Source organism: Chryseobacterium sp. HMWF035 (assembly GCF_003094695.1).
GTDB classification, from domain to species: Bacteria; Bacteroidota; Bacteroidia; order Flavobacteriales; family Weeksellaceae; genus Chryseobacterium; species Chryseobacterium gambrini.
Genome location: NZ_QEHP01000016.1, coordinates 1 through 57,671, shown reverse-complemented (window position 1 = coordinate 57,671; position 57,671 = coordinate 1). Strand labels below are relative to the sequence as shown.

45 protein-coding genes (1 of these 45 running past the window's edge) are annotated in these 57,671 nt (G+C 34.6%); 19 read left to right on the top strand and 26 right to left on the bottom strand.

Features of this window, described 5'->3' with window-relative positions; all coding sequences use genetic code 11:
- The 7 genes in view from DD829_RS03165 to DD829_RS03135 are tightly spaced (at most 47 nt apart) and all read right to left on the bottom strand, a layout consistent with a single transcriptional unit that may run on beyond the window.
- Positions 1–705, bottom strand: the 5' portion of a protein-coding gene (locus tag DD829_RS03165) for a beta-ketoacyl-[acyl-carrier-protein] synthase family protein (protein WP_108409818.1). The gene continues 522 nt to the left of window position 1, outside the view; 705 of the gene's 1,227 nt are visible here — the first part of the coding sequence; its start codon is at positions 703–705; the stop codon falls past the left edge of the window.
- 47 nt (positions 706–752) lie between these two features.
- Positions 753–1,499, bottom strand: coding sequence for an SDR family oxidoreductase (locus DD829_RS03160; protein WP_108409817.1), 747 nt, complete (start codon positions 1,497–1,499; stop codon positions 753–755).
- A complete protein-coding gene (locus DD829_RS03155) occupies positions 1,499–2,680 on the bottom strand; it encodes a beta-ketoacyl synthase N-terminal-like domain-containing protein (RefSeq protein WP_108409816.1) in 1,182 nt (393 codons plus the stop codon). Before DD829_RS03155 ends, DD829_RS03160 begins: the two co-directional genes overlap by 1 nt.
- 6 nt (positions 2,681–2,686) lie before the next feature.
- The gene (locus DD829_RS03150; RefSeq protein WP_108409815.1) at positions 2,687–3,118 is read right to left on the bottom strand and encodes a 3-hydroxyacyl-ACP dehydratase FabZ family protein; all 432 of its coding nucleotides are present in this window, start codon (positions 3,116–3,118) and stop codon (positions 2,687–2,689) included.
- 16 nt (positions 3,119–3,134) lie between these two features.
- On the bottom strand, positions 3,135–3,605 hold the full coding sequence (locus DD829_RS03145; protein ID WP_116547514.1) for a 4'-phosphopantetheinyl transferase family protein: 471 nt from the start codon (positions 3,603–3,605) through the stop codon (positions 3,135–3,137).
- Positions 3,580–4,971 (bottom strand): AMP-binding protein, encoded by a 1,392-nt coding sequence (locus DD829_RS03140; protein WP_108410470.1) that lies wholly within the window; start codon positions 4,969–4,971, stop codon positions 3,580–3,582. The genes DD829_RS03145 and DD829_RS03140 overlap by 26 nt, the downstream gene beginning before the upstream one ends.
- A complete protein-coding gene (locus tag DD829_RS03135) occupies positions 4,971–5,384 on the bottom strand; it encodes a hypothetical protein (protein WP_116547513.1) in 414 nt (137 codons plus the stop codon). Before DD829_RS03135 ends, DD829_RS03140 begins: the two co-directional genes overlap by 1 nt.
- Positions 5,385–5,757: 373 nt before the next feature.
- Between DD829_RS03135 and DD829_RS03130 the strand changes: the two genes are divergently transcribed.
- From DD829_RS03130 to DD829_RS03105, 6 genes are all read left to right on the top strand, one after another.
- A complete protein-coding gene (locus DD829_RS03130; RefSeq protein ID WP_116547512.1) occupies positions 5,758–7,470 on the top strand; it encodes a helix-turn-helix domain-containing protein in 1,713 nt (570 codons plus the stop codon).
- Positions 7,471–7,603: 133 nt separating this feature from the next.
- Positions 7,604–7,783 (top strand): hypothetical protein, encoded by a 180-nt coding sequence (locus DD829_RS03125; RefSeq protein ID WP_116547511.1) that lies wholly within the window; start codon positions 7,604–7,606, stop codon positions 7,781–7,783.
- A gap of 3 nt (positions 7,784–7,786) precedes the next feature.
- Positions 7,787–9,970 carry a prolyl oligopeptidase family serine peptidase gene (locus tag DD829_RS03120; RefSeq protein ID WP_116547510.1) on the top strand — a complete coding sequence of 728 codons (2,184 nt, stop codon included), beginning with the start codon at positions 7,787–7,789 and terminating at the stop codon, positions 9,968–9,970.
- Positions 9,971–9,996: 26 nt separating this feature from the next.
- Positions 9,997–12,204 carry a prolyl oligopeptidase family serine peptidase gene (locus DD829_RS03115; RefSeq protein WP_108409883.1) on the top strand — a complete coding sequence of 736 codons (2,208 nt, stop codon included), beginning with the start codon at positions 9,997–9,999 and terminating at the stop codon, positions 12,202–12,204.
- 1 nt (position 12,205) lies between these two features.
- Positions 12,206–14,434, top strand: coding sequence for a lantibiotic dehydratase family protein (locus DD829_RS03110; RefSeq protein ID WP_116547509.1), 2,229 nt, complete (start codon positions 12,206–12,208; stop codon positions 14,432–14,434).
- A gap of 6 nt (positions 14,435–14,440) precedes the next feature.
- On the top strand, positions 14,441–15,286 hold the full coding sequence (locus DD829_RS03105) for a thiopeptide-type bacteriocin biosynthesis protein (RefSeq protein WP_228408113.1): 846 nt from the start codon (positions 14,441–14,443) through the stop codon (positions 15,284–15,286).
- 254 nt (positions 15,287–15,540) lie between these two features.
- Here DD829_RS03105 and DD829_RS03095 read toward each other — a convergent pair whose 3' ends face one another.
- Positions 15,541–16,104 (bottom strand): tetratricopeptide repeat protein, encoded by a 564-nt coding sequence (locus DD829_RS03095; protein WP_116547506.1) that lies wholly within the window; start codon positions 16,102–16,104, stop codon positions 15,541–15,543.
- A gap of 264 nt (positions 16,105–16,368) precedes the next feature.
- Here DD829_RS03095 and DD829_RS03090 point away from each other — a divergent pair, with 264 nt between their 5' ends.
- Positions 16,369–18,054, top strand: coding sequence for an NUMOD4 domain-containing protein (locus DD829_RS03090; RefSeq protein WP_108409445.1), 1,686 nt, complete (start codon positions 16,369–16,371; stop codon positions 18,052–18,054).
- Positions 18,055–18,338: 284 nt separating this feature from the next.
- Here the strand turns inward: DD829_RS03090 and DD829_RS03085 are convergent, their stop codons facing one another.
- A complete protein-coding gene (locus tag DD829_RS03085; protein ID WP_108409444.1) occupies positions 18,339–18,836 on the bottom strand; it encodes a thermonuclease family protein in 498 nt (165 codons plus the stop codon).
- 299 nt (positions 18,837–19,135) lie between these two features.
- On the opposite strand from DD829_RS03085, the gene DD829_RS03080 reads away from it, so the two are divergent.
- The 5 genes from DD829_RS03080 to pyk are packed head-to-tail and all read left to right on the top strand — an operon-like array spanning position 19,136 to position 23,318.
- Positions 19,136–19,375 (top strand): acyl carrier protein, encoded by a 240-nt coding sequence (locus DD829_RS03080; RefSeq protein ID WP_002976354.1) that lies wholly within the window; start codon positions 19,136–19,138, stop codon positions 19,373–19,375.
- Positions 19,376–19,410: 35 nt separating this feature from the next.
- Positions 19,411–20,655, top strand: a complete 1,245-nt coding sequence (gene fabF, locus DD829_RS03075) for a beta-ketoacyl-ACP synthase II (RefSeq protein WP_076390692.1) — start codon at positions 19,411–19,413, stop codon at positions 20,653–20,655.
- 9 nt (positions 20,656–20,664) lie between these two features.
- Entirely contained in the window at positions 20,665–21,429 is a 765-nt protein-coding gene (gene rnc / locus DD829_RS03070; protein WP_076390691.1) for a ribonuclease III, read from the top strand.
- The gene (locus tag DD829_RS03065; RefSeq protein WP_108409443.1) at positions 21,407–21,880 is read left to right on the top strand and encodes an IPExxxVDY family protein; all 474 of its coding nucleotides are present in this window, start codon (positions 21,407–21,409) and stop codon (positions 21,878–21,880) included. Before rnc ends, DD829_RS03065 begins: the two co-directional genes overlap by 23 nt.
- Positions 21,873–23,318 (top strand): pyruvate kinase, encoded by a 1,446-nt coding sequence (gene pyk, locus DD829_RS03060; protein WP_076390689.1) that lies wholly within the window; start codon positions 21,873–21,875, stop codon positions 23,316–23,318. Before DD829_RS03065 ends, pyk begins: the two co-directional genes overlap by 8 nt.
- Positions 23,319–23,464: 146 nt before the next feature.
- On the opposite strand, the gene DD829_RS03055 is transcribed toward pyk, so the two are convergent.
- From DD829_RS03055 to hutI, 4 genes are all read right to left on the bottom strand, one after another.
- Positions 23,465–24,763, bottom strand: coding sequence for an aldehyde dehydrogenase family protein (locus tag DD829_RS03055; protein WP_108409442.1), 1,299 nt, complete (start codon positions 24,761–24,763; stop codon positions 23,465–23,467).
- Between the two features lie 141 nt (positions 24,764–24,904).
- Positions 24,905–25,825, bottom strand: a complete 921-nt coding sequence (gene hutG / locus DD829_RS03050) for a formimidoylglutamase (protein WP_108409446.1) — start codon at positions 25,823–25,825, stop codon at positions 24,905–24,907.
- A gap of 59 nt (positions 25,826–25,884) precedes the next feature.
- Positions 25,885–26,196 carry a GIY-YIG nuclease family protein gene (locus DD829_RS03045; RefSeq protein WP_076390687.1) on the bottom strand — a complete coding sequence of 104 codons (312 nt, stop codon included), beginning with the start codon at positions 26,194–26,196 and terminating at the stop codon, positions 25,885–25,887.
- Positions 26,197–26,325: 129 nt separating this feature from the next.
- A complete protein-coding gene (gene hutI, locus DD829_RS03040; protein WP_108409620.1) occupies positions 26,326–27,549 on the bottom strand; it encodes an imidazolonepropionase in 1,224 nt (407 codons plus the stop codon).
- A gap of 257 nt (positions 27,550–27,806) precedes the next feature.
- Between hutI and ruvB the strand changes: the two genes are divergently transcribed.
- From ruvB to coaE, 3 genes are all read left to right on the top strand, one after another.
- Positions 27,807–28,829 carry a Holliday junction branch migration DNA helicase RuvB gene (gene ruvB / locus DD829_RS03035; RefSeq protein WP_108410725.1) on the top strand — a complete coding sequence of 341 codons (1,023 nt, stop codon included), beginning with the start codon at positions 27,807–27,809 and terminating at the stop codon, positions 28,827–28,829.
- A gap of 79 nt (positions 28,830–28,908) precedes the next feature.
- A complete protein-coding gene (locus DD829_RS03030; protein WP_076390684.1) occupies positions 28,909–29,775 on the top strand; it encodes an MBL fold metallo-hydrolase in 867 nt (288 codons plus the stop codon).
- A 9-nt stretch (positions 29,776–29,784) separates the two neighbouring features.
- A complete protein-coding gene (gene coaE / locus DD829_RS03025) occupies positions 29,785–30,420 on the top strand; it encodes a dephospho-CoA kinase (RefSeq protein WP_108410724.1) in 636 nt (211 codons plus the stop codon).
- Positions 30,421–30,534: 114 nt separating this feature from the next.
- On the opposite strand, the gene DD829_RS24055 is transcribed toward coaE, so the two are convergent.
- The 3 genes from DD829_RS24055 to DD829_RS02990 form a co-directional block, all read right to left on the bottom strand.
- The gene (locus DD829_RS24055; protein WP_228408111.1) at positions 30,535–36,978 is read right to left on the bottom strand and encodes a GEVED domain-containing protein; all 6,444 of its coding nucleotides are present in this window, start codon (positions 36,976–36,978) and stop codon (positions 30,535–30,537) included.
- A 282-nt stretch (positions 36,979–37,260) separates the two neighbouring features.
- On the bottom strand, positions 37,261–39,297 hold the full coding sequence (locus DD829_RS23945) for a M43 family zinc metalloprotease (protein ID WP_108410655.1): 2,037 nt from the start codon (positions 39,295–39,297) through the stop codon (positions 37,261–37,263).
- Between the two features lie 164 nt (positions 39,298–39,461).
- Positions 39,462–41,360 (bottom strand): M43 family zinc metalloprotease, encoded by a 1,899-nt coding sequence (locus tag DD829_RS02990; RefSeq protein WP_165796679.1) that lies wholly within the window; start codon positions 41,358–41,360, stop codon positions 39,462–39,464.
- Between the two features lie 240 nt (positions 41,361–41,600).
- On the opposite strand from DD829_RS02990, the gene DD829_RS02985 reads away from it, so the two are divergent.
- Positions 41,601–42,083 carry a hypothetical protein gene (locus DD829_RS02985; protein ID WP_123906792.1) on the top strand — a complete coding sequence of 161 codons (483 nt, stop codon included), beginning with the start codon at positions 41,601–41,603 and terminating at the stop codon, positions 42,081–42,083.
- On the opposite strand, the gene DD829_RS02980 is transcribed toward DD829_RS02985, so the two are convergent.
- The 7 genes from DD829_RS02980 to DD829_RS02950 all read right to left on the bottom strand — a co-directional run bounded on the left by DD829_RS02980 (position 42,080) and on the right by DD829_RS02950 (position 49,980).
- A complete protein-coding gene (locus DD829_RS02980; protein WP_108411552.1) occupies positions 42,080–42,745 on the bottom strand; it encodes a DUF6048 family protein in 666 nt (221 codons plus the stop codon). The genes DD829_RS02985 and DD829_RS02980 overlap by 4 nt on opposite strands.
- On the bottom strand, positions 42,711–43,232 hold the full coding sequence (locus DD829_RS02975) for a DUF6452 family protein (protein ID WP_228408110.1): 522 nt from the start codon (positions 43,230–43,232) through the stop codon (positions 42,711–42,713). Before DD829_RS02975 ends, DD829_RS02980 begins: the two co-directional genes overlap by 35 nt.
- Positions 43,233–43,269: 37 nt before the next feature.
- A complete protein-coding gene (rlmD, locus tag DD829_RS02970; RefSeq protein WP_116547504.1) occupies positions 43,270–44,682 on the bottom strand; it encodes a 23S rRNA (uracil(1939)-C(5))-methyltransferase RlmD in 1,413 nt (470 codons plus the stop codon).
- A gap of 107 nt (positions 44,683–44,789) precedes the next feature.
- Positions 44,790–46,361, bottom strand: coding sequence for a TlpA family protein disulfide reductase (locus DD829_RS02965; RefSeq protein ID WP_108408656.1), 1,572 nt, complete (start codon positions 46,359–46,361; stop codon positions 44,790–44,792).
- Positions 46,362–46,496: 135 nt separating this feature from the next.
- Positions 46,497–47,264: a succinate dehydrogenase/fumarate reductase iron-sulfur subunit gene (locus DD829_RS02960; RefSeq protein ID WP_076390676.1), complete on the bottom strand. Its 768-nt coding sequence runs from the start codon at positions 47,262–47,264 to the stop codon at positions 46,497–46,499.
- Positions 47,265–47,289: 25 nt separating this feature from the next.
- Entirely contained in the window at positions 47,290–49,302 is a 2,013-nt protein-coding gene (locus DD829_RS02955; protein WP_076390674.1) for a fumarate reductase/succinate dehydrogenase flavoprotein subunit, read from the bottom strand.
- Between the two features lie 15 nt (positions 49,303–49,317).
- Positions 49,318–49,980, bottom strand: coding sequence for a succinate dehydrogenase cytochrome b subunit (locus tag DD829_RS02950; RefSeq protein ID WP_108408657.1), 663 nt, complete (start codon positions 49,978–49,980; stop codon positions 49,318–49,320).
- Between the two features lie 270 nt (positions 49,981–50,250).
- Between DD829_RS02950 and DD829_RS24445 the strand changes: the two genes are divergently transcribed.
- Positions 50,251–50,451, top strand: coding sequence for an integrase core domain-containing protein (locus DD829_RS24445; protein WP_410493803.1), 201 nt, complete (start codon positions 50,251–50,253; stop codon positions 50,449–50,451).
- Positions 50,452–50,552: 101 nt separating this feature from the next.
- On the opposite strand, the gene DD829_RS02940 is transcribed toward DD829_RS24445, so the two are convergent.
- The 3 genes from DD829_RS02940 to lpxB all read right to left on the bottom strand — a co-directional run bounded on the left by DD829_RS02940 (position 50,553) and on the right by lpxB (position 56,154).
- The gene (locus tag DD829_RS02940) at positions 50,553–52,337 is read right to left on the bottom strand and encodes a hypothetical protein (protein ID WP_108408659.1); all 1,785 of its coding nucleotides are present in this window, start codon (positions 52,335–52,337) and stop codon (positions 50,553–50,555) included.
- Between the two features lie 796 nt (positions 52,338–53,133).
- Complete coding sequence (locus tag DD829_RS02935) at positions 53,134–54,720, bottom strand: ComEC/Rec2 family competence protein (protein ID WP_228408109.1); 1,587 nt, start codon at positions 54,718–54,720, stop codon at positions 53,134–53,136.
- Between the two features lie 330 nt (positions 54,721–55,050).
- Positions 55,051–56,154, bottom strand: coding sequence for a lipid-A-disaccharide synthase (lpxB, locus tag DD829_RS02930; protein WP_108411314.1), 1,104 nt, complete (start codon positions 56,152–56,154; stop codon positions 55,051–55,053).
- Positions 56,155–56,232: 78 nt separating this feature from the next.
- On the opposite strand from lpxB, the gene DD829_RS02925 reads away from it, so the two are divergent.
- On the top strand, positions 56,233–56,742 hold the full coding sequence (locus DD829_RS02925; RefSeq protein ID WP_108411315.1) for a DUF2480 family protein: 510 nt from the start codon (positions 56,233–56,235) through the stop codon (positions 56,740–56,742).
- A gap of 123 nt (positions 56,743–56,865) precedes the next feature.
- Positions 56,866–57,519: a DUF937 domain-containing protein gene (locus DD829_RS02920; RefSeq protein WP_076390670.1), complete on the top strand. Its 654-nt coding sequence runs from the start codon at positions 56,866–56,868 to the stop codon at positions 57,517–57,519.
- Positions 57,520–57,671 lie beyond the last annotated feature (152 nt).

The window sequence follows — 57,671 nt, the reverse complement described above, 5'->3', positions numbered from 1 at the left end:
ATCTTCCAGTACCAGAAAAACAGCCCCATCTCCCAGCATTAGACCATCTCTAGTTTTTGAAAAGGGAGTACAATATGTTTTGGATAACGCTTGTAAGCAATTAAAACCTGAAAAAGCCAATTCTGAAAAAATATCAACCCCTCCGGCGATTACTGTTTTATATTTACCTGTTTTGATTAGGTCCAAACCTCTTCCAATAGAATTTGCGCTGGCTGAGCAGGCGGTAGAGATAGTTGAAGACAATCCCCTGATTCCAAAATGTTTACATATATCTCCCGTTATTGTCTGTACTGTATGGGAAGAAAGGGCTAGAAGCTCATCAGTCAGCTTGTTTTCTGTGATAAATTCTTTATAATATTCTGTGAAACTATGTCCTGAACCTATAGAAGAGCCTACAATTAAAGCAGATTTTTCCATATCTTCAGTTGAAAGTTGTGCATCTTTCACTGCTTCCTCAATACTGTATACTGCACAACTAAACTGAATTGTTTTATCATTTTTGGCTATTTCTTTTAAAAAATCCTGATCTATACAAAAAGCTTTATTATTTCTGTAAAATTTATGATCTACATCAAATCTCTTGATATTTCTTGTATTGAGTTCATGATGAGTCATGGCATAAACATGCTCTTCTTTATTCTTACCTAGAGAACTTAACATTCCTATTCCAGTAACGACTATTCTTCTATTGCCTATTGCATTCATAATTGACAGATATCACTTATTATTCAGATTTTCTTTGGTACACATGGCTATCCTGTAATTCCCCCATCGACAATAATTTCTTGTCCAGTGAGATATTCAGGAGAGGAAGTTCCCAGGTAATATGCTACATTGGCAATTTCCTCCGGCATCCCCATTCTTTTATAGATACTGTTATCTATTCTCTGCTTTAAATACTTTTCAGGAACATCTTCTATACTTTCTGTCTGTACGAAGCCTGGTGCTACAGAGTTAATGATAACTCCCATACCTCCTACTTCTTTTACAATTGATTTTGAAAATCCTATAATAGCTCCTTTAGACGTTGCATATGCTGAATGTCCAGGATTGCCTTTGGTTCCTGCAATTGAAGTTATATTTACAATTCTTCCTTCTTTATTTCTGATAAATATAGGTAGCACCTCTCTTACAGTATTTACAACAGACATGAGATTAATTCCTAATATTTCCTGAAAATATTCATTGCTACAAAACATAAAGGGTTTTAACTTTCCTTGCCCTCCTACATTATTCACCAGGGTATATATTGATGAAAATTCTTCTTTATTTTCTTTAAAAAGCTGTTTGACTTCACCAGCATCCGACATATCACATTTATAGCATTGAGGGAGTGGACAATTATAATTCTGCACGATATAATCTATCAGTTCCAATGCTTCTTTATCACTATTTTTGTATGTAAACAGTACCTGATACCCTTCTTGAGCAAATTTTAATGTAATGCTTCGTCCTATTCCTCTGGAACCTCCGGATATAAATATTTTTTTTGTACTCATTAGTGTTGTTTTAATAATAAGATGGTATTATTCCCACCTAGGGAATAATTATGAACCAATGTATAATTGTTATCCAGCTGCTCCGGAAATATTCCCAGTGAAATATTGTGGGCTGCATCTTCTTGATGTATAAATTCTAAAGGCTTACAAGGTTCTGTCACGAATGGAGCGATGATATTTAAATTATTAAATCCGGCCAACCCTTCTCCCAGTATCAGTTTTATATTCTGATAATTAAATTTATAAGGGAGCCTTTTTAATGCCACAAATTCATAGCTTTTGATCTGCCAAGGAAGACACGAGGCTCCTAACATATTGATAGATTCTTCTTCATCAATATTATTTCCCTTTAGTATTTTTTCAATATTATTTTCCAACTGTGCTGAATCTCTCTCAAAAATGGTATAAGAAGAGGTTGAATCCATATAAGAATTGTAGTCTACAATCTCACAATATATTTTACCATTCCTTTTCAATACAGACTCCAATGTTTCTATTACTATGAATCCTGCAGATTCACTAAATATGTTTTTATTATTTGCACTCTGAATATCATCATCAATGGAATGAGTAACTTCTACTGCCTTCCCTTTCTTTCTAAGGTTAAGAAGAGTAAGTTCCTTGATTTCATCTACTCCACCACATACAACAATATCACAATGATTATTTCTAATTAAATCTATTCCATATACTACACTCTCCTCACCATATACAAAGGAGCTTGGTCCTTTGATTTTAAATGCTCTTGACACATCTCCCAAAACACTGTTGGAGGTTGCTTTTGAGAAATTAAACGGACTTAGCCTGTCTGGTCCTTTAGTAAACAGTGTGGTAAGAAAATTTTGTATTTCAGCACTTGGCCCTAAGGTATTGGTGATGATTAATCCTGTATTTTCCAGTAAAGGACTTTCATAGAGATCTGCGTCATTCAGTGCATTGATACACGCCTTCATTGCGATACTTGAAAGCTGATTAGGAAATGGAGCCTTCATGGGTAAATAATTCCCAATATTGATGTTCTCAATCTTTCCAAAGTAAATATCTCCCACATCATACGTCTCCCAAGAATGGTTAGCAGTAAATGAAAAATCTCTGTTGGATATAGTATCAATGAAATTCTGGTTTTCAAGTCCTTTTGGAGTTATGCCACCCCATCCTGTAATAACAATTCTTTTTTCCATGATTACCTATTTTAAAACCAGCTCCGCTGTACACATTATTATATCATCTAATCTTACTTCACATTCAAAGTTGTAAAATCCCATGATGATTGATTTTAATTTTGCATAAACTTTTAATCTCTGTTCAGGAGACACCTCATTATTAAAAGTTGCATTTTTGATCTTTATAGCTCTTCCAAGAATAGCCCCTTGAGTCTGGGAATGTTCAAGGTTCATACGCATAAATAAACCGCAAGTCTGAAACATTGTCTCTACCAGGATAACTCCGGGCGTAATGGGTTGCCCCTCAAAATGTCCTTTAAAAAAATAACTGTCTTTTTCAAAAAATGCTTCTGAAGCGAGATACAAGTTGGGTTCAAACTCAATTATCTTTTCAACCAACAACATTGGAGATCTATGTGGTAACAATTGTGATGGAAGGGGAAAATTTATGATCATTATAATTGTATTAAAGTTATTTTTTCATACTTAGTGTACAGATGTACTTATTGTCAATATTGATATTTTCAAAAAAAAATGAATGGATGTTTATTTCATTTTTATAGGCATCATCTAATCTTAATTGTAATAATTTTACTAATGCTTCAAGTTGCACCCAATCATTCATGTTGTGGATAGGTATGATATGTTGGTAAAGTTTGTTTATAAACCTGTAGCATTTTTCATCAATTTCTTTTTTCATTTCCAGGTCTATACCTATCGGTTCTAAGGAAAGGGCGCAGATCAGGAGCTGATGAGAATGAGAAATACTTATATAATAAGGAGAGTTTTCAATGAAAGGTTCTCCATTTTTTCCTTTTATTATATTTATTTTTTCTCCAAAAAAGGAAGTTGTCAAACTTTCAAGGACTTTAGTCTTCGTATCACTTAATACAGAATATAATAGATATATCTTTTCTTTATTTGGTAAACTTATTGTTTTCATTGTGCAACACGATCTCTATATGATGAAGCATTTCTGGTGGTATCCGGCTTGATAAAATTGAATGAAAATCAGTTGTTGGAATTTCTTTTTTTGAACTAACAATCAAATTAATATAAAGTCTATTGTCTTTTATTAAAGAATTTACCTTCAAAAGACTTGGAATACTGTTAAAGAACAAATCTTGAATTTCAAAATTCCATATTTTAAAAGGTGTAAAATAGTCTGTATTCCTTCCTATGATATAAAACTTACCATTTTCATTGTATACTAAGTCTGACGTCTGGACTTTATCCGAATATTTATTAGCAGCTTCTTTAGGGTTTAAATATCCATTAAAAACAGATGGTGTATTGATACTTAAATTATAAATGTTTTTTTGATAAAATGTATCGAAAAATACATCGGTTTCTAAAGAAACATTTTCTAAAGGAACCCCTAGATAATTCGGCTCAAAACCTTCTTTATCTACATATTTTATCTTGTAAGTAGCTACTCTGGGTCCTGCTTCAGAGATACCATATGTTTTGTAATAAGCCGGGACGGGAAAGTTTCGAGAAAATTTGAGAAAACATGCCTTTCCGATATATCCTCCACCTAAACTAATAAACTTTAAAGAATGATCAACAGTCTTAAGCCTAATACTATATGCCAATAGAGTTCTTAATAGCGTAGGTGTGATAAAGAAATTGGTTATCTGATATCTTTCTATGTACGAAACTAAATTAAGCGCAATAAACTTATAAGATGATAAAATAATATTGCCTCCAGAAAGTAGGTGAGAAAAAAACTGAGCTACTAATGCATATGAATAATACAGTGGCAAACATACAAGCGTTGTGTGGTCGCGCGTGATTTCTAGAGAATTCACATTGGATTTAATATTTTGTAATATACTGTTAGATGAATGCATTATAAATTTTTTAGTCTTGGTTGTTCCCGAACTTGATAATATAATAGATGTGTCTTGTAATGGTGGTTCCGAATAATTTTTTTTTATCAATAAATTCCCATAAGGTGTTTTTTGTATTTCATGGTTAAAATCTGTAGAAAAAGAAGTACTACCCTGTGTGATTAGTGCATAAAAAAATGGAATCTCACCAAGTATTTCTTTACTATACTCCACTACTAGGACACAACCTCCTTTTTTAAGGATAAATAGGTAAAGAATAATCAAATCCAAAGTATTTCCTTGGTAATCCATCACGAAGAGTTTATTTTTAAAATCAAGTTTCAAAAACATTTCCTCTAAATCTTCTATTTTTAATAATAAATCAGAATAAGCCATTTTTTTATTATTAAAATCAAGAATCCAGGAGTCTGAATTTCTCAGTAAACTGCTATGAATTTCATTCCAAAGAGACATCATTATCTTAATTTTTCCAAAACGTTAGTAATAAATTTCATGTATTCAGGATTGAAAGATTTTGTGTCTATAGTATTAATACTTTCATTTAATTCCTTTTTATCTTCAATAATATTATTAGAAAATCCTAAGCCTTTAGGAATATTATTTTCTATAAGATATCTTAGAAATATAACCTCAAATCTATCCTCCTTGCTAACATTTGCTACCGCCGAACTTATTTCTTTCGAAAAAAGATCTAAATATTGTATTTTCTTTAAAGGATTAATTGTCAATTTTGCTCTATATGCATTTGCAACAGCATGAAAAGAAATATTTAGGCTGTTATCCCTATCTAGGTTTTCAACCAAAGAAATAAATCTTTTGATTTTTTTCTTGTCACCTTCTTTGCAATCAATTAATGAATTCCTAATCATATCTGTGAATATTATTTTTAGTTTGGATATTTTATTAAGTAAGCTGAAATTAAGTTTTCGAAGAGCAAATACTGCTTAATTAAATTTTTACAGAATAATCTTTTTGTTATTACCTTGTTGAATAAACAAATTGTTGAAAATATAGATTTGTTTATTTGTAACTTTTTCTATGGCAAAGATGCAAGTGCTTTTACGATGAAACAAGAAAAGCATATCGAGATTTATAAATTTTGGGGAAGTGCTTTAAGAAATTTATAAATATCGGCACATCCCATACAATATAAAATATTAACTATCAGATACATAAATTCAAAATCCTTATAATCAGTAAGAAAGGATTTAAAATGCTTATTTTTGCATTTTGAAACACAATATGCAAAAAAATTTCTTGCTTTATCTATTGATTCTTTGTCAGAATTTATACTTTTCACAAAGTATAAAGGGATTTCGTATTCCAGACTCTTTAGACAATAAAAGTTTTGAGCAATTAGAAAGACCTTTTGAAAAGAACCTTTATAATAATAAAGCCAAAGCTGAAATCTATGCTAATACAGTTCTTTCAAAGGGTAAAAAAAATAAAAATGATGAGAAAATCGCAAATGGATATTTGATGTTGCATCGATTGGCGAATGATAAATCAGCTTTACTGTATTTGGATAGCATGATTGCAGTATCAAAAAAAATGCAAAACTCTGATTATTTAGCGAATGGCAATATGTACAAAGGAAATTATTACTATGCGAAAGGAGAATATTCAAAAGCTTTGGCCAGTAATTTAGCAGCAATAAATTATGCAAAAAAGAACAGCAAAACATATTATATCCTCAATTTTAATATAGGCTTGTTAAAACTTGAATTAAAAGAATATCAACAATCTATTCAATTATTTCTCAATTACAAGCAATATTTGGAAAGAAATAATGCTGAAAGGTCGCTTGATTATGTAAGTTGTATATATGCACTAGCTTATACTTATAGTCAGGCAAATGATATTGACTCTTCTAACAAGTATGTTGAACTTGGACTAAAGAAAAGCTATGAGATGAATGATGGCGAATGTCAAGCTAATTTATTTTTAGTTTCGGGTATAAATGCCTATAAAAGAAAAAAATATGGATCTGCATTGAAGATCCTAAGAAAGGCATCTAAATTGATAAAAGATAATTCTTATAATCCCCAAAACCTGGCTATCAGTGAATACTATATAGGAAAAATACTATATGATAACAATGACGATTCATTTCTAAATACACTTCAAACAGTTGATTCTATTATTATTGAAACTAAAAATGTTACTTCTGAATTAAGAGATGCTTATCCTATATTAATTGATCATTACAAAAAAATAGGAGATAAGGAAAAACAATTATTGTATATAGAACATTTATTGTCTGTAGATAGTATTTTAAATAAAAATAATAATTTTTTAACCGCCGAAATAAACAAAAAATACGATACACCTCTTCTTTTAAAAGAAAAAGAAATTCTAATTTCAGACTTAAGTTCTAAGAATTATACCTTATTTTGGATACTGGGGATAGGAGGAATAATTATCATTTGTTTGTTTTATCTCTACGACAAAAATAGAAGAAAAGTTAAAGCATATCAAAGTAAAGCAGATTTACTAACAAAATCTTCAATTTATCCAGATATCACTGAAATAACAGATCTCCCTTTTAAGGAAAATTTAGATTTTCAAAAAGAAAAATCAAAAGCAACTTTGTCAGATTATAAGCTTAGACAGTTAAGCCTACAGTTGGAAGAATTTGAAATTGAAAACCGATTCTTAGACAAAAAAGTAAATTTGGACATATTGTCTAAAGAATTTAATACAAATAGAGCTTATTTATCAAAATCAGTCAATGAGTTAAAAGGCCAAAATTTCTCTCAGTATCTTAATGAGCTAAGAATTCGATATATAGTTAATGAATTAAAAACAGATAAAAGTTTACAGAAGCTTACAATAGCTGCTATTGCTGATAAAGCGGGATATAATAATGCAGAATCTTTTACAAATGCATTTAAAAAAATGACAGATACGCTCCCTTCTTATTTTATTAAAGCACTGCAAGAAAACAGCAATTAACAATTTTTCAAAATACTCATTTTCAATTATTTAAATTTAAAACAACACGAAATTTATAAATTTCGACATCTATTTTTTTGAAGAGAATACATTTATTTATTTCTTTGTAGAAGCAATTTAAAAAAAGCAAATTATGAAACAAAAAAAACAAACAGAAAAAAAGTTATCATTGAAAAAACTACAAATGGTCAGAATTAGTAATCCTAAAGTTATAAGGGGAGGAGACGACTGTAGTAGGATTACTACCATGTTAAATTTAATTGATGATGATGGTGGTAATACTGGAACTGTAGGAACTTCTAGAAAAGACTAAAAAATGAAGAGGTCAAATTTAATCCTTTATATTTATTTTGCTTTTCTAGGAATGGTAAGTGCTCAAAAAACAAATTTTGCACCTTCTAAAACGGTCACTGATGAATACTTTAATACTAAAGTAGTTGATGAGTACAGAAATCTAGAAGATTTAAAAGATCCTTCAACAATCAAATGGATGAAGGACCAAACAAAGTATTCCTTATCTGTTCTACACAGCATTCCTAACAGGGAGTATTATATTAACAAAAGATTAGAATTTGACAAAAGAAAGTCATTTTCGGTATCAAATATAAATATTACTGAAAATGACTTTTATTTTTATTTAAAACAAAAACCTGGAGAAAATACTGTGAAGGTATTTTTTAGAAAAAAATTTAGTGGAGATGAAAAAGAGGTTTTTGACCCACAAAAATATAAACCTGAAAATAAAAAGAATTATCAAATAAATTACATTAAGCCAAATTATGATGGTTCTAAGGTAGCAATTGCCTTAACAGAAAGTGGGAAAGAAATTTCTGAAATGATAATTTATGATTTGACACAAAATAAAGTACTTCCTTATACGATAACTCATTGTTGGCCGTCAGATGGTGGTGGCATATCTTGGCTTCCAGACAATAATAGTTTTGTTTATTTACACTACCCTGTTATTGATCCTAATTCACCTTTATTTTTAAAGGATATGCAATCTGTGCTTTATAAAATAGGTGATGATCCTCAAAAACTAAATATTTTATTATCAAGAAAGAATAACTCAGATTTAAATATAAAGACCGAAGATTTTCCGAACGTATCATTGCCTACAAAAAACTGTAAGTATTTAATTGCCCAAATATCTGGACCTGTCAAATTTAAAGATACTTATTATAGGACTGTCAAAGATATTGAAAAGAAAAGTCAATGGAAATTTTTGTTCAGTAAAGAGGATAAAGTGAGTGACTTTATTATTAAAGAGAATAGCATTATTTATGTTTCTGAAAAAAATGGAACCAATGCAATCTATAGTACATCATTAAATAATCCAGACTTTAAAGCTCCAATAATCTTAGTTCCAAATATACGAGATGAAGTAATTAATAATATATATAATATAAAAGACGGCTTTGTTTTTAATGCGTCCAAAAATGGAGTTGAAGCTAAATTATACCTATATAGAGATCAAAAAATTAACTTACTTACATTGCCATTTACGGCTGGTGATATTTCTGTAGCCACTCAGAATGAAGAGTCTAATGATTTTTGGATAACTTGTAGTGGTTGGAAAAATGAGACATCTAGGTTTAAATATAATTCATTAACTGGAAAATTTATACCGGAAAATTTAGCACCTGTAATTGAATATCCAGAGTTTAAAGATATTGTTGTAGAGGAAATTGTAGTAAAATCACATGATGGATTAGATATTCCTCTTTCTTTAATCTATAATAAGGATATAAAAAAAAACAAGCATAACCCTTTACTAATGGATGCTTATGGAGCATATGCATTCAATAATAGTCCATATTTTGCTAAAACCTATATGCTTTGGGTCTTACAAGGAGGTATTGTTGCAGTCGCCCATGTAAGAGGTGGGGGTGAAAAAGGTGAAGAATGGTATAAAGGAGGTTACAAAAGTACAAAACCAAATTCATGGAAAGACTTAATTTCTTGTACAGAATATCTAATCAAAGAAAATTATACGTCACCTGAAAATATCGCAATTTGGGGAGCAAGTGCAGGAGGAATTACCATTGGTAGAGCCATGACTGAAAGACCTGATTTATTCAAGGTAAGTATTATTGATGCTGGCATTGTAAATGCATCAAGGATGGAGTTTACTCCTAACGGATTAAATAGCGCAAAAGAATTTGGCTCTTTAAGCATTGAGCCGGAATTCAAAGCATTGTTAGAAATGGATGCTTACCAGCATATTAAAAATGGAGAAAAATACCCTGCAACATTAATCACTTCCGGGATTAATGATCCAAGAGTTTCTCCTTGGATGCCAACAAAATTCGCTGCCAAACTAATGGCAGATAATATATCAGATAATCCAATACTTCTGAAAGTAGATTATGAAGGTGGACATGGAGGGGATATTCCTGTTGCACAGAAATATGATAATTTAGCAGATTCTTTTGCGTTTGCATTATGGCAATTAGGACATCCTGACTATCAGCCAAAAGAGCAGCACTCCGGTAAATAAATGTTATTCATATTATTAAAAAATATATGAGAAAAAAACATTTTATTCTTTTGATTAATTTTGTTTTCTGCAACTTTATCAATGCTCAAAAAACAAATTTAGCTCCTTCAAAATCTGCTGTTGACGAATATTTCGGAACTAAGATAATTGATGAATACAGAAACCTGGAAGATTTAAAAGATCCCGCTACTATTAACTGGATGAAATCACAGGCAGATTATGCTGATGCTGTACTCGATAAGCTTCCTTACAAAAAATACTTTGTCGATGAAAGATTGAAATTCGACAAAAGAAGTGGATATTGGGCATCGGATTTAAAAATAACTGCGGGTGATTTATATTTTTACCTAAAAAAAGCTGCAGACGAAAAAGTTCAAAAATTATATTACAGAAAAGGATTCAAAGGAAAAGAACAACTACTATATGATCCTGCTAGTTTTGTTTCCACATTCGATCCGACTTCAAAGCAAAAACATAATTTTAATGTAAATTTTCTTAGTCCAAGCTGGGACGGGAGTAAGATTGCAATTTCTATGTCCGAAAATGGAAAGGAAATTTCTGAAGTGATCATCATGGATGTAAAAACAAAGCACATCTATCCACAGGTGATTACAAATCTTGAACCTACAACAGTAGGACAGGTAAAATGGTTGGAAGATAATAATAGCTTCTTCTATACTTATTTTCCTGTAATAGATTCAGACTCGCCGGCATATACCAAAAATACAGAAGTAACTTTTTATAGATTAGGTGAGGATCCTAAAAAACGCAAAAATGTTTTTTCCAGGGTAAACAATCCGGAATTGAATATTGATGAAGGCAGATTTCCGGGGATTGTCCAGTTTAACCAGGGAGATCCTTATTTCATTGGAAATTTAGGTGATGTGGATGATTTTACCGATACATTTATTATCGATAGAAAAGATTTCGAAAAAGGCATTAAAAGTTGGAAGCCACTCTATTATAAAGCAGATAAAGTTTATGAGAAAAAACCTATTGGGAAAGAAGTATATTTCATGTCAGGATATAATTCGCCCAACTTTAAACTTTGCAAAACCAATCTCGATAAACCAGATTTTAAAAATCCTGAAATTTTAGTTCTTGAAAAAAAAGATGAAGTAATTCAAAGTTTTGAGGTTACAAAAGACGGAATATATTATACAACAACCAAAAACGGCGTTGATGCAAGATTTTATCTTTATAGAAATGGAAAAGATATTCCGATAAAGTTACCGTTCGTTGCCGGAAGTCTATCAATTCAGACAAAAGGAAAAGATTATTCTGATGTTTGGATTTATTGTTCAGGTTGGACAAATGAAACAAGAAGATTTAAATACGATGTAAAAACAAATGGTTTTCAGGAGGAAAATTTGGTTCCTTTAATCGATTATCCGGAATTTGAAGGCGTTTTTGTTGAAGAGACCAGTATAAAAGCAAGAGACGGAGAAGAAGTTCCTCTGACATTGATTTACGATAAAAGTATTAAAAAGAACGGAAACACTCCTGTTTTAATAGATGCGTACGGAAGTTATGGAACGACCTACTCTCCTTTCTTTGCCAGAAGTTATTTAATGTGGGCAAAAAAAGGAGGTATAGTTGCTATAGCCCATGTAAGAGGAGGCGGAGAAAAAGGAGAAAGATGGCATAAGGCAGGCTATAAAGAAACGAAACCAAATACTTGGAGAGATTTGATTGATTGTACCGAGTATTTAATAAAAGAAGGTTATACTTCAAAAGATAAAGTTGCTATTTGGGGGACGAGTGCCGGAGGAATTACAATGGGAATGGCGATTACGGAAAAGCCCGATTTATTCAAGACTGCGATAATTGATGTTGGAGCTACAAATACTCTCAGAAATGAAATAACACCCAACGGTCCCGGAAATGTTCCTGAATTTGGAACCGTTACAAAACCGGATGAGTTTAAAGCTTTGCTAGAAATGGATGCTTTTCATCATATTAAAAAAGGAGAAAAATACCCTGCAACATTAATCACTTCCGGGATTAATGATAGCCGTGTAGTTTCATGGATGCCTGCAAAATTTGCAGCAAAGCTAATGGCAAATGATGCTTCTAATAATCCAATACTTTACAAAGTAGATTATGAAGGCGGTCATGGAAGTAGTGGAGTTGATTTTGCGCATGCTTATGCCCGTGTAGGAGAAATTTTCGCCTTCGCTGCATGGCAATTAGGACTTCCGGAATATCAACCCAAAGAAAACACAACAAAATAAAATGTCCCGTTTCCCGTATCATTTTTTTGAAGAATATATAGTTCGTACTCCTCTATTTTCACGTAAAGATTTCAAGGAAAAATTGGAGAAGATTGAATTATCAGATGATGAGCTTAGAGAAATTTGCAATAATTCAATTTTTCAAGAAGCTATTTACTTAGCATCGCCTTATTTGTATGAGGAGCTGAATCAATGGTTAAATACAAAAAAACTATCTCCAAATCAATATCAAAAATTAAAAAACACCATTTTAAAATACTTTAGCCGAATGAGTGACCGCTGTACTCCTTTCGGCTTATTTTCCGGAGTTGGTTTAGGAAACTTTAACGAAAACATTTCAAAGTCGACAAATTTCCAACTAACGACTAAACGATTACGTGATACTAAACTGGACATGCATTTTCTGGTAGCTTTATCACAAAATTTGGTAAAAACATCTGAAATAAGAAATCAACTTTTATTTTCACCCAACAACAGTATCTATAAGGTCGGAAATAAAATCCGGTATGTGGAATATGAATATAATAGTGGAAAAAGAAATTATATCATTTCATCGGCTCCATTTTCAAATGAATTACAACAAATATTAGATTTTTCAAAACAAGGTAAAACCATTGGAGACATTGCAAGCATTCTTGTCAATGATGAAATAGCAAAAAATGAAGCCAAAGAGTTTGTAGAAGAGTTGATTGATAATCAGGTTTTGATAAGTGAATTGGAACCTAATGTTTCAGGTAATGATTTTTTAGATACTATCATTTCTGTTTTAGATAAAATAGGAGCTAAAAATGAAAATAAAATTTTAATCTCTATAAAAAGTAAGCTGAATGATTTAGATTTAAAAATCGGAAACTTATCTGCAAAATATACTGAAATTGAAGAATTAGTAAGATCTCTAAATGTCGAATACGAACAGAAGTACCTTTTCCAAACTGATCTTTATAATAAAGCCGAATTTAGTTTGCCATCCCATTGGAAAAAAGAATTAAAAAAAGCGATCAGTTTTTTGAATAAAATCACATTATCTCAAAAAGACAATCATTTAGAAAAATTTAAAAAAGCATTTTATGAGCGATTCGAAACAGATGAAGTTTCTCTAGCATATGCTCTGGATACAGAATTAGGAATTGGTTACAGACAGGATGGTATTACAAAAGGGGTTCATTCTTACCTTGAAGATTTAGATCTTCCTTTATCTCAAGAAAAACTTACTTTAAAAACTGAATTTGATCCCATCCAATTGATTTTAAACGAAAAACTTCAGGAAGCTTTATTAGACAATCAATATACAATCGAATTATCGGATGATGATTTTATATATTTTAATGAAAACTGGAGTGATTTACCCGATACAATGTCCTTTATGGCAGAAATCATATCGGAGGAAAACAATGAAAAACTGTTTATTGATGTTAATGGTGGAAGTAGTGCGACTAATTTAATGGCAAGGTTTTGTTCTGAAAGTTCAGAAGTGCAAAACCTTTCAAAAACAATTGCAACAAAAGAAGAAGAACTAAATTCTGATTATATTTTAGCAGAAATCATTCATTTGCCGGAAGCCAGAATTGGAAATGTGATTAGAAGACCTACATTACGACAATTTGAAATCCCATATTTGGGAGAATCTATCCTTCCAAAGGAAAATCAAATCCCCATAAATGATTTATATATTTCTTTAAAAAATGACAGAATTATATTACGTTCTAAGAAATTAAATAAAGAGGTCAAACCTTATTTAACCAACGCTCATAATTATTCTGCTAACTCGTTACCTGTCTATCATTTCTTGTGTGATTTACATTCACAAAACATAAGATCGGGACTCTATTTTAATTGGGGTGATTTAAAAATAATATATCAATTTTTACCCCGAGTTGAATATAAAAACATTATCATCTCAAAGGCTTGGTGGAAAGTTTCAGAAAAGGAAATTATGCAGGTTTTAATATTAGTGCAAAATGACATTAATAATAAGGAACAAATATTGGCAGAATTAAGAAATTGGAGAAATAAAAGACAAATTCCGCAATGGATACAATGGGTACAATCAGATAATAAACTTACCATTAATCTTGAGAATTATGATTTGGTTCAACTATTTATTGATGCTTTGAAGAAAAAGAAATCAATCATGATTGAGGAATTTATCTACAATAATAATAGTGATTTTATGCATCAATTTATTTTTTCAATGTACAATAAAGAAAAAGAAGTAAGAATCAAAAATTAAGATGTGATGATTGAAAGAAAATTTATTCCCGGAAGTGAATGGCTATACTTGAAAATCTATACAGGGGTGAAAACTGCTGATCTTATTTTGGAGGAAGCAGTACAGCCTTTGGTAGAATATTTACAGGAAAACAATTATATTTCAAAATGGTTTTTCATTCGTTATAATGATCCTAAACCACATCTAAGGATAAGGTTTAATTTAAATGACATTGATGATTACAGTAAAATCCTTGAGAAAATTAATGAAACTTTACGAGAGTATGTAGAAAGCGGAGAAATTTCAAACATCGCATTTGGTACATATAATAGAGAAATTGAACGTTATGGTGAGAATGCCATTGAAGAAGCAGAAACTTTATTTTATAAAAACAGTGAATTTACTTTACAATGTTTGCATTATGATGATGAAGAAAAAATCATTGTTTCTCTTTTTTATACTGATGAAGCTTTGACTCAGCTCAACCTTTCGATTCAGGAAAAGCTAGATTGGGTCAAAGATTTTAACATCGCGTTTAAACACGAATTTAATGCTGATAAAAAATTAAACTCTCAATTAGACAAAAAATATCGGGAGTTTAAACCAAAATATGTAGATTTTATCCGATCGGAAGAGTTTTCGGAAGAACGAAATACAATTATTTCTAATGTTAAAAAAAGTAATAACATATTGCAAAATATTTTCCGTCAACATGAAAACAAATCATTAGAACTGCCCTTACAAGATTTCTGTCAAAGTATTTTTCATATGAATATTAACAGACTTTTTGTTTCTAATCAACGTTTGTTTGAAATGGTAATTTATGATTATTTAAATAGATATTATAAGTCTGTTTTATTTTTACATGGGTAAAATAATAAAATGTTTTGTAAGAAAGCCCACATTTATTTTTCAGTGAATCTGCTATTTCCCTGCTGGTCAAAGTAAACTCCTATGCCTTCATTGATAAATATTACCTTCTTCTGTTCCGGGTTTTTCCAAAAGCTGATATTATGAGTAATTTCATGTCCGGGTGACTGGTTGATTCTGTTATGAGAAATACAGAATTGAGCAAACGTAAAGCCCAAGTTTGTTTTCAAATAAGAGTTATAGCTTTCCTCCGTATCTCAAACAAAGAAATCTATTTTTTTGGGAAGTAACGAATTGAAGAAATTATTAATTTTTTCAAAAGCCTTCTGTCTTGAAACAATAATATTCCGCATTTTTTCTTCCGAAACTGTCTGTTGAAAATGAAAAACAATATTTTGCGTTTCTTTTATTTTCCAGTCATCATATATCGGATCCAGACCTGTAACTAGCCCAAATTTCAACAGCTCTTTTTTTAATACTTCATTTTTAGAGTCCTTAATCAACTGGTCATATATTCTTTTTGCCTCTTTTGTGTTTCCTAAGCCATAATTGGTTTTAAGGGATTCTATTAAGAATCTTTCATCACTGCTGCTCATCTTTGCCAATAATGCATTCGCTGCCCGATAATCACATTTTGAATTATAGATTTTTAGGAGTATCAATTGGGTCTCAAAATCCTCAGGTGAAGATATAAGAGTAGTCTGGGCAAGTTTAATGGCTTTGTCATATTCCTTTTTACTATAAAGATCTTTAAGATTGACTTCCTGTGACAATCCAAGAGTAAAATACACTAAAAATAAAATAATATTAATTTTTTTCATCCTTTCATTTAGTCTACCTGCTAAGCTAATAAAAAAGAAGCTAAACAATTTCGTAATATAAAATTTTTTAGGTAATTCTATACCACTGTTTGAAAGTACAATATAAAGGCAAATTCAAGTTTATCAAGTCATACTTACCTCCATATCTTATTGCATCCTTTCATGTAGCTGTAGCTACTAGAGATATTTTTGATTTTATAAAATTTCGTGTTAAATTAGTTATTAGATTATATCAAAATAATATACAATAGAAATTTCCATCTTATGAAATTACCTACTGAATTAGGAGATGAATATGTAAATAATGTTCTTTCCAATCTTTGTTTGGAAAATCTTCCGTGTGAAGAGTGGAAGGAGATTGAAGGTTTTGAAAACTATGCCATTTCTAATTATGGTCGGGTAAAAAGTATGGAACGTTTGGCAATAAATCCGGCGGGAGTAAAGCGTAAAATATTGGATAGCATTAAGAAGCCACATGTCTTCAGATATTTTAATAAGCATCTAAAGACTCATTTTTATAATGTGAGATGTGCGTTATCTATTGAAGGAAAAAAATACGGAAAATCAGTAGCCCGTTTAGTGTACTATCACTTCGTTGAAAAATTTGATATGGATGATCTTTCATTTCGTATATCATTTAAAGATAATAATCAGTTTAATGTACATTTTAGAAATCTGGAGAAGTTAACTGTAAGTAAGCTGCACAGGAAATCAATGAATACAGGCAGAGGAAAAAGAGGAAATTATCAACAGGCTGTCAGCCAATACACAGTTGATGGTGATTTTGTTGCCAGCTATGCAAATATTTATGCAGCAAGTGAAGCTTTAGGAATCCAGCCTACTTATATTCTACCTGTCATCAATAAAAAAAGGACTACAGCCAGAAAATTTCGATGGTTTGTGAAAGATTATGTACCCTCTAAAGAAGATTTTATACCGGAAAGAAAAAGAGAGCTGGAAAAAACATTTAATACAACTCTTTGGAAAAAGCTTGGGCAGCCATTAGTCGATAAAAGCAATCCACCAGCATGTATTAATTTATCGCTAAATGACCTTCCCGGTGAAAGGTGGAAACCGATTCCTGAACTCGAAGGCTATTTTACTATTTCCAGTAAAGGAAGAGTAAAGCGGTTAAATACCTGGACAGAGAACAGAAACAAAACATTTTGGGGAGAGCATATCACGTCACTCTCTGTACTTAAATCCAATAGTAATTATCTCTATGCTCAATTAAGTTGTAATGGAAGAAAATATTGTCTGCCAATTACCCGACTACTTTATTATTGTTTTGTAGAAGAATTTGATCTTAAAGATAAAAATCTGGTAATCGTAAACAATAGTATTCCTCAATGGGATATAGATATTTCGAATCTCAATTTGAAACCTTTTAGTGAAATCCTTAAGGAAAGAAATAAAGAGTATACTACTAAAGTGAGAACAATACTTAATTCAAAAAAAACGTTTAATGACTCTCTTTGGGAAAAGCTGGGTAAACCCCGGATTAATAAAAAGAGTCCGCCAGCTATTTTCGATTTATCTCTAAATGACTTACCTGATGAACAATGGAAACCAGTACCCGGTTTTAATCGTAAATATGCTATTTCTAATAAAGGGAGGGTAAAACGATTGAGTGGCTGGGGAGCAGGTACTCATTTTTATGGAGAAGATCAGATTCTTTCCCTCAACCTAACGAGTGATAAATCTTCTTATCTTTACTTTAAGGTTCATAAGAAGGAAGATAAAGCTCAAAAAATGCTTCTACGCATGCTTTATTATTGCTTTATTGAAGAATTTGATCTGAATAACAGAACTCTTCGGGTGGTCAATGAAAATGAACCTCTATGGGATATAGATCTTTCAAGGCTATCATTACGCTCTATGGCAGATGCATTTAATAAAAAGAATATTAAAAATAGAAACTCGAGCATTCAAAAAATCACTAAACAATAGGATATAGAACATCAAGCAGAAGTCGCACAATTTTAAATGCAATCCATTTCTAATCTTCCATAAAACTTTGATATATATATTCATTAAAATACAAAATAAGTTATTATCTTTGATTTGTAAAATGAATCAAAAACCTACATTTTCAAAGTGAGTAATTCGGTGAGTAACCTGAGACTCATCTTTAAAAAATGTTGATAAATAAAGAGGTTTAAAGAGACGGTTCGAATCCCTCCAACTCCACAAAAGAGATTGTTTTAAGCAGTCTCTTTTTTATTTTTCAAATATTAAAGCGCTTTACTTTTATTGTCCGCGTTTTTCTTCCTCCTGCTCTTTCGGTATTCCCAAGGCGAAACCGCATTCTTATCCATCCACAAACCAAGCTTTTTTGCTTTGGCGGTATCCTGTAACTTTTGCAGATCAATATTCTTAGAGGCCTTAAAATACCACCATCCGAAACCTGCCTTTATGATTTCTTCGGAAAGATATTTATTATGATCGTAAAAAATTTTGGCAACGGTTCTTTTGTACCTGTCTTTTCCAGTCCTGTAGAATGTCACCGTTTTCCCAAATACAGCTTCACTGGTAAATTGCTTGGCATTTTTTCCAAAAGCCTGACCTTTTTCAGGACAATCGACTTCCGCAAGCCTTAACGCTTCCTGAATATTGTCCGATAATAAAACGACAACAGTATCACCATCTTTCACCTTAATTACTTTTCCTTCCGTCTGTGAAAAAATAAATACTGAAAATAAAAGAAACTGGATAAAAAGGATTTTTCTCATGAAAACAAAGAATATTTAAAATAAAAAGAAGCTGCAAAAGTATAAATAATAAAGCTCTGATATAAAAAATACCATTTAAAATGCTTAATCAGACGGATTCTGTATTCAGGATAAAAAATGATGAATGATAAAGTTAAATAAGACAATGAAACGTTAAAATATAAACCCCTGAAAACTAAAACACTAAACCCACAATTTACAAAATACTCTCCTGCAAACCACAAAAAAGACTAAAAAAATGTTTTATCGTAAAGAATTTTATATATTTGCACCATCTAACAATTAAAAAAAAATTTACTATGTCAGACATTGCATCAAGAGTAAAAGCTATCATCGCTGATAAGCTTGACGTTGAAGAAACAGAAGTAACTCCAGAAGCTAGCTTCACTAACGATTTAGGAGCTGATTCTTTGGATACAGTTGAACTTATCATGGAATTTGAAAAAGAATTCAATATTCAAATCCCTGATGATCAAGCAGAAAAAATTACTACTGTAGGACACGCTATCGCTTATATCGAAGAAGTAGTAAATAAATAATATTCTTCAACAAATAAGAAAATTAAACAAAGTTTATGGAATTAAAAAGAGTAGTTGTAACCGGTTTTGGAGCAATAACACCAATTGGAAATAATGCAAAAGAATACTGGGAAAATCTTGTGAAAGGTGAGAGCGGTGCTGCTCCTATTACTCTTTTTGATGCCACAAACTTTAAAACTAAGTTCGCTTGCGAAGTTAAAAATTTCAATCCATTAGACCATTTCGACAAGAAAGAGGCTAAAAAAATGGATAGAAATACACAACTTGGGCTTGTTGCTGCAAGAGAAGCAGTAACCCACTCAAGAATTATTGAAGATAACGTAGACAAAAACAGAGTCGGAGTAATCTGGGGTTCAGGAATCGGAGGTTTAGAGACTTTTGAGACTGAAGTTTTAGGATGGGCAAATACGGAAATTCCGAGATTCAACCCATTCTTTATTCCTAAAATGATTGCAGACATCACTCCGGGACATATTTCTATAGAATATGGTTTCCATGGTCCGAATTACACTACTGTTTCTGCATGTGCGTCTTCAGCAAACGCTTTAATTGATTCCAAAATGCTGATCCAGCTTGGAAAAGCAGATGTTATTGTGTGTGGAGGCTCAGAAGCAGCCGTTACAGCAAGTGGTGTCGGTGGTTTCAATGCAATGATGGCACTTTCTACAAGAAATGATGATCCTAAAACCGCTTCAAGACCTTTCGACAAAGACAGAGATGGATTTGTTCTTGGGGAAGGAGCAGGATGTATCATTCTTGAAGAATATGAGCACGCCGTAAAACGTGGTGCTACAATTTACGCAGAATTAAAAGGCGGCGGTCTGAGTGCAGATGCACATCACATGACAGCACCTCATCCTGAAGGTTTAGGCGCTTATCTCGTAATGAAGAACTGTCTGGAAGATGCAGGATTAACTGCTGATGAAGTAGATCACATCAATATGCATGGTACATCTACTCCATTAGGAGACATTGCAGAATCTAATGCCATTTCAAAATTATTGGGAGAACACGCTTTCGATATTCAGATTAATTCTACAAAATCAATGACCGGCCACCTTTTGGGTGCTGCAGGAGTTATTGAAGCTATTGCTGCGTTGGGAACTATTATTCATGGTATTGTTCCTCCTACCATTAACCATTTTACTGATGATGAAAATATCGATAGCAGACTGAATTTCACATTCAACGAAGCTGCTAAGAAAGATGTAAAAGTAGCCATGAGTAATACTTTTGGGTTTGGTGGGCACAATGCCTGCGTTCTATTTAAGAAAATCTAAATCTACTGAATGGAGTTACAGAAATACTTTTCTAAATTCCTTCTCAAAAAAAGAAAAAGACAACTAACGGAGAGAGATTATTTTCTCATTACTGAGCTCAGCAAAATGCTTGGAACTGAGGTACAAAATGTTGCCCTCTACCGCGAAGCTTTTTCTTTAAAAAATTCTTCTAAAAATAAAGACAGCAATTACGAAAGGCTGGAATTTTTAGGAGATTCTGTTTTGGGTACAATTATTTCTTGTCATTTGTTTCATACCTATCCTCAAGCCAATGAAGGATATCTGACGCAGATGAAATCTAAGATTGTTAATAGGAAAAATCTTAATAAATTAGGAGAAGACTTAAAACTTACCAATCTTCTGCAGAAACAAAATTCTGTTGTTGCGTTAGGTGAAAACATCTCCGGAAATTTATTTGAAGCTTTAATTGGTGCTGTTTATTTAGATTTCCAGTATGAAACCTGTAAAAAGATCATTCTGGAAAGATTACTTACGCCTACAGAAATTAACAAACTAGAAAATAAAATTGTAAGCTACAAAGGTCTTCTGCTGGAATGGAGCCAGAAGAAGAAACTGAATATAAAGTACGAAACTTGCGAAGAAATTCAGGTAAATAAATCGATTGTTTTCCGATGTCATGTTTGGCTGGGAGAAGAAAAAATCGCGAATGCCACAGAAACTTCCAAGAAGAAAGCCGAAGAAAAGGCAGCACAAAGAGCATTTTATATTTTAAACAAAAAAGAAAATATACTTGGAAATCCAAAAACTTTATGATATAGATGATATTGAATTTGAAGATATTACCATCGGATTGGTAAGATTAGCAAAGAATATACCCGATCATGAGTTTTTCTATAAAGTAAATCAAAACAACGATCTTACATTCAAAAGAATTGAAGATGTTATTCTTCACGGATCTTATTATGATTACTTTTTTCCAAGATTTGAGGCTTACCACAAATTTACAAAGACTTGTTTTACCTTCATTTCGAACAGATCTGCAGAAAGTAAACAAAAAAAATTACAGACTGAACTCTTCTCGGAAGAAGAAAACATTAAATTTTTATTAAATAATCAGGTAGAAGTGCAATATATCTTGCACAGTTCGGAACAGTTTCCTGATTTTTCCGTAATTTTGCTCCCTGAAAATCTTGTGTTTCCAATTCAAGATTATACATTAGGTTCTGAGGAAGAACTTTATCAAATTATCCAGTATTATGAATAAGTATTTAAAGAAGACAAAAATTATTGCAACGCTTGGTCCGGCTTCATCGTCGAAGGAAGTAATGTTAGGGTTAATGAAAGCAGGTGTTGATATTTTCAGAATCAATTTTTCACACGCTGATTACGACTTAGTTCGTTCAAATATCGAGATCATCAGAGAACTTAATAAAGAATATGGCTTCTCGGTTGGTATTTTAGGAGATTTACAGGGTCCTAAACTAAGAGTAGGAGTTGTAAAAGAAGGTTCTTACCTTAATCCGGGAGACATCCTTACTTTTACCAACGAAAAAATTGAAGGAGATTCTACAAAAGTGTACATGACGTACCAACAGTTTCCACAGGATGTGAAGGTTGGAGAAAGAATCCTTATTGATGATGGTAAACTCGTTTTGGAAGTTACTGAAACCAATGAATTAGACACTGTAAAAGCGAAAACCATTCAGGGAGGACCGTTGAGTTCTAAAAAAGGGGTAAACCTTCCCAATACGAATGTTTCTCTTCCTGCTTTAACGGAAAAGGACATTCAGGATGCCAATTTCATGCTGGATCAGGAAGTAGACTGGATCGCACTTTCATTTGTTCGTCATGCACAGGATATTATTGATCTTAAAGAATTAATTTCAAAACATCCGAACGGAAAATTCAAAACGCCGATCATCGCGAAAATTGAAAAACCGGAAGGGGTAAAAAATATCGACGAAATCTTATTGGAATGCGACGGTTTGATGGTAGCACGTGGAGATTTGGGAGTTGAAGTTCCGATGGAAGAAGTTCCTGCTATCCAGAAGACTCTGGTAGAAAAAGCAAGATTCTATTCTAAGCCGGTAATTATCGCTACGCAAATGATGGAAACAATGATCAACAGTTTAACGCCAACAAGAGCGGAAGTAAATGACGTTGCAAACTCTGTATTGGACGGAGCAGATGCCGTAATGCTTTCAGGAGAAACTTCTGTAGGAAGGTATCCGGTTCAGGTAGTGGAAAATATGGCTAAAATTGTGAAGAACATTGAAACTACTCATTTTTACCAGCACAAAAACGAGCCTATCGAAAAAGATTTCAACTGTATTGATGATCGATTTATTACCAACAGAGTTTGTCTTGCAGCGGTAAGAATTGCGAAAACCACTAACGTTTCTGCGATTGTTACTTTAACGAGTTCAGGATATACAGCATTCCAGCTTTCTGCACACAGACCCAATTCCCACATCATCGTATATAGTGGAAACAAGAGGGTTATTACCATGTTGAATTTACTTTGGGGAGTTCACGCCTATTATTACGATATGAAGAAATCTACTGATGAAACGATTATCCAGGTAAATATGCTGACACATAACTACGGTTATATCGAGGCTGGAGACTTTGTAATCAATATCAATGCAACTCCATCTTACGAAGGCGGAAAAACAAATACCTTAAGATTAACGACAGTTTAATTTAAACAAAGTCATTATAAACAAAAAACTCACGAAAGATCTTCGTGAGTTTTTATTTTTACAGGCTAAATCAGAAGAATAAATATTGAAAGTTAATTAAGCAACACTTTTATAAACTTCCATCTCCCCTCTTCCAACTTCCTTATTTACTCATAATTTCCTACAACAGTTCTTGCCGTTACAAATTCACGTAAAGCTAATAAAGACAGCTCTGTTCCATATCCTGAAGCTTTTGATCCTCCGAATGGAAAACGCGGATCAGAACTTGTCATTCTGTTAATATTAACGGTTCCAGATTCAAGATTTTCAATAAAAAATAACTGTCGCGATTGATCTTTTGTCCATACAGAATTAGAAAGCCCGAAAGGAATATCATTCGCCATTTTTAAAGCTTCTTCGTCACTTTTAGCAATCATCACCATTCCCAAAGGTCCGAAAAGCTCTTCCTGTAAAATAGGATTTCCTTCCTGCACACGAATTAAACCGGGTCTGAATTCATTTTCAGAAATTCTTTCCAGAGGAAGAATGATTTCAGCACCATGTTCCAGTGCTTTCTGAAACTGTTTTTCCAGTTCATCTGCCAGATCCGGTCTTGCCATTCCGGCAATTTTAGTTTCTTTATCCATCGGATCTCCAACCTCATATTTTTTATATTCTTCAATAAATATAGGAAGAAAAGCATCTTCAATTTTTTCATCAATGATGAATCTTTTCGCCGCGGTACAGGTTTGTCCGCAATTCTGAAGTCTTGATTTTACCCCTGCTTTTGCCGCTTCATCCAGATCTCCGTCGTCCAATACAATAAATGCATCACTTCCGCCAAGTTCAAGCAATGATTTTTTGATATTTAGTCCTGCAATAGAAGCTACTTCTCCTCCGGCTTTTCCGCTTCCTGTAAGACTGACTCCTTTTACCGCATCATGTTCGAGAATTCCTTTTACTTCTTTATGACTTACCTCAAGATTCTGGAAAATTCCTTCCGGAAATCCGGCTTCCAAAAGTACTTCTTCGATAGCACTTCCGCTTCCGAAACAAATCGACGCATGTTTTAGAACAACGGTATTTCCGGCTAAAATGGCCGGAACGGCAAATCTCAAGACCTGCCAAAAAGGAAAATTCCATGGCATTACTCCTAAAATTACCCCTTTTGGAACATAATGAACTTCAGAATAAGAGAATTCGGAATCAATTTTCTCTGGTTTTAAAATATTTTCAGCATCTGCATAATAATTCATCATTAAAGCACATTTTTCCACCTCAGCAATAGACTCTGAAATAGGTTTGTTCATTTCCTGAGTAATTATCGTTCCAAATTTTTCAGAATTGTTTTTTAAGATTTCCGCTGCTTTAGCAATGAGTTTCTGTCTGTCTTCGAATGGTACTTTTCTCCATTCTGAAAATGCCTTATCTGCTTTGATAAGTTTATTTTCAATTAATTGTTCCATACTATAATTTCTGTTTTTAAATTCAGTCTTTGCCGAATTTAATTAATGCTTTTCTTCAAGCATCTTGGAAGCAACAAATCCTGTTCCTTCGGGTTATATAAAATAATGATTTTTTCTATCGGAATATTGTTAATTTTTATGTTAAATCATAAACCACTCATTCATAAGTGTTGCGGCTAATCTTGCAGTTCTGTCCTGTATGTCAAACTGAGGATTTACCTCTGCGACGTCGAGTGCCAAAAGTTTTTCACTTTTCAGAATGTGTCTGTAAAAATGCATGAATGTGGCATCAGCAAAAATTCCGTTATAGGCGGAAGCGGAAACTCCGGGAGCAATGGAAGCGTTGAAAACATCCATACAAATCGTAAGATACAGATAATCTACACTGTCGAGCAGATCATTAATTCTTTGGTAAACGGAAGGTAAATTTTCAAAGAAAAGTTCATCGGCAAGAATATATTTCATTCCGTACTGATGAGCGGTATCAAATAATTTCAAAGTATTTGAATTCCTCTGAATTCCGATATGCAGCGAATGAATTTCGCCTTCCTGAGCAATTTGCCAGAATCCGGTTCCGGAACTCGCTCCTACTCCATTTTCAGGCTGTCTGTTATCAAAATGAGCATCGATGTTAATGATGCCTATCTTCTGTTCAGGAAAAGCTGTTTTTAAGCCTAAATAATGTGCATAAGTGACTTCATGACCTCCGCCTAAAACTACAGATCTCCCTCCTTTCAGCAACACTTTGGAAACATTTTTAGCAAGACTGTTTTGCGTATTTTCTAAATTCCCGTCATCACAGGTAATATTTCCAAAATCCAGCAAAGAAAAATCAGGACGGATTACAGGAAAATTCGACATATTTTTACGGATAATATCCGGAGCATCTTTTGCGCCCTGTCTTCCTTTATTTCTCCTAACGCCTTCATCTACAGCAAATCCATGTAAAACGAAATCTTTAGGTGAAATAAAATCATAATTATTTTCTTCTTTCACCCTCTGAAATATTCTGTGGAAAAGAAGTTCTTCTCCGTCTAATCTTCCCTGCCAAATCGTGTTCATCATTAATAAGTTTAATTTGTGTGTGGTTTTAATTGTTATGCCAGAAGCATCTCTGCAATTTATTCAAAAAGATAATTAAGAAATTCTAAATTGGGATTTATTGCTCTTATTAATTCAAGTTTTTTGTCTCTTTTTAATAATTTTATTTCTTTTTCTCTTTCTATCGCCTGATGTATCCAGCCAAAGCTTTGATAGTAAATCAGAAAACAGACATTATATTTTGCAGTAAAACTATCAGGATTTAATTTATTTATATGTTGAGATAATCTCTGATGCAAGTTTCCGGTAACTCCCGTATATAAAACTGTTCTGTTTTTATTGGTTAAGATGTAAACATAAAATTTATAAATTCCTTCATTTAATTCGAACATTTTTTCTCATTTGTGTTAAATTATGTTTAGATGCTTTCAGCATGACAAAAATTACGCAATATTAAAACGCTCAAATTGTCATGCTGAAAGCATCTAAGTTTAGTCTGTAATATAAAACATTAAATTATTTTAAATTTTAATCCCATCAATATAAACATTCTCCGCTTTTAAGCTTCCCTGATTATAAAGGACATTTTGGAAATTATTGGTTTTAAAAGTCATAAAATCCGCTTTTTGTCCTTTTGTTAATCTTCCTCTATCTTCCAGACCAAGCGCAAAAGCTGATCGGAAAGTCATTCCTGCTAAAACTTCTGCTGTCGTCAACTTTTCAAATGTTGCCAGAATGGAAGCCTGTGTAATTAAATTTCCCATTGGCGCAGAACCGGGATTCCAGTCACTTGCGATCGCTACAATCGCTCCTGCGTCCAATAATTTTCTAGCCGGCGTAAATTTTTCTCCCAATCCTAAACTTGCACCGGGTAAAGCGGTTGCCACCGTATCAGATTTTGCTATAAATTCAATATCGTCATCAATGGTGGCTTCCAGATGATCGGCAGATTTTGCCCCCACTTCAACTGCAATTCTTGAACTTCCCGGAGTAAACTGATCTGCATGAACAGTAATTTCAAAACCTAATTCTTTAGCTTTTAACAAAAAGTTTTTGCTTTCTTCGGGCTGAAATGCCGACTTTTCAATAAAAATATCAACCCGCTTTGCCAAATCCTCTTCTTTTACTTTCGGTAAAATTTCCGTTACAATATAGTGCAAGTACTCTTCATTGCTTCCTTCAAAATCTCTTGGCTTCAGATGTGCGGAAAGACAGGTCGAAACCAGAGTTGCTTTCGTCTGTTCCTGCGCTTTTTTAATGATGCGAAGCATTTTCAGTTCGTTTTCAGCGTCTAAACCATAACCGCTTTTTACTTCAATGGTTGTTATTCCAAGAGAAATTAAAAAATCAATTCTTTCGAGCAAAGTTTTTAACAATTCTTCCTCCGATGCATTTCTTGTATGCTGCACCGAGCTCCAGATTCCTCCTCCGCTTTCGGCAATTTCGAGGTACGTTTTTCCTGCGTTACGCATGGCAAAATCATTCGCCCGGTTTCCGCCAAAGCAAATATGCGTGTGGGAATCTACGAAAGCCGGAAGAACAATCTGCTCTCCTTTTACCGTTTCAATTTCTATATTCTGGTTTTCGGATTTTACAATCTCAAAGTTTCCAACCTTTTTGATTTTATTATTATCGATTAAAATTCCTCCATCGGGAATGATTTCAAGCTGTTCGTCTGAAAGTTTTCCTCTTAAAGGAAGGTTTGCAAGTGTTACAACCTGCTTGAAAGGACCAATTAGTTTCATTTATTTAGTTTAAAGCTAAAGTTTAGATCAATAGTTTGATTACTTTACTTAGATGCTTTCAGCATGACAAAAAATCTGCATAAAGTTTGTCATTCCGTAGGAATCTCAGCTTAGAATAGTTAAAAAAAATTTTAACTTGTTTTTTCTCTCTCAAAAATACTTAAAATATCTGTTGTTCTCAAATCTTAATTTTTAATGAAATCAACCTTACTCTTAATCTCAATTTTCCTATCTTTACGGTAAATGAAATTGAATTAATGCCCGATTTTTTACATCCCGATAAAGAAAATTATTCCCGCGAAGAACTTGCGCAGGAAGAGCAGATTCGTCCCCAGAGTTTTAAAGATTTTGCCGGACAGAGAAAAACATTGGAAAATCTTGAAGTTTTCGTGACGGCTGCAAAAAGGCGTGGCGGAGCGCTGGATCATGTTCTTTTGCACGGTCCTCCCGGTTTGGGAAAGACCACTTTGGCCAATATCATCGCGAATGAACTTGGGGTAAACTGCAAGATAACTTCGGGACCTGTTTTGGATAAACCCGGAAGTTTAGCCGGTTTATTAACCAATCTGGAAGAAAATGATGTGCTTTTCATTGATGAAATCCACCGTCTTTCTCCTGTTGTGGAAGAATATCTGTATTCTGCAATGGAAGATTATAAAATTGATATCATGCTGGAAACCGGTCCGAATGCGAGAAGTGTGCAGATCGGGCTGAATCCTTTTACTTTGGTGGGAGCTACAACCCGAAGCGGAATGCTTACAAAACCGATGTTGGCAAGATTCGGAATCCAAAGCAGACTGGAATATTATACGATTGAACTTTTGTCGATGATTATTATCCGAAGCGCAAGAGTTCTGGGCGTAAAAATTTATGAAGATGCGGCCATTGAAATTGCGAGAAGAAGCCGAGGAACACCAAGAATTGCCAATGCTCTTTTGAGAAGAGTAAGGGATTTTGCAGAAATAAAAGGCAATGGCGAAATTGAAATTAATATTACAAAATATGCTTTAAATTCATTAAACGTTGATGAATTTGGTCTGGATGAGATGGATAACAAAATCATGCGTGTCATGATCGAAAATTTTAAAGGAAAACCTGTCGGAATCTCTGCTCTGGCAACATCTATTGCAGAAAATCCTGAAACTCTGGAAGAAGTTTATGAACCTTTTTTAATTCAGGAAGGATTTATCATCAGAACTCCCAGAGGAAGAGAGGTTACCGAAAAAGCATACAAACATCTGAATATTGCGGTACCGAGAAATCCGGGTGAATTGTTTTAAGTTTAACTTGATTTCGAAGTAAAATTTAGATTTTCATTCAAATAAAAAATAAACAACATTATAAAAAACTCAATATTATATGAAGCTATATCCAATACAATGCGGAAAATTTAAGCTCGACGGCGGAGCGATGTTCGGAGTCGTCCCAAAGAGTCTGTGGGAAAAAACAAATCCTGCAGACGAAAGAAACCTGATTGAACTGGGAACCCGTTCTCTTCTTGTGGAAGACGGAAAAAAATTAATCTTAATTGACTGTGGTCTTGGAAATAAGCAGGACGACAAATTTTTCGGTCATTATTCGCTTTGGGGAGACGATAATTTAGACAAAAACTTAAAGAAATATGGTTTTGTAAGAGAGGACATCACGGATGTTTTCCTTACTCACCTTCACTTCGATCACTGCGGTGGCGCGATTGAATGGAATGATGATAAAACAGGTTACAGACCTGCTTTCAAAAATGCACAGTTCTGGACGAATGAAAATCACTGGAAATGGGCAACGGAACCTAATGCAAGAGAAAAAGCGAGTTTTCTGAAGGAGAACATTATTCCGATTCAGGAAAGCGGACAATTAAATTTTTTACCCCTTCCTGCAACCGGAAATTATGGTTTTGCGCCGGATTTGAAAATGGATGTGATTTTTGTGGATGGTCATACGGAAAAGCAAATGCTTCCTGTGATTCAGTATCAGGAAAAAACAATTGTTTTCGCGGCAGATTTAATTCCGACTGCGGGACACATTCCTCAGGTTTATGTGATGGGTTACGATACGCGTCCTCTTTTAACTTTAGAAGAAAAGGGTAAATTTCTTAAGCAGTGTGTGGATAATGAATATTTACTATTCTTTGAGCATGACGCACATAACGAACTGGCAAGCCTGAAAATGACTGAAAAAGGGGTAAGATTAGACGAGACGTTTAGTTTTAATGATGTTTTTGGATATTAATTTTTGATTATGGAGGAATTACATTCAGAAACTCAGAAAGCAGAACCTGATCCCTTATCTGCACCCAAAATTATTGGTTTAACAGGCGGAATCGGCTCGGGAAAAACTATGGTTGCCAAATTCATTGAAGAGTTCGGATTTCCGGTTTATTATTCGGATGACAGGGCGAAAGATATCGTAAACGACAACGATGATTTAAAGCTGAAAATCAGGGAACTTTTAGGAGATGAAGCCTATGACGAAAACGGATTTTATAATCGAAAATTTGTTGCTGAAAAGGTTTTTAATGATAAAGATCTTCTTCAGAGCTTAAATGAAATTATTCATCCTGCTGTAAGAACAGATTTTGAAGAGTGGGTGAAAAAACAGACAAAGTATCTGGTTTTTAAAGAAACGGCTTTATTGTTTGAATTAAAATTAAACCAGCAATGTTATAAGTCTTTACTTGTTACCGCTGAAGATAATATCAGAATAAAAAGAGTAATGGACCGGGACGGAAAAACCTACCGCGAAGTTCAGGCAGTGATGGAAAAACAGATGCCGGAAAAAGACAAAATAAAACTTGCAGACTGCATTATTTATAACAATACCAATCTTGAAGATCTCAAGGAACAAACCGAAAAGATCGTCTTCGATATCGAATAAAATTAAGCTCGTTGGATTATTTCTAACGAGTTTTTTCATGCTTCTGTTCTTCAGGTAAAAAAAACAGGCTCTCAGAAATGAGAGCCTGCTTAAGTTGATTAATGATTAAATGTATTATTCTTTAATAAATTTCTTCTGAACAGAAATGGTGTCTCCATCCAAAATGTCTATTACATAAAGTCCATTTATCAGGTTATGAACGTCAATCTTGTTGTTTAAGATAATACCGCTTGACAATAATTGTCCTGCTGAATTATAGATCTTATAATTCGCTTTTTTGCTGATATTTTTCACATACAACACTGAGCTCACCGGATTCGGATAAATCATAACATCTGTCTGATTGATCGAATTAGCAACCGGAAGTTTAGAAATTCTTACCGTGTAATCTTCTACTTCTCCATCAGGGAAGCTGTTACAATTTACCGGAATGATATCTTTGCCCATTGCCACTCTCATCACTACATATTTGTAGTCTACCAGACTGATGAACGCATCTGCAGGTACTGTAAACGTCGTACTTGCTGTAGGATTGCTGTTTGGTCCGTCCGCAAGGATTCTTTCGTTGATATCGAAGTATCCGTTTCTGTTGAAATCGATCCAGACTGCAACTCCTGCTTTATTGTTTCCTGCTAATTTTTTATCAATCACGATCTTGTTATCCGTAGATCCCTGGATCAATTCAATAAATTTAGCCGGAACTCCTGTATAATCTGAATAATTAGATCCTACAGAAATATTCGTCATCTGAGGTTTACCGTTTGGCGTTACTGTAACTTTAGAAATATATTCTGAAGTTATAGCCCCTGTAGATGCCATCTGACAGTACACAATAGTTGGTGTAGTGAAGTAATAAGGCAGTGTATACGTTCCCGGAGTTCCGCTACAAACGTTTGCTACCTGCATTTCATACTGTGTCAATTCAGATAAACCTGTAAGGGTAATCGTATTGGTATTAGACGGTACCATTGTCCAGCTCGGAATTCCTACTTTTCTGTATCTCAAGATATAAGTAGCACCCGGGAAAGGATCCCATGTTACCTGAGCTGTTGTCGGTGTAATCGCTGTAATAGTAAGTCCCGGAGGAGGCAACTGACAAGTTCTTTCCGTAGTAAATACTTTAGGATTAGACCAAGGATTAACAGTTGTTTCTCCGTTACAGATATTTGCCACCTGTACTTCGTAAGTTGTATAAGGGCTTAAACCTGTAAGAGTATACGTATTTAATGGTGCTGCAGTAACGTTCACTGTCGTCCATGTTCCTGTACCTACAATTCTGTATCTGATTACATAAGTAGCACTTGGTACAACTGGAGCCCATGTTACTACTGCTGAATTTGTGGTAACCGTTCCGATTGTTACATTCGGAGGGGTTGGATCACATCTTGTTGTGAATGTCTGAGTTGGTGTAAATGTTCCAGGAGTTGTTCCACAGCTTCCAGCTATCTGTACTTCATACGTTGTAGCCGGCGTTAAACCTGTTAAAGCCAATGGAGGATTACCTGTTAATGTTGATACAACCACCTGAGTCCAAGTAGTAGTTCCCGCTACTCTGTATCTTACGATAAATGTAAGACCACCTGTAGGTACTGTCCATGTAACATTCGCAGAAGTATGAGTAATGGTATTGAAGGCTAAGTTAGTTGGTGTTGTAGTAGAACAAGGTCTCAATTTCACCGCATAATCTTCTACTTCTCCATTTACTGCATTCTGACACATAACAGGAGCACTTGTACGTTTAAGAACAACTCTCATTGTCGTTGTTAAAGGTCCGTTATATGCTGTTGCAGGAACGTTGAACAATGCTGTAACAGGAGTTGTAGTACTTGCTGCAGAAGCCATAATTTGCTCTGTGGTTTCAAATACGCCATTTCTGTTAAAGTCGATCCAAGCCGAAACAGCATCATTTTGTGCTCCGCCTTTAGCTACTGATATCTGGTTACCTGTAGAACCTATTTCTAAGTTCACCAATGTAGCCGGAGTGGTATAGCTGATATAATTTGTCTGTACAGAAGTATTACTCATTGGAGGAATACCCGGATTCACTGAAGTTATTGTAACGTTTGAAATAAAGTCGGTAGTTCCTGTACCCGTCATATTACAATAAGTAATTGGCGTAGTCGTAAACAGTACAGAACTAGACCAAGGTCCCTGAACTCCACCGCAAATTGTAGCTACCTGTACTTCATAAGCAGTCTGTTCAGTAAGTCCTGTAATATTATACGTATTTCCTGTAACGACCAGAGAAGTATTCCAAGTTCCAACCGGGTTAGTAGTTCTCCATCTTACTAAATAAGTTGCCCCTGTAGAAGAGATCCAGGATACAGTAGCAGTAGTCGCACCAATGTTAGTCATTGTAATACCTGTAGGAGCAGCCGTAGTACAAGGCTGAATATCTACAAATTTAACCTGATAGTCTTCTACCTCACCATTACTTGTAAGTGGTGAACAAGCATCTGTAGGTGTTAAGAAATATACAATAACACGCATTTTCACTTTATTCGTACCAGAGTAAGCTCCGGCAGGAACAGGGAAAGTAGCAGTAACCGGAGTTGTGGAAGAATACCCTAAGTTCATGATTCTTTCTCCACCAGCAACTGTAGTTGGGTTGTTGTTAAAAATTCCATCGCCGTTAAAATCTATCCATGCATAGGTAGAATATGTACTTGATAAGATTGTTCTTCCTACAGAAAGTACGTTACCTGTAGAATTACGAGCTAATGTAATAATCTTTGTTGCATCATTAGAATAGTCTGTATAGGTACTCGCTCCTGAGTTGTTAGACATCATCGGTGTATTCGTACCTGTAACCGTAATATTATTGATGTATCCGTCAGTTACAGTTGCAGTACCTGAATTACAATATGAAATTGCAGGAGTTGTAAAATTGGTAGATGCAGACCAAGCTCCTGTAACACCACCACAAATAGTTGCAACCTGTACTTCATAAGTAGTAGATGCATTTAAGTTTATAATAGTATAAGGGTTAGTTGCCGGAGCAATTACCGTCCAAGCACCAGTACCTGTTCTGTATCTTAATGTGTAAGTAGCTCCTGTTGCATTGATCCAAGAAACCAAAGCTGTGGAAGCTGTAACGTTTGAAACAACAATAGGAGTTGGAGGAGCCGTTGTACAAGCTGCAAGATCAATGATCTTAACTGCATAATCTTCGATTTCTCCGTTTGCAACTGTTGCACAAGGATCTGTAATGGTAGAAGTAGAGAAAATAACTCTCATTCTAAGTGTTAACGGACCATTATAAGCAGTTGTAGGAACTATAAATGTAGCAGTAATTGGAGTTGTTGTACTTGCTGTAGTACTGATTACTCTTTCTCCTGTTTCAAAAATACCGTTTCTGTTAAAATCAATCCACGCACCAACAGCTAATGAAGAGGTTGTGGTTGTTAACCAAGATTTAGAAACAGAAATTGTGTTATTCGTAGAGTTACGAACCAATGTTACCAATTTGGCAGGATCCGGAGAATAGTTCGTATATGAATTGGCTCCTGAATTATTACTCATCACGTAAGAATTCGTTGGAGCAACTGTCACGTTAGAAATATAACCGTTCGTATTATTTGTAGAAGTAATATTACAATAGGTTACCGCCGGAGTCGTGAATTGCAAAGGAGCAGTAAATGTTCCCGTAGTTCCCGAACAAACATACGCTACCTGAACTTCATATTGAGTCTGTTCAAGAAGATTGTTTATGGTGTAAGCATTCGTTGTTAAAGGAACTGTAATCCAAGTCGGAGAACCTACCTGTCTGTATTGTAAAACATAGGTTGCACCCGTTGCAGGATCCCATGTTACATATGCAGAAGTTGCTGTAATATTTGTTACAGATAAATTTAGCGGCGCATTACTTGTACAAGCAATTGGCTGAATTAATTTTACAGCATAATCTTCAACCTCTCCATACGTATAACTTGTACACATTACCGGAGAAGAGCTGAATTGTAATGCAACTCTCATCTTAGTAGTTGCAGGTCCGTTATAAGCTGTTGCAGGAACGTTGAAAGTAGCCGTTACAGGAGTCGTTGTACTTGCTGCAGAGTTCATTACCTGCTCAGTAGCTTCGAAAACTCCGTTTCTGTTGAAATCGATCCAAACTCCTACAGCTTCACTATATACTGTCCCTGTCCAAGCTTTATTAACAGAAATCGTATTTCCAGTAGAACCAATGACTAAATTAACTAAAGCACTTGGTGTAGTAGAATAATCTGTATAAGTAGAACCCGCGGAATTATTGCTCATCACAGAAGCTCCAACAGGAGTTACCGTAACATTAGAAATATACTCGTCAGCAAAGTTACTAGAGGTCATGGTACAATAAGTAAGTCCTAAAGTTGTAAAGTTAGTAGAAGCAGAGAAAGGTCCCTGAACACCACTACATACTGTGGAAACCTGAACTTCATATTGAATACCATCAGTAAGACCTGTAAGGTTTACTGAGTTTGTTGCAGCATTCACTGTAATCCAAGTCGTACTTCCTACCGGACGGTAGCGAACTACATAAGTAGAGTTCGTTGTAGCTGCCCAGGTAACTGTAGCTGTAGTCTGGGTAATCGCAGAAACAACAATACCTGTAGGAGCTGCTCCGGTACAAGTAAGTAAAGAAGTTACTGTTGCACTTCCGATGGCATAGAATACGTTTCCAATAGCACTTACTCTGATCTTAACTGTTCCTCCCAAAGTAAGTCCCGTTAAATTAAGAGACTCGCTTCCATCGTTAGGTGTAGAAGCAGAAGCTACTGTCCAGGTTACTCCGTTATCTGTTGTGTAATCAATTTTTACATTCGCCGCATTATATGGAGCAGCGGTAGTATTAACTACATCCCAAGTTACGTTTGTTGCACCATTATTATAAGCATTGGTTGTCGTTACTTTGAACGGCCCATCGTTTCCAACAATGATCTGCTGATTGGCAAACTGAGTCTGCTGCTGAGTAGGCACCGGATTGTTATCTCTTACCGTAACTCTGAAGTTGGTTGTTCTTGCAACTGTGGAAACAGATTCCCATCCATTGTTAGAATTGTTTAAAACTCCAGCCAATACAGAAGATAATTTAGGGAAATATCTTGTTGGACTTGTCGTTGGATTAAATGATCTGAACGTAGCACCACTTGCAGTAGTTCCTAAGTTATTTTTATTAATCGTTACACTTGCATTGTCCACCTCTTCCCAGCAGAACGTCATTGGATCATTTTCAGCATCTGTAGCAGAAGCTGTTAAAACAAACGCCGTTCCTTTAGGAATATTATAAGTAGGCAATGCTGCAATTACTGGAGGATTGTTTGTAATTACAGTTTCTACATCACAAGTTTTACTCGATAGGTTATTTTGAACCTGAGTGATACTAACTGCATGGAAATACGGATCAGAGTGAGCCTGAACATCAGTATTTGCTCCTGTGATTCCTGCATATCCCATAATTGTTGACCCGGATCCCGGCTCAACGTTTACTCCGGCTGTTTCCAAACCATGGGAGAATGTATGATTTGCTCCCAATTGATGACCTATCTCATGAGCTACATAATCTATATCAAAATTATCTCCCTGAGGAATACCATCTGCAGGAGAAGTATATCCTGATCCTTTTTGCTGTGAAGTAGAACTTGTAGGATCTATACAAACACAACCTATACATCCTGCATTACCTCCACCTCCGGAAGCACCGAATAAGTGACCGATATCATAGTTGGCATTCCCGACGTTAGCAGTAAGTGTTTGCTGAAGTTCCAAATTCCAGTTATTCATCTGGGCTGCAGGCGAATAAGGATCTGTTGCAGCATTGGTATAAATTACATTTGGAAAATTCTGTAAATTAAGGTGTAAAGCAAAATCTTTTTCAAATACCCCATTTACTCTAGTTAGTGTTGCATTGATTGCTGTTAAAGCATTAGCAACGGTACCGCCGAAGTACTGCGTATATTCACCTGTTACAGACATTGCCAGTCTCATCGTTCTGTACTTTTTGTCAGATGACTTGGCAAAGTTTGTTGTCTGATTGACAAATGATTTTCCTGCTGAATAAAGATTTGCTATCTCTTGCTTGGACAGCCTGTCTTCGTTCATCGAACAAAGGAACCCTTCGTTACTTTTATCAGTTTTTGGATGCACACCATAAACTGTCTTGTCTTTATCAGCAGGCTCTATAAATTCATATTTACCATCCTTGATGATCATCGACTGAAAATCATCCGGCGCTAAACTGAATCTCAGATATTTGCCGGGGTCATCTACCCCAACTCCTACATAAGAGCCTAGTTGATACTGATCTGCCAGTTCTTTCACTACCACAGGGAAGCTGTAAACGGCAAATTTTTCAATTTTCCCATCTAAAGTTGGCAAAGAAATCGTGACGGGTTTTGCATTTTTTCCCGTTTCCTGAGCTTTCGCCAATTGAGACTTTAGCAGAGAAATGTCCAAAGAGTAATAGTTCTTAATATCAGAACTAGCTCTGGCTTTTTCCCCTCGAAATGTCGTGGGACTCCATTGTGCACTGGTAATCGCAAACAAAAAGAGGAAAAAGAAAGAAGTAAAATTTTTCTTCATAACTTTCTCAATATATTAATTATACAAATCTAAACAAATTTAATTATTAAATTAAAAATATTTCTATTTTTTCCATACAAACTTTTCAACAATTCAATTCAAAGCATTGGGAATAACCAACCAAACCAATAATATATACGAAATTGAAAAACTGAAGTTATCTTATCTTTACCTTATATATACAATATATAATCCATCTGAAGCCCTACAATTTATTAAAAATCAATTACAAAAAAATCCCCAGGTAAACCTGAGGATTATATTTATTGAAAGTTACTTTAATTATTTTTTGATGAATTTAGAATTGAAAGATTCTTTTCCTTTTTCTTCAATAGTAATTACGTATCCCCCTTTAATTAATTCAGAAACATTAATCTGTCCGTTATTGATATTTCCTTGTTTTACCAATTGTCCAGTTGCTCCATAAATTTTATAAGTCGCTTTATCTGAAACCCTTGTAATATTTAAAATATCTGATACCGGGTTTGGATAAATCTGAATATCATTTTTAGGGTTTGCTACATCATTAGTTGATAAAACCTGCGACTTTAAAAATCTGCTTTGCGTAGAGCTGAAGTGAGATCCGGAAAGCAAAGTTACCCCACCCTGAGTTTTGATGTTATAATATCCTCCATAAGGATAAAGTCCGTCGCCGTAAGAATCGTTAATTGTAAATGTATAGCATTCATTTGGATTTAATGTCCAGTTTTCACTAATCAGCGCCGGAAGATTTGCACCGGAATCTGTATATCCAACTGCGGGACTGCTGTAAATAACCGTTCCCGAACTATTTGTCAGCGTCCATGAAGTTTCACTTCCGTAATTGTCCAGTTGAAGATTAAACACGACATTAGTATCCATTCTTGCAGGAGCTCCAAGATAGTTTACTGTTACATTACTGTTGGATGTTCTTTGGTCTACTGCTCCATTTACAGAGGTTACATTAATGTTTAGCTGTCCTCCCAAAGCTGCAGAACTCATAGGAAGTGTAATGATTGCATATTTATCCTGAGCTAAACTTCCGCTCCAGTTGTACGTTTGAACATTTCCGTTCAGGGTATAAGTTATTACCGCAGAAGTCATTGTACTAGTTCCTCTGTTGTATAAGGAAATTTTTGGAGCCTGAGTAATACTGGAACAATCTACTGTATTACACTCCCTTTCAAGTTTTACTTCCGCATCATTTGCAAATAATGGAATAGCTATATCTTTGGTAGAGGTTTTAAGCTCCATCCTCCTTGGAGAATTATTCATAACCGCAGTTATCCTGTCTTTCTGATTGACAGTAAATACATTCATACAGGTATCTGTTGTATAATCCATATAATTCTGAATCATATCGCTTCCAGGTGCAGAAGGGCAAGAATCTACCGTTACACAATTGTAATTGGGAGCACTTGCAGCGGGTGTATCCGGACAATAGTCTTTATTGCTATCTGTAGCATTCACAACACAAGAAGCATTATCTCCCCATATGTGTCTCAATCCTAAAAAGTGTCCCACTTCGTGCGTCATTGTTCTTCCTTTATCATAAGGCGCAGCAAGTAAAAAGGAATTATTTACATTATAATCACTGCTCCCGAAAGTTGCATAATTAGCAACAACACCATCGGTATAAGCCTCACCTCCAATAGTGCTTAAACCTCCTAAATTAGAGTTTGATGGAAACTGTGCGTATCCTAATAATGTAGAACTTGTGAAACTTACACTCCACATATTCATATATTGAGTAGGATCCCAAATTGTTTCAGGTTTTACAAATGAATTGATTTCCGCTTGAGACCATGTAGCCTGACACAAATTTACACGATCAATCCCATTGGTAGGATTTCCATTGGGATCTACTTTGGCTAAAGCGAACTGAATCATGGTATCTGCTCCAACGGCATTGGTATTGAATCCCGGAGTTCCAGCCAATCTTCTGAAATCGTTGTTCATTACTGTTATCTGAGATATTACCTGTTCATCAACGATATTTGGCGCTACTCCTAAATTCTGACCACTATGAATAACGTGTACCACAACAGGAATCGTTATAATATTTCCGTTTTGGGATTTATTTGCTTTAGCTTTCTCCACTAAGGGAGCTAACCATGATTCAAACTGTTCTACAGTCATTCTTCCCGGAAATGTCTTTTGTAGAAATTCTTCGTATTCAGTTGTTGAACACCTATCAAATCCATAAGATTTAGCAAGTTCAGATGGCGATTTTTCAACGCTAAAATCAGCTTTTCTTTTAGTAACATTTTGAGCCACTAAATCTGCAGCAAAAAAAGAAGATAATAAAAATAAAGCTTTAAAAGTAGTAGACTTTCGCATATAAATTATTTAATATTTGCAAATGTAAATATTTTAAATAAAAATATTTAAAAAAAGAAGTTTATTTATAAAAACAACAAACCAAAAACAAAAAAATTCCTAACTAATAACAAAAAAGCCCTGAAATAAGTTTCAGAGCTTTCTATAAATAATATAATGACTATTTATTTTTTAATAAATTTAATATTCTCAGAGATATTACCATCTTTTATTGTAATGATGTAGGTTCCTTTAACTAATTCAGAAACTCTCACCTGATTGTTATCAATATTTCCGGCTTTCACTAATTGCCCTACCGCATTATAAATTTCAAATTTAGCTTTACCTGAAACTTTAGTAACATTTAACACATCATTTGCAGGATTAGGATAAACTGCGAATGAATCTTTATTCTTCACTTCGTTTGTTGATAGAACTAAATTAGGGATAACTTTAAATGTTCTTGTTTGTGAATATTCATAATCGTTTCCGGAAATAACTACCGTACCAGTAGAGTTTAAAATTCTATAAGATCCTCCTTCAACGTAAATACCATCACCATAAGTATCATTAATAGTAAACGTATAACAGTCGTTTACCGGAAGATTCCAAGTTTGGGTAATAAGAGCCGGCCAAGATGTAGTAGCATTTGGATATCCACTTCCACTATACAAGGTACTACCAGCACTATTTTTTAAAGTCCAAGAAACTTCGGCTCCGTAAGGATCAAGCTGTAATTCAAACGTAAAATTAGTACTAGCTACCGGAACTGAATTTCCTATGACAACAGTAGAAGAATTATTTCCTGCTCTTTGGTCAGCAGTTCCATTAACAGAAGTGATCTGAGCGGTAATACTACCCTGTGATGCACCCGTAGGTAAGCTAACTATAGTATATTTATCCTGAGCTAAATTTCCTGTCCAGTTGTATGTTTGTAAAGCTCCTCCGTTAACAGAGTAAGAGATTACCGCTGAAGTTAAGGCATTCGTACCTCTGTTATACAACATATATTGTACTGTTACATTTGAAACGGTTCCACAAGAAGTTTCACTACAACTTCTTTCTCCTTTCAGTTCTCCATCATTAGCAAATAAAGGAATTGCCTGATCGGCAGTAGAAGTTTTCAATTCCATTCTTCTCGGAGAATTATTCATTACTGCTGTAATTCTATCTTTCTGGTTAATTGTAAAGATATTCATACAAGTATCTGTAGTATAATCCATATAGTTTTCTACCATTTCATAAAGACCAGAAGTACAGCTTGCAATTGGAGTAACACAACTACCATTTGAAGTATGTGCAGGGGGTGTATCATTACAATAGTCAGTTGCACATACTAATCCATTAGGATCAGTACCATCATCATCTCCCCAAATATGTCTTAATCCTAAAAAGTGACCAACTTCATGAGTCATTGTTCTTCCTTTATCATATGGAGCTGCTAAAAGAAAAGTTCCATCAGTATAATCACTGCTTCCAAATGTTGCATAGTTAGCAACCACGCCGTCTGTATTTGCATAACCACCATTAGCATTTAAACCTGCTAAACCTGAAGATGAAGGAAATTGCGCATATCCTAATAAACTTGTATCCGCAAAATTCACACTCCACATATTCATATATTTTGTAGGATCCCAGATCGTTAATGGTTTTACATAATCATCAATAGCAGATGTTGCCCAAGATGTCTGACAAAGATTTACACGATCTATACCATCAGTAGGATTACCATTAGGATCTACTTTTGCCAAAGCAAACTGAATCATCGTATCGGCTCCAACTGCATTTGAATTAAATCCGGGTGTACCTGCCATTCTTCTGTAATCATTATTCATTACCGTAATCTGAGACTTAACCTGATTATCAGTAATATTCGGAGCCACTCCTAAAGCCTGTCCGCTATGGATTACGTGAACTACAACAGGAATCGTGATAATTCCGCCATTTTGAGATTTGTTAGTTTTTGAATTCTCAATCAATGGCGCCAACCAAGCTTCAAACTGAGCTTCATTCATTCTTTTAGGATCATTTCTCTGCAACATAGCTTCATACTCTGTGGATGCACATCTAATAACCCCATTCATTTTCTTTAAATCATCTATTGTATATGTTTTGCCAAATACAATCTTTTCCTGCCCCTGAATTTTTTGTTTTTGAGCAAAGATTGAACAGCATACTAATACAAATAATAAAAGAGATACTCTAAAAGTAATTTTAAAATTCATATATTAGAAATAATAATTAATATACAAATATATCAATTTGTGGTACATTTTTTAATATAATCATAATAAAAAATGTATTTTAACACAAATAAAACTAAAATGAAAGGTAATACTCTATTTTTAATAATTTACTGTTTTTTAAATATTAAATGTATTTCACAAAATAATTCTAAAAACAAAATAGATAATTCAATAATAATTGAAAAATACAACAAAATCGAAAAGATAGAATTAAGAGAACAGACGAGAGGAACAAATAGATTAATTACCTTTACAAAAGATGCGGTAACCACATATCTTAACGGAAACACTTCAACATCACAAATTACTGCAGCGGATTGGGAAAACATTTCCAAACAAGTAAATCTGTTGGATCTTCCGAAAATATCCACATATGAATCTTCAACAACCAGAAGATTTTCAGACGGAGCTTTGGCTTCTTCCATTACTGTTACTGCAAATGGAAATACTTACAATTCAGCAGGATTTGATGCAGGAATCCCCCCAAAAGAATTGGAGGGACTTTATATTCTGTTAAAAGGAAAATCTAAATCTATTATGAAAATACCGAGAACCCGCTAAAATTTATACGCCAGGTTCCATGCGAAGCCCATTCCGAATTTAGAAGAGCTTCTTCCGAATCCCGGAACGATCATGGGCTGGATTTCGTCCTGTTTTGTGGTATACACCAGATATCGCGGCTGAAGATTGACATCAATGTAGAAATTAGTTTCAAAAAGCTGTACTCTTCCTCCCAATGTTCCTTCCAGCCAATAGGATGACTGTGTAGAAGAAGGAAATGAAATTGCGGAGCTGCTTCCACCGTAGCCACGAACGGGAACCGCCATATATTCCTGTTTATAAAAGGAACCCGCTATTTTTCCACCCGCATAAAATCCATTGAATTCATTTTCAAGATCTTTTGCCAGCATATAGAATGCCCCGATTTTTACGAAAGGGCCATTTGCCTTTCCGTCATAACCGTTTTTCTGGTAAATATTAGACTCAAAACCGGCTTCTGCTATGGCATGAAGATTATCTTTCAGCTTTGAAGATACAAAACCCTGATACAGCTTTCTGTCTGAAAAGAAAGAAACCCCTGTATTCAGAACATCAAAACCAATCATGAAATTGGGTTCATATTTCCATTTTTCCTTTGCAGTTTCCTTATCTTTCTTCTCCTGAGCAAACCCCAGAAGACTGATTATACTAAAAAAGAAGGAGAAGATTAGTCTTGTCTTCATTCTCTATAAAATTTTGTCCGGCCTGGATTTCCTTTACCGGAGTCGTTGTGTTTGGATCTAATACTGAATTTAAATTTTCGTAGGTAAGCTTTATTCCGCAACCCGGAGAAACATAAGCAGATTTCGTGGTATAATTTATCCTTACTTTAGATTCAGAACCTTTGTTGGTAATTCTGAAATAAACATCCGTATAAGTTGAATTGTCCACTCTTAAAGGAATAACCCTTGAAGTAATTTTAGCCTGTCCTCCCAACTGTACTTTTCCGGAACCGTAATCTACCGCTACATACAGAGAATCCAGCGTTCTTTCCTTATCGGTTGCCTGTGTTTTGAAAGAAACTCTCATTCTCGGAGTTCCTTCCCCGCTTTCACAGATATCATTATCGCCGCCACATGAAAAAAGCAGACTGATAAAAGAAATGGCGATTAAAAATTTAAAATATTTCATCTGAACATTTTGTTTTACTTTACCGGATAAATCCGGCATTTCATCTTAAGATTTGATTCCTTCAAAAGTAATTAAATTATTTCTTAATCAGCAAAGCAATATTTTCTACGTGATGCGTCTGCGGGAACATATCCACCGGTAAAATCTTTACCACATCATACTGTTCTTTCATTAAGGCTAAATCTCTTGCCTGGGTAGCAGAATTACAGCTTACGTAAACCACTTTTTCAGGAGAAAGTTTTAAAATCTGCTCAACCACTTTTTGGTGCATTCCGTCTCTTGGAGGATCTGTGATCAGGACATCTGCTTTCGGATGATTCGCCAGAAAGTCGTCATTGAAAATATCTTTCATATCTCCGCAATAGAACGTTGTATTCGTAAGACCGTTCAGTTCTGCGTGTTCAATCGCCGCATCTATGGCTTCCTGTACAGATTCTATCCCGATGACCTGCTTTGCATTTCTTGCGACATACTGAGCGATTGTTCCTGTACCTGTATAAAGATCATACACAACTTCATCTCCTTTTAAATCTGCAAATTCAAGCGTTTTTCTGTATAATTCCAGCGCCTGTTTGTAGTTGGTCTGAAAGAATGATTTTGGACCGATTTTAAACTTTAAACCATCCATTTCTTCCATTAAATAGCCTTCCCCAAAATACACATTGATATCCAGATCATAAATAGAATCGTTTGCTTTCGGATTAATCGCGTAGACCAAAGTCTTGATCTGCGGGAATTTTTCAAGCAGGAAGCCGAATAGTTTTTCTCTGTTTTCTTTTTCTTCTCTGAAAAGCTGGAAAAGAACCATCCATTCGCCTTTTGAGTTCTGTCTCATCATTAAAGTTCTCAAAAAACCTTCGTGATTGCGAACATCAAAGAAGTCTAAACCTTCATTTACAGCATACTGTTTCACTGCCAATCGGATCGCGTTTGAAGGATCTTCCTGAAGGAAACATTCTTTAAGATCAAGGATTTTACTCCACATCCCCGGAATATGAAACCCTAAAGCATCTCTGCTGCCGAAATTTTCTTCGGAACTGATCTCGTATTGGGTAAGCCAACGGGAATTGGAGAAAGAAAACTCCATTTTATTTCGGTAAAAATACTGCTCTTTCGAACCTAAAATCGGAACAGTCTCAAAATTTTCAATACCTCCGATTCGTTTAATATTATTGTACACTTCTTCCTGTTTGAAAGCGAGCTGCTTTTCATAGCTCATGTTCTGCCATTTGCAGCCTCCGCAAACTCCGAAGTGAACACATTTCGGCTCTACTCTGTAAGGCGATTTTTCCAGAACTTCAAGTGCTTCACCTTCAAAGTATTTGGACTTTGCTTTTTTCACTCTTACATTCACCACATCTCCCGGAATCGCTCCGGAAACCATTACGGTTTTCCCTTCTTCCGTTCTTCCTATTGCCACTCCTTTAGCTCCTGCATTTAAGAGTTTTATATTTTCAAGAATTAAATTTTTCTTATTCTTTCTGCTCATTGTACAATTTTCTATTTTCCTAATGAAACTTTTACGTTTCAGTCTGCAAAAATACAATAAAAAAAACCTTATCCGAAGATAAGGTTTATATCTGTACTCAATTTAAATTATTTCGTCTGAGCCGGTTGAGGATTTGCCTGTTGCTGAGGAGCCTGTTGTGCTGCTGCCTGCTGCTGAGCCGCAACCACTGCGGGATCCATTCCTAATCCCGGTTGTAACTGAACATTAGGATTTACCTTTGGAGCGGAAAGACCTGTTTGCTTGTCTAAAACCGTCACCAATTCCGGATCTCCTAAGTTGAAGAACGGCTTGCTTGCAATTTTACCGTCTTTATCTACCACGATAAAGCAAGGTAATTTAAATCCGTAAACTCCGTATTTTTTAGCAATATCAGAATTTAATCCGTTTTCACCGTAAACGTTAGTTCCGGTAATTCCTTTTAGTAAAGAGCTGCTTGTTTTCACAAACTGGTCTTTTGTATCGTCAACATTTACAAAAACAAAATTCATTTTAGATTTGTAAAAATTCACTACTTCTTTCAATACAGGAATGGTAGCTTCTCCGATGTAAGGATTCCAAGAAGCATAAAAAGATAACAAATATGGTTTTCCTTTATTTTCAGAAAGATTGTACGATTTTCCATCTGCTTTTACCAAAGAAGCTTCAGGAGCCTGTTCTCCAATTTTGAATCCGTTGATGGCAAACTGAATTTTCTTTAGATCTTCTTTAATCGTAGCATCTTTAATATCTTCGTCGATAATTTTTTTGATCTTCTCAACTGTTTTTTCAGGTGAACCCGGATGAATATCCGACTGCGCCATTACGAATGCCAATAAATAGTCTTTAGCCGTCTGTGAAAGATCTTTTTGGTTTTTCTTTAGATATTCTGTGAATAATTCTGAAGTTGTAACATCAGTTTTTTTCCCCGCAGTTTTTGCCTGAGCATATTTCTGGAAATCAGGGCTCATTTTGGTTAAAAGATATTCTCTGTACAAAGGATGTTCTTTTACCAATACATCTTTGTTCTCTTCCAGTTTATTAGTGAAATCTGTAAAAGCTTTCGTTACTTTAAATGGAGGATTCCCCATTTGCTTATGTCCCATTTCGTACTGGTTCAGGATGGTAAGCAAAGTTGTTGAAAGATCATTTTTCTTCCACGTAACCACTTCATTATCTGGACTAAACTTCTTAACATTTTCATCGATGTTTTTATTAACATCTGCCTGAACTTTTTCTATTCCTTTAAGGAAGGTTTTTTCATCTTTCGTCATCAGCTCATTCATGTTAACTGTCTGAGCATACGTTGCAAGATATTTCTGGGTAGCCATGAAGAAATCGTTATTGTTCTTCGCATCTCCCGTGATCACATATTCGGTTGGGAAAGTCATTGCATTACCTGAAATTTCAAGTTTTTGACCTCCTTTAAGGTAGATTAAATTTCTTTTCCCCCCGTAAGAAAGCAGATACATTCCGCTTTTCGGAGCATCGAAATTTCCCGTGAAAGTTCCGTCTTTATTTACCCCGATATTCATTAATGGTAAAGTTGCTACTCCCGAAGCTTCTATTAATTCGATTCTCTCCAATGGAGAACCTCCCGTGATTTTTCCTTTTACTTCTACTTTTTTAGAGCAAGACATCGCAAAAACCGCGATGATAAACAATAAAAGATATTTTTTCATTTTGAATTTTATAATTACGCAAAAATAGTTTTTTCATTAAACTAAAAGCAATTAAATATTACTTTTATGAAAGATTTAACTAAAAAAAATCGCCATCCGGTGAGGAGACGATTTTTTATGTTATCTCGATAGATTTTATCCTCTGTCAGCAAAAGCTGTGATAAATTCTCTGTTCATTCGGGCAATATTTTCAAGAGAAATTCCTTTCGGACATTCTACTTCACAAGCACCTGTGTTTGAACAGTTTCCGAATCCTTCTTCGTCCATGGCTTTCACCATGTTCAGCACTCTTCTCTTTGCTTCTACCCTACCCTGCGGTAAAAGTGCGTACTGAGAAACTTTAGCTCCTACGAAAAGCATTGCAGATCCGTTTTTACAGGTAGCCACACAAGCTCCGCATCCGATACAGGCAGCAGCGTCCATTGCTTTGTCTGCATCTTCTTTAGGAACCGGAATTGCATTGGCGTCCAAAGTATTTCCTGAAGTGTTCACTGAAATGAAACCACCTGCAGCCATTACTCTGTCGAATGCGCTTCTGTCTACCATTAAGTCTTTAATAACCGGGAAAGCAGCACTTCTCCATGGTTCGATAACGATGGTTTCACCGTCTTTGAACATTCTCATGTGAAGCTGACAGGTTGTAATTCCTGTATCCGGACCGTGTGCTCTACCGTTGATGTAAAGGGAACACATTCCGCAGATTCCTTCACGACAGTCGTGATCGAAAGCTACCGGCTCTTTTCCTTCGTTAATTAAACTCTCGTTAAGGATGTCCAACATCTCCAAAAATGAAGAATCTGTAGAAACATCCGATATTTTATAAGTCTCAAACTGACCTTTAGATTTATTATTTTTTTGTCTCCAAATTTTCAGCGTAAGATGTAAGCCTTTTTTTGCACTCATAATGTTATATTTAAAAGATTGGAGATTATTTGTAACTTCTTGTTTTAACTTCGATGTTGTCGTAGATCAGTTCTTCTTTATGCAACACTTCCGCGTTGATATCGCTTCCCTGATATTCCCAAGCTCCTACATATTTGTAATTTTCGTCATCTCTTTCAGCCTCTCCGTCCGGAGTTGAGTGGTCTTCACGGAAATGTCCTCCACAAGATTCGTTTCTGTGCAATGCATCGATAGCCATTAACTGTCCAAGCTCTAAGAAATCGGCAACTCTGAACGCTTTTTCAAGCTCTGTATTCATTCCGTCGTTATCTCCCGGAACTTTTACGTCTTTCCAGAAATTGTTTCTTACTTCTTCAATTTCTCTGATGGCTTCTCTTAAACCTTCAGGCGTTCTTCCCATTCCTACCTTATTCCACATAATGTTTCCTAACTGCTTGTGGAAATAATCTACCGAATGGGTTCCATTATTATTTAAGAAGAAATCAATTTTTTCTTTAATTCCTTTTTCAGCTTCGTCAAATGCGGAAGAAGCCGTAGGAATGGCTCCCGTTCTGATATCTGCTGAAAGATAATCTGCAATGGTGTAAGGAAGTACGAAGTATCCGTCTGCAAGTCCCTGCATCAAAGCAGAAGCTCCCAATCTGTTTGCTCCGTGATCTGAGAAGTTCGCTTCCCCGATAACGAAACATCCCGGAATAGTAGACTGTAAGTTGTAATCTACCCAAACTCCACCCATGGTATAGTGAACCGCAGGATAAATCTTCATCGGAGTTTTGTAAGGATCGTCTGCTGTAATTTTTTCGTACATTACGAAAAGGTTACCATATTTCTCCTCAACCCACTTTTTACCCAAATCATAAATCTGCTGATCTGTAGGATTGCTGATGTGTTTCTCAATAGCGGCTTCTCTACCTTTTTTCATGATCTCTGTAGAGAAATCAAGGTAAACACCTTCCTGCGTATCGTTATTTTCGATTCCGTATCCGGCGTCACATCTTTCCTTAGCCGCTCTTGAAGCAACGTCTCTAGGAACCAGGTTACCGAATGCAGGATATCTTCTTTCCAGATAATAATCTCTGTCTTCTTCTTTGATGTTTTCAGGTCTTAATTTTCCTGCTCTGATCGCTTGTGCATCTTCAATCTTTTTAGGAACCCAGATTCTTCCGGAGTTTCTTAAAGATTCAGACATCAAAGTAAGTTTAGACTGCTGTGTTCCGTGAACCGGAATACACGTCGGGTGAATCTGTACATAACAAGGATTTGCGAAATACGCTCCTTTTTTGTGAATCTTCCATGCTGCAGAAACGTTGGAACCCATTGCGTTTGTAGAAAGGAAATATACGTTTCCGTACCCTCCCGAAGCAATAACCACTGCGTGTGCAGAGTGTCTTTCGATTTCACCTGTCACAAGATTTCTTGCGATGATTCCTCTTGCTTTTCCGTCTACGATCACAAGATCCATCATTTCATGACGGTTGTACATTTTAATTCTGCCTTTACCGATCTGACGGCTCATTGCAGAATAAGCACCTAATAATAACTGTTGACCTGTCTGTCCTTTTGCGTAGAAGGTTCTTTTTACCTGAACCCCACCAAATGAACGGTTATCTAACTGACCTCCGTACTCACGCCCGAAAGGAACTCCCTGAGCAACGCATTGGTCGATAATATTTGCAGAAACTTCAGCCAATCTGTAAACGTTTGCCTCTCTTGCTCTGTAGTCTCCACCTTTAATGGTATCATAGAACAATCTGTAAGTAGAATCTCCGTCTCCCTGATAATTTTTAGCTGCGTTGATACCTCCCTGAGCTGCAATAGAGTGCGCTCTTCTCGGAGAATCCTGATAGCAGAATGCTTTTACGTTATATCCTTGCTCAGCCAAAGTAGCTGCCGCAGAACCACCTGCCAAACCTGTACCTACAACAATAATATCAATCTTGTCTCTGTTGTTTGGTGCAACAAGGTTCATATGGTCTTTATGATTTTTCCATTTATCCTTAAGAGGACCCGCTGGAATTTTTGAATCTAATTTACTCATACTAGTATATTGATATTATTGAGTTACAAAGTGAAAAATTGCGATAATGATAAAACCTGCAGGAATCAGGATAGAATACCATTTTCCGAAAGCCTTAATTACCGGCGTATATTTTGGATGTCTTGCCCCGATTGACTGGAATGAAGACTGGAAACCGTGAGCCAAGTGTAATCCTAATAAAACGAAAGAAATTACATACAAAGCCACTCTCCAGATATCCGCGAACTTCTCGTGAAGTTCCGGCCAGAAACGTTCAGCATCAGGAGCAATTCCCTGAACATACTTGTAGTTGATCTCATGCCACCAGAAATCATAGAAGTGAAGCGCCAGAAAAGCCAACACTACAGATCCGGAAATAATCATATTTCTGGACATCCATGAAGAATTTGCAGAAGCGTTGTTTGCTGCATACTTCACAGGACGTGCTTTGTTATTCTTAATTTCAAGAACAAATCCCATGATGAAATGGAAAAGAACTGCGAAACCAAGAATAGGCTGCATTAAGAACTGCACAAAAGGATTATAGCCCATGAAATCTGATGCGGCATTGAATGCATCACGGTTTAGGACTGATAACAAATTGGTCGTCAAATGCAGTATAAGAAAGATCAGCAAAAATAGAGCTGATAATGCCATAGCATATTTTCTACCTATCGTAGAACTCGTTAAACCTGCCATATAAGTTTAAATTTGATTTTCCACAAAATTAAGAAATGTTAACAACATCAAAAAGTGAGAAATCTCACAAAAACCCAGTTTGTAATCTTTCTAAATAAGAGTTAAAATATTATAAATAAAGGAAAAACAGAAAATGTAATGATTAATTAAAGTTATAAATTTTGCCATTATAAACTACTTTTCATACCTCTTTCCTGAAAGCTTAATTTAAAAATTCATCATCCTATTCAGAAAAATATTTAAATCAACTGTAGTACACTAAATTAGTACATCCATTATCTTTTTGAGAACATTAGGCAGATGAGAAATTACTCAGAAATCTGGATGTGGATGTATAATAATGAACGCCCTCACAAATCATTGCAATACCTCACACCAAGGGACTTTTTATTGAAATATGGAAAAATCAAAATACAGAAGATTTTCCCACATTCCAACAAAATTTTTACAGCGACAACAAGAAATTATTAACCAAAAACTCTACTGTTGAGTGTTCTTAAGATGGGTGAGATTACAGTCAAAAGACCGGATGAATCGTAGACAATATTAAGATTGATTATGTTAGACATTTATTAACGTGCAGGAGCGTCTACACCTACTTCAAATGTTAAAACTTCAGAAATTTGAACATTCGATAAAGTACCAATATTTCTTATTCTTATAGTGCTTCCACCAGCATCTATCACAAAGTCTTTATACTGATAAGATGTTGAAGCACTATTAGTCAAAAATGTTTTTACTATAGATGCTCCTTTTAAAGATAAACCCGATATATCAAAAAATACAAAATCATCCTCGGCAATAAAACCAAACAGAATAAGTTTAACAAAAGCAAAATTACCTTGTGATTGCCATTTTATTTCCCCTGCTACTTCGCTATTACCTGAATTTCCAGAATTTGATAAATCTCCGCTAAAACCATACTCTGCTGATAAGAACTTACTATGAGCATAACCTTTATCAATTAAACTTCTATCTGTAAACTCAGGTCTTTGAGAATAATCTTCGAGATATTTAACACCTCCTTTTTCTATTGTAAAACCTGATCCTAAAGCATTAGAATCATAATTTTTTTGAAAAGCTAAACTTTCAGGTGTTATTACTACGGAAGATGATTCATTGTTATCTTGGTTTTCTATATAGACTGAAAATTCAGAATTTGGATCAGCTTTTATAGAATTATTATCATTTGAACCTGAAGCGTAATTACCTGCATTTAAAACAGATTGAAGATTTACATTGTTATCAACATACTTTTTTTGAACAAAAGCTAATTCATTATTAGTACCTGAATAATCTTCTGTAGAAGATATTCCTCCATCTGGATTAATTTGTATTTCTTTTCCATAATTAGACTCATCATCAGGTGCGTAAACAGAAAATGAATTATCTTGAAAGGAAAAACACATTCTTTTACCATCTGAATTTTTCCAAAAACAATCAATAAAATTCTCAAATTCTAACTGACCAGTAATTGGATTGTTATAATCTGTTCCTGATAATTTTAAAAAATTATCGTTAACATATTTGGCTTGTACATAATATTTATCATTATCAGGAAGATAATATTTATTAGCGTATAAACCATTATCTACGTTCATCATTATCAAATCTGTCTGGTTTTGAGCAGTTACAAAACCTTCTGAAAGTACAGCAAATTTACCAGAACTTCTTTCATATTTAAAACCACCATATTGAGTTATAGTAGCTTCATCTAAATTACCTTCAATTGAGTTTGAGAAATCAAATTTGATTGAAGCGTTTGTTTCTAAGGTTTGAGTATTTTGGTTTAATGAAAAAGTTTTAGTTTCAGTATTATTCGTTACTGAAGCCGAGAAACCATTTTGGTTTAAAGCAATATTAGAAAAGTCTTCAGCATATAGACTTAAACCAGAGTAATCTGACATTTGCATTCCATAATTAGTAGCATCATCTATACCTCCTTTTTTAATTATGTTCACACCTGCATTTAATTCAATGTCTCCAGTAACAGGTTTACCTGCTTCCGTCCCAGATAAAGGAACAAAATCTCCTTGGTTAATACCAATATAAATACTTCCGCTCCATCTGTAAAGTTTATTACTATCTAAAGCAACATATAATTTGCTAAATTCTCCAACCACTGGGAATGATGCTAAATCCGTAAATTCTATAACATCATTTACCTGACTCGGAAGTTGAGAAGCGGGTACTTTCCCATCTATCAAGTCTGCTTTTTCAGAAAAGTTATAGTCTATCTTATCTGCAGGAAGTTTCTCATCCTTATGCCAATAAGAATCTTGCCATTCCCAGAACTGTTCTTGAGTTGGTTTATCTCCATTCTCAAAATATTTTTTTATTTCTTCTTTTGATTTCATTTATATATTTTTTTATTTAAAATTTCAAAGTTTCTTTTTATTAGAATTACTTCATTTTAGCCTTATTTTTTAGGGTGGTTTCAGGCAAAGGATATCCACCATGAGTTTTAATTTCGAGTTTCATTTTTGTATTGTTTTATACTGCAAATATCCATCGGGGAAGCGACAGAACTTGACGTATTAAATTTGTTTTCAAATATTTTTGAATAAATTTTATAGTTTTCTGATAATCAGCAGGAAAAAAAACTATATGACGTTATAATTGATCTTTCAGCTCTTCTATGTAACGGATTAGCATCCATAGAATGAAAGGAAAACCTAAATTTCCAAAGAGCCACGTTTGTCCGGATTTGCTGTAAAATTCAAAATACTGCAGATCACTTATAAGGTGTAAAAAACGGTCAAATTGACCACCTAATTTCGGTTTAAATTGACCATGTGTTTTCGGTTGAAACTGACCACCCTAAATTTTTAGAATTTTTCGATAAAATATCTTCTGTTTTCATCATGAGTTAATAGCGCCTAGCTTGGTTAAAAAATAGCGAATAATCGCAAATAAATTAACAGACATGAGTAAAATTAGAAAAGTGAACATAATCTCGCGGATTTTTAATCCTTGAAGAAAAGGATATAAACAAAAATAGAACATTTGAGCTCACTAGAATTTAGATCAGCGGGGAAGAATGCAATAACCTCACCTGACTTTGCTGGTTTATTAATAGACATATGAAAAAATATTTAAGCAAATGGGTCATGAACAGATTGATCATAAATTGAAAAACAAAAAATGTAATGATTAATTAAAGTTATAAATTTTGCCATTATAAACTACTTTTGTTACATCTTTCGGGAAGGTTTTAATCTGATAATTACTAATTCTTCTTGAAGAACAATATGGATTAATTATAAACCGAATCATTTTTCTATGATCTGAATTTTCTTCAATCCAGAAACAGGCATTGTCTCCTTTTTTTACAAATAACACACGAGTTTTAGAAAAATCCTGAAACAGGATTTCATCACGCTGATTTTCATAGAAATTACAACCTGTTCTTAAAACGTAAAAAATAAAAACTTTCATCAATACTATTGTCAGGTTTTTCAGTTTTGGTTTTAAAATGAAAAATCTCAGAAAATAAATGATCAGAAATAATGCAAAAACCTCAATCAGATTCATGGGAATATTTTCGATGAATAAATGACTGAAATCTGCAAACCAATGAATAATTGTAAGTAAAATATTAATAACAAAATCATAGGCGACATTCATCAAATTGAAATCAAGATCAAAAGCAATTAAAGTGGTCATTAAAAATGAAAAAACAATGATTGCTTCAGAAAAAGGAACAATGAAAAAGTTTGCAATAATTGAAATAAATGAAAACTGATGAAAATAGTACAGAACCAGAGGAAGCGTTGCTAACTGAGCAGAAACAGAAATAGAAATTGTATTAAAGATCAGTTTTTTAAACCGGTTATCCTGTATCGGAAAATAATTTAAAATCGGCTGATTCAGCCAGTAAATTCCCAGAACCGCACAAAAGCTTAACTGAAAACCGACATCAAAAAGCTGTTGAGTATCAAATATTAAAATCACAAAAGCAGACAGGGAAAGCGAATGCAGCAGATCGGGTTTTCTCTGAAGCAAAACATATACAAAGTAGATACTCAACATAAGACCTGAGCGTACAACGGAGCTTCCGAATCCGATAAAAAAGGTAAAAAGCCAGATAAAAATCAAGCTTGAAATAATAGCAGATTTTCTGAGCTTTAATGGCAGAATTTTAATTAGTAAAAAGTAAAATAACCCGAAAATCACAACGATATGCGTTCCCGAAATCGTAAGAAAATGCACCAATCCGGAACGGTTAAAATCCTGAACCGTCTGCGCATCCATTTCCGTTCGGTCGGCAAGAATAATTCCTTTTAAAAATTCTTTTGACTTTGAAGACATTTCGGTTTCATCAATTCTTTGCAAAACTTCCAGTCTTTTCTGGGAAAACTTCTCTGTGAAGCTTAGATCTTTCCTTTCTGCTTCCTTAATTTCATTATTGATATAACACTGGTATTCAATATTTTTCCTTAAAAGATATTTCGAATAATCAAACTGAAAATCATATTGTGGCGGCTTCGGCTTTGAAATGTAAGACTGAGCTTGATAATAATGTTTAAAATCAAGTTCCTTTTCGCTTTTCGGAATATAAATAACAGCATTGAAAGTTTGGTTTCCGGCTTGTATCACACCTTCACACTTCCGATTTTTCTCACTGGAATTCAGTTTTTTAGCTATTTTAAAAACAATGGTTTCATTTTTATAAATCGAAACATTTCCGGATGCAAAAGAATTGAAAAAATGCAGGATAATTCCGACCCCGAAAAACATAAAGCCGAGTAAATAAGGTTTCGCTTTATGGAGGTAGTAATTTTTAAAAAAGGTAATGGTAAAATGAAAGCACAAATGATGATAATGATGTAAACAAAATTTTCATCCAAAGAAAAAAAATCCTGAACAAAAATCCCCAAAATAAATGAGATGGTAAGAATTAAAATCGGCTGTTTATTCAATTTCAAAATTTGTGCATCTCAAAAATATTTAATTGAATAACAATCGACAAATCAAAATTTTAAAATCTTAAATTTTGACTTAAATTCATGATATAAAAGAAAAATCGCAGAAAAATTTTCTACGATTTTTTATAGTTTATTTGATTTTTTAAACCTTTAAAATGACATCAGCCGCATTTTCACTGGCTCCTTTTCCGCCTAATTTTTCCCTCAACAAATCGTAATCTCTTAAAAGCGGTGTTCTTTTCTCGGTTTCTAAAATCTTTTTCAGTTCTTCCACCAGATTATTTGTGTTAAGATCATTCTGAATCAGTTCTTTAACGACTTCACGATCCATAATTAAATTCACCAGAGAAATATATTTGATGTTTTTAACGAGCCTTTTTGCAATCGCATAAGAAATTTTGCTTCCTCGGTAGCAAACCACTTCCGGAACATTCAGTAAAGCAGTCTCTAAAGTTGCCGTTCCCGATGTTACCAAAGCTGCTTTCGAGCATCTCAGCAAATCATACGTTTTATTGGAAACAAAATGCACATTCTCGTCTACATAATTCTGATAAAATTCTTTAGGCAAACTCGGCGCTCCTGCAATAACGAACTGATATTCTTTAAAGTAAGGTCTTACAGAAAGCATCATTTCCAGCATTTTTTCTACTTCCTGTTTTCTGGAACCCGGCAAAAGCGCAATAATTTCTTTTTCGTTTAAATTATTTTCCTTTTTAAATACTTCAACATCAATATTTTGCAGCGTTGAAATCGCATCCAACAACGGATGACCTACAAAATGCGAATGTACCCCATGTTTTTTGTAGAAATCTTCCTCAAACGGAAGAATCACCATCATTTCATCCACATATTTTTTGATGATCTCTACTCTCCCCTCTTTCCATGCCCAAAGCTGTGGAGAAATATAGTAAACGACTTTAATGCCAAATTCTTTGGCAAATTTTGCAATCCTTAAATTGAATCCGGGATAATCTACCAAAATTAAAACATCCGGTCTGTTGTTTTTAATATCTTCTTTGCAGAATTTAATATTATTCAGAATGGTCCGCAGATTCATGGCTACTTCCAGAAATCCCATGAAAGCAAGATCGCGGTAATGTTTCACCAAAGTTCCGCCCTGTTGCGCCATTAAATCGCCACCCCAGAATCTGAATTCGGCAGTGGAATCTTTCTGCTTCAAAGCTTTCATTAAATTGCTTCCGTGCAAATCTCCGGAAGCCTCTCCTGCGATAATGTAATATTTCATTTCTATAATCAGAATAGAGAACAAATAAGACGTTGTACGATCTTAATTTGTAAATTTGTTCAAAGATAATGATAAAAAATGTCAGAAGAATTTGAAATACGGAATAAAGTTGCGGAAAGCGGTTTAATCAATTTTGATCTTACGGATCTTGTTCCGAAGGGAGCCAGAAAAGGAATTGATCTTAAAGATTTTCTTTTCATGGAAATGGTCTTAAAGGAAAAAGATTTCCGCGAAAAAGTGGCAGCCATTGATGTTGAAGAATATCGTGATGCCTATGTGTACGTCTACAATTCTGCGGATGCGATTGTTCCGCTTTGGGCATATTTCCTGATTACGGCAAGACTTACCGAAGTAACCAAAAAAATAGTTTTCGGAAACCGTGAGGATCTGGAAGTTATTTTGATGCACAATGCCATTCAAAGCCATGATTTTGATGAAATGCGCGGAAAAAGAGTGTTGGTAAAAGGCTGCTCAGATAAAGAGATTCCTGAAAACGCGTACATCGAACTGGTTGAACAGCTTCAGCCGATAGTGAAATCGCTGATGTTTGGTGAAGCATGTTCCAATGTTCCGATCTTAAAAAATTAATCATTGACAATCAACAACTTATAGGTAATTTCAAAAATAAATCTCAATTTTTGATTAAAAAAAATCTTTGGGGAATATTTTTTGATAACTTTGGTTGACTTAACAATAAAATAAACACAAACTATGAGTTTAATCGACCTACTTACAGGGAACACCGGCAACCAGGTTGCTGAACAGGCTGAAAACAAATTCGGGATCAGCAAAACGCAGGTAATTGCTTTACTGGCAGTTGCGGCACCGCTTATCATTTCTTACCTTAGAAACAAATCTCAGGACGCGAATGAAGCTGAAGCTTTAAATAACGCTTTGGATAAAGATCACGACGGAAGTATTCTGGACGACGTTTCTCAGGCAGATGCGAGACAGGCTGAAGGAGGTTCTATATTAAGCCATATTTTTGGTGGAGATAAATCGAATGTAGAAAATCAGCTTTCACAAAATACAGGAATTTCCATTGATAAAGTGGGACCTATTTTAGCGATGCTGGCTCCGGTAATTATGGGCTACATCGGAAAAGAAAAGCAACAGAACAATGTAGGAGCAGGAGGTTTAGGCGATCTTTTGGGAGGAATTCTTGGGAATGCATCCAATCAGGCTCAGCAACAGCAGTCTAACCCTTTAAATGATATTTTAGGAAGCGTTTTGGGCGGCGGAAATTCTCAGTCCGGAAATCCTTTGAATGACATTCTGGGGAGCGTTCTTGGAGGAGGCAATCAGCAGAAGCAGCAAGGCGGAGGCGGATTGGGAGATATCCTTGGCGGATTTTTTGGAAAATAATTTAATTTTGTTACATAAAAAAGACCGGAGAAAAAATAATCTCCGGTCTTTTTATTTGGCATAATACTGAAAAATAGTTGGTAGAATCCTATCAAAAACTCATTGTTAGGCTGTTTGGAGGAAGTTTTATGAAACGTGTTTCATAAAACTTT

Excerpts from the sequence above, each read along its gene's own strand:
- DD829_RS03080 (WP_002976354.1), top strand. The coding sequence starts at position 19,136 with ATGTCAGACATTGCATCAAGAGTAAAAGCTATCATCGCTGATAAGCTT.
- DD829_RS24055 (WP_228408111.1), bottom strand. The coding sequence starts at position 36,978 with ATGAAGAAAAATTTTACTTCTTTCTTTTTCCTCTTTTTGTTTGCGATT.
- DD829_RS02920 (WP_076390670.1), top strand. The coding sequence starts at position 56,866 with ATGAGTTTAATCGACCTACTTACAGGGAACACCGGCAACCAGGTTGCT.
- DD829_RS02955 (WP_076390674.1), bottom strand. The coding sequence starts at position 49,302 with ATGAGTAAATTAGATTCAAAAATTCCAGCGGGTCCTCTTAAGGATAAA.
- DD829_RS03090 (WP_108409445.1), top strand. The coding sequence starts at position 16,369 with ATGAAATTACCTACTGAATTAGGAGATGAATATGTAAATAATGTTCTT.
- pyk (WP_076390689.1), top strand. The coding sequence starts at position 21,873 with ATGAATAAGTATTTAAAGAAGACAAAAATTATTGCAACGCTTGGTCCG.
- DD829_RS02940 (WP_108408659.1), bottom strand. The coding sequence starts at position 52,337 with ATGAAATCAAAAGAAGAAATAAAAAAATATTTTGAGAATGGAGATAAA.
- DD829_RS03115 (WP_108409883.1), top strand. The coding sequence starts at position 9,997 with ATGAGAAAAAAACATTTTATTCTTTTGATTAATTTTGTTTTCTGCAAC.
- DD829_RS03110 (WP_116547509.1), top strand. The coding sequence starts at position 12,206 with ATGTCCCGTTTCCCGTATCATTTTTTTGAAGAATATATAGTTCGTACT.
- hutI (WP_108409620.1), bottom strand. The coding sequence starts at position 27,549 with ATGAAACTAATTGGTCCTTTCAAGCAGGTTGTAACACTTGCAAACCTT.
- DD829_RS02975 (WP_228408110.1), bottom strand. The coding sequence starts at position 43,232 with ATGCCGGATTTATCCGGTAAAGTAAAACAAAATGTTCAGATGAAATAT.
- DD829_RS03125 (WP_116547511.1), top strand. The coding sequence starts at position 7,604 with ATGAAACAAAAAAAACAAACAGAAAAAAAGTTATCATTGAAAAAACTA.
- DD829_RS03120 (WP_116547510.1), top strand. The coding sequence starts at position 7,787 with ATGAAGAGGTCAAATTTAATCCTTTATATTTATTTTGCTTTTCTAGGA.
- fabF (WP_076390692.1), top strand. The coding sequence starts at position 19,411 with ATGGAATTAAAAAGAGTAGTTGTAACCGGTTTTGGAGCAATAACACCA.
- DD829_RS03130 (WP_116547512.1), top strand. The coding sequence starts at position 5,758 with ATGCAAAAAAATTTCTTGCTTTATCTATTGATTCTTTGTCAGAATTTA.
- DD829_RS03095 (WP_116547506.1), bottom strand. The coding sequence starts at position 16,104 with ATGAAAAAAATTAATATTATTTTATTTTTAGTGTATTTTACTCTTGGA.
- rlmD (WP_116547504.1), bottom strand. The coding sequence starts at position 44,682 with ATGAGCAGAAAGAATAAGAAAAATTTAATTCTTGAAAATATAAAACTC.
- DD829_RS03160 (WP_108409817.1), bottom strand. The coding sequence starts at position 1,499 with ATGAGTACAAAAAAAATATTTATATCCGGAGGTTCCAGAGGAATAGGA.
- DD829_RS02925 (WP_108411315.1), top strand. The coding sequence starts at position 56,233 with ATGTCAGAAGAATTTGAAATACGGAATAAAGTTGCGGAAAGCGGTTTA.
- DD829_RS23945 (WP_108410655.1), bottom strand. The coding sequence starts at position 39,297 with ATGCGAAAGTCTACTACTTTTAAAGCTTTATTTTTATTATCTTCTTTT.
- DD829_RS03140 (WP_108410470.1), bottom strand. The coding sequence starts at position 4,971 with ATGATGTCTCTTTGGAATGAAATTCATAGCAGTTTACTGAGAAATTCA.
- hutG (WP_108409446.1), bottom strand. The coding sequence starts at position 25,825 with ATGAACACGATTTGGCAGGGAAGATTAGACGGAGAAGAACTTCTTTTC.
- lpxB (WP_108411314.1), bottom strand. The coding sequence starts at position 56,154 with ATGAAATATTACATTATCGCAGGAGAGGCTTCCGGAGATTTGCACGGA.
- DD829_RS03135 (WP_116547513.1), bottom strand. The coding sequence starts at position 5,384 with ATGATTAGGAATTCATTAATTGATTGCAAAGAAGGTGACAAGAAAAAA.
- DD829_RS02985 (WP_123906792.1), top strand. The coding sequence starts at position 41,601 with ATGAAAGGTAATACTCTATTTTTAATAATTTACTGTTTTTTAAATATT.
- DD829_RS03145 (WP_116547514.1), bottom strand. The coding sequence starts at position 3,605 with ATGAAAACAATAAGTTTACCAAATAAAGAAAAGATATATCTATTATAT.
- DD829_RS03105 (WP_228408113.1), top strand. The coding sequence starts at position 14,441 with ATGATTGAAAGAAAATTTATTCCCGGAAGTGAATGGCTATACTTGAAA.
- DD829_RS02960 (WP_076390676.1), bottom strand. The coding sequence starts at position 47,264 with ATGAGTGCAAAAAAAGGCTTACATCTTACGCTGAAAATTTGGAGACAA.
- DD829_RS03055 (WP_108409442.1), bottom strand. The coding sequence starts at position 24,763 with ATGGAACAATTAATTGAAAATAAACTTATCAAAGCAGATAAGGCATTT.
- coaE (WP_108410724.1), top strand. The coding sequence starts at position 29,785 with ATGGAGGAATTACATTCAGAAACTCAGAAAGCAGAACCTGATCCCTTA.
- DD829_RS03155 (WP_108409816.1), bottom strand. The coding sequence starts at position 2,680 with ATGGAAAAAAGAATTGTTATTACAGGATGGGGTGGCATAACTCCAAAA.
- DD829_RS03045 (WP_076390687.1), bottom strand. The coding sequence starts at position 26,196 with ATGTTCGAATTAAATGAAGGAATTTATAAATTTTATGTTTACATCTTA.
- DD829_RS02980 (WP_108411552.1), bottom strand. The coding sequence starts at position 42,745 with ATGAAGACAAGACTAATCTTCTCCTTCTTTTTTAGTATAATCAGTCTT.
- ruvB (WP_108410725.1), top strand. The coding sequence starts at position 27,807 with ATGCCCGATTTTTTACATCCCGATAAAGAAAATTATTCCCGCGAAGAA.
- DD829_RS03085 (WP_108409444.1), bottom strand. The coding sequence starts at position 18,836 with ATGAGAAAAATCCTTTTTATCCAGTTTCTTTTATTTTCAGTATTTATT.
- DD829_RS03030 (WP_076390684.1), top strand. The coding sequence starts at position 28,909 with ATGAAGCTATATCCAATACAATGCGGAAAATTTAAGCTCGACGGCGGA.
- DD829_RS02950 (WP_108408657.1), bottom strand. The coding sequence starts at position 49,980 with ATGGCAGGTTTAACGAGTTCTACGATAGGTAGAAAATATGCTATGGCA.
- DD829_RS02990 (WP_165796679.1), bottom strand. The coding sequence starts at position 41,360 with ATGAATGGGGTTATTAGATGTGCATCCACAGAGTATGAAGCTATGTTG.
- DD829_RS02965 (WP_108408656.1), bottom strand. The coding sequence starts at position 46,361 with ATGAAAAAATATCTTTTATTGTTTATCATCGCGGTTTTTGCGATGTCT.
- DD829_RS03150 (WP_108409815.1), bottom strand. The coding sequence starts at position 3,118 with ATGATCATAAATTTTCCCCTTCCATCACAATTGTTACCACATAGATCT.
- DD829_RS02935 (WP_228408109.1), bottom strand. The coding sequence starts at position 54,720 with ATGTTTTTCGGGGTCGGAATTATCCTGCATTTTTTCAATTCTTTTGCA.
- rnc (WP_076390691.1), top strand. The coding sequence starts at position 20,665 with ATGGAGTTACAGAAATACTTTTCTAAATTCCTTCTCAAAAAAAGAAAA.